Source organism: Sphingomonas sp. UYAg733 (assembly GCF_054057355.1).
In genome coordinates, this window is record NZ_JBSRZE010000006.1 from 54,960 (window position 1) to 111,953 (window position 56,994).

56 protein-coding genes and 1 pseudogene (2 of these 57 running past the window's edge) are annotated in these 56,994 nt (G+C 63.0%); 34 read left to right on the plus strand and 23 right to left on the minus strand.

Features of this window, described 5'->3' with window-relative positions; all coding sequences use genetic code 11:
* The 9 genes from ACVWZA_RS12150 to ACVWZA_RS12190 form a co-directional block, all read left to right on the plus strand.
* Positions 1–144, plus strand: partial view of a GFA family protein gene (locus ACVWZA_RS12150; RefSeq protein ID WP_457311475.1) — the 3' end only. It extends 207 nt beyond the left edge of the window; the window shows 144 of its 351 coding nt (coding positions 208–351); the start codon falls outside the window, past its left edge; its stop codon occupies positions 142–144.
* A 300-nt stretch (positions 145–444) separates the two neighbouring features.
* A complete protein-coding gene (locus ACVWZA_RS12155; protein WP_457311476.1) occupies positions 445–669 on the plus strand; it encodes a hypothetical protein in 225 nt (74 codons plus the stop codon).
* A gap of 2 nt (positions 670–671) precedes the next feature.
* Positions 672–860 (plus strand): hypothetical protein, encoded by a 189-nt coding sequence (locus ACVWZA_RS12160; protein WP_457311477.1) that lies wholly within the window; start codon positions 672–674, stop codon positions 858–860.
* A gap of 2 nt (positions 861–862) precedes the next feature.
* Entirely contained in the window at positions 863–2,527 is a 1,665-nt protein-coding gene (locus ACVWZA_RS12165; protein ID WP_457311478.1) for a portal protein, read from the plus strand.
* Between the two features lie 200 nt (positions 2,528–2,727).
* Positions 2,728–3,060: a Bbp19 family protein gene (locus ACVWZA_RS12170; RefSeq protein ID WP_457311479.1), complete on the plus strand. Its 333-nt coding sequence runs from the start codon at positions 2,728–2,730 to the stop codon at positions 3,058–3,060.
* Positions 3,002–3,631 (plus strand): hypothetical protein, encoded by a 630-nt coding sequence (locus tag ACVWZA_RS12175; RefSeq protein WP_457311480.1) that lies wholly within the window; start codon positions 3,002–3,004, stop codon positions 3,629–3,631. The genes ACVWZA_RS12170 and ACVWZA_RS12175 overlap by 59 nt, the downstream gene beginning before the upstream one ends.
* A 3-nt stretch (positions 3,632–3,634) precedes the next feature.
* Complete coding sequence (locus ACVWZA_RS12180; protein WP_457311481.1) at positions 3,635–4,657, plus strand: major capsid protein; 1,023 nt, start codon at positions 3,635–3,637, stop codon at positions 4,655–4,657.
* Positions 4,658–4,811: 154 nt separating this feature from the next.
* The gene (locus ACVWZA_RS12185; RefSeq protein ID WP_457311482.1) at positions 4,812–5,246 is read left to right on the plus strand and encodes a Bbp16 family capsid cement protein; all 435 of its coding nucleotides are present in this window, start codon (positions 4,812–4,814) and stop codon (positions 5,244–5,246) included.
* Entirely contained in the window at positions 5,239–5,454 is a 216-nt protein-coding gene (locus tag ACVWZA_RS12190; protein WP_457311483.1) for a hypothetical protein, read from the plus strand. Before ACVWZA_RS12185 ends, ACVWZA_RS12190 begins: the two co-directional genes overlap by 8 nt.
* A gap of 83 nt (positions 5,455–5,537) precedes the next feature.
* Here ACVWZA_RS12190 and ACVWZA_RS12195 read toward each other — a convergent pair whose 3' ends face one another.
* Together ACVWZA_RS12195 and ACVWZA_RS12200 are read right to left on the minus strand one after the other, a co-directional pair.
* Positions 5,538–8,573 (minus strand): TonB-dependent receptor plug domain-containing protein, encoded by a 3,036-nt coding sequence (locus tag ACVWZA_RS12195; protein WP_457311484.1) that lies wholly within the window; start codon positions 8,571–8,573, stop codon positions 5,538–5,540.
* Positions 8,574–8,796: 223 nt separating this feature from the next.
* The gene (locus tag ACVWZA_RS12200) at positions 8,797–9,588 is read right to left on the minus strand and encodes a class I SAM-dependent methyltransferase (RefSeq protein WP_457311485.1); all 792 of its coding nucleotides are present in this window, start codon (positions 9,586–9,588) and stop codon (positions 8,797–8,799) included.
* A gap of 137 nt (positions 9,589–9,725) precedes the next feature.
* On the opposite strand from ACVWZA_RS12200, the gene ACVWZA_RS12205 reads away from it, so the two are divergent.
* Positions 9,726–10,166 (plus strand): Rrf2 family transcriptional regulator, encoded by a 441-nt coding sequence (locus tag ACVWZA_RS12205; protein ID WP_457311486.1) that lies wholly within the window; start codon positions 9,726–9,728, stop codon positions 10,164–10,166.
* 16 nt (positions 10,167–10,182) lie between these two features.
* Here ACVWZA_RS12205 and ACVWZA_RS12210 read toward each other — a convergent pair whose 3' ends face one another.
* On the minus strand, positions 10,183–10,329 hold the full coding sequence (locus tag ACVWZA_RS12210; protein ID WP_457311487.1) for a hypothetical protein: 147 nt from the start codon (positions 10,327–10,329) through the stop codon (positions 10,183–10,185).
* 41 nt (positions 10,330–10,370) lie between these two features.
* Here ACVWZA_RS12210 and ACVWZA_RS12215 point away from each other — a divergent pair, with 41 nt between their 5' ends.
* Positions 10,371–11,213, plus strand: a complete 843-nt coding sequence (locus ACVWZA_RS12215; protein WP_457311488.1) for a hypothetical protein — start codon at positions 10,371–10,373, stop codon at positions 11,211–11,213.
* Between the two features lie 15 nt (positions 11,214–11,228).
* Here the strand turns inward: ACVWZA_RS12215 and ACVWZA_RS12220 are convergent, their stop codons facing one another.
* The 5 genes from ACVWZA_RS12220 to yghU form a co-directional block, all read right to left on the minus strand.
* Complete coding sequence (locus tag ACVWZA_RS12220; protein ID WP_457311489.1) at positions 11,229–12,788, minus strand: MFS transporter; 1,560 nt, start codon at positions 12,786–12,788, stop codon at positions 11,229–11,231.
* 166 nt (positions 12,789–12,954) lie between these two features.
* A complete protein-coding gene (locus tag ACVWZA_RS12225; protein WP_457311490.1) occupies positions 12,955–13,542 on the minus strand; it encodes a hypothetical protein in 588 nt (195 codons plus the stop codon).
* A gap of 202 nt (positions 13,543–13,744) precedes the next feature.
* On the minus strand, positions 13,745–13,924 hold the full coding sequence (locus tag ACVWZA_RS12230) for a DUF4169 family protein (RefSeq protein ID WP_457311491.1): 180 nt from the start codon (positions 13,922–13,924) through the stop codon (positions 13,745–13,747).
* A 69-nt stretch (positions 13,925–13,993) separates the two neighbouring features.
* Positions 13,994–14,809 carry a flagellin N-terminal helical domain-containing protein gene (locus tag ACVWZA_RS12235; protein WP_457311492.1) on the minus strand — a complete coding sequence of 272 codons (816 nt, stop codon included), beginning with the start codon at positions 14,807–14,809 and terminating at the stop codon, positions 13,994–13,996.
* Positions 14,810–14,999: 190 nt separating this feature from the next.
* Complete coding sequence (gene yghU / locus ACVWZA_RS12240) at positions 15,000–15,875, minus strand: glutathione-dependent disulfide-bond oxidoreductase (protein ID WP_457311493.1); 876 nt, start codon at positions 15,873–15,875, stop codon at positions 15,000–15,002.
* Positions 15,876–16,199: 324 nt separating this feature from the next.
* Between yghU and ACVWZA_RS12245 the strand changes: the two genes are divergently transcribed.
* From ACVWZA_RS12245 to ACVWZA_RS12265, 5 genes are all read left to right on the plus strand, one after another.
* Positions 16,200–17,963 (plus strand): tetratricopeptide repeat protein, encoded by a 1,764-nt coding sequence (locus tag ACVWZA_RS12245; RefSeq protein WP_457311494.1) that lies wholly within the window; start codon positions 16,200–16,202, stop codon positions 17,961–17,963.
* Between the two features lie 78 nt (positions 17,964–18,041).
* On the plus strand, positions 18,042–19,124 hold the full coding sequence (locus tag ACVWZA_RS12250; RefSeq protein ID WP_457311495.1) for an acyltransferase family protein: 1,083 nt from the start codon (positions 18,042–18,044) through the stop codon (positions 19,122–19,124).
* 179 nt (positions 19,125–19,303) lie between these two features.
* Complete coding sequence (locus tag ACVWZA_RS12255; RefSeq protein ID WP_457311496.1) at positions 19,304–19,876, plus strand: outer membrane protein; 573 nt, start codon at positions 19,304–19,306, stop codon at positions 19,874–19,876.
* A 305-nt stretch (positions 19,877–20,181) separates the two neighbouring features.
* Positions 20,182–20,523: an ArsR/SmtB family transcription factor gene (locus tag ACVWZA_RS12260; RefSeq protein ID WP_457311497.1), complete on the plus strand. Its 342-nt coding sequence runs from the start codon at positions 20,182–20,184 to the stop codon at positions 20,521–20,523.
* Positions 20,520–21,008, plus strand: coding sequence for an SRPBCC family protein (locus tag ACVWZA_RS12265; protein ID WP_457311498.1), 489 nt, complete (start codon positions 20,520–20,522; stop codon positions 21,006–21,008). The genes ACVWZA_RS12260 and ACVWZA_RS12265 overlap by 4 nt, the downstream gene beginning before the upstream one ends.
* Before the next feature lie 17 nt (positions 21,009–21,025).
* On the opposite strand, the gene ACVWZA_RS12270 is transcribed toward ACVWZA_RS12265, so the two are convergent.
* The 6 genes from ACVWZA_RS12270 to ACVWZA_RS12295 form a co-directional block, all read right to left on the minus strand.
* Positions 21,026–24,382, minus strand: a complete 3,357-nt coding sequence (locus ACVWZA_RS12270; RefSeq protein ID WP_457311499.1) for a polysaccharide deacetylase family protein — start codon at positions 24,380–24,382, stop codon at positions 21,026–21,028.
* A 133-nt stretch (positions 24,383–24,515) separates the two neighbouring features.
* Positions 24,516–26,096 carry a HAMP domain-containing sensor histidine kinase gene (locus ACVWZA_RS12275; RefSeq protein ID WP_457311500.1) on the minus strand — a complete coding sequence of 527 codons (1,581 nt, stop codon included), beginning with the start codon at positions 26,094–26,096 and terminating at the stop codon, positions 24,516–24,518.
* Positions 26,087–26,803, minus strand: coding sequence for a response regulator transcription factor (locus ACVWZA_RS12280; RefSeq protein WP_457311501.1), 717 nt, complete (start codon positions 26,801–26,803; stop codon positions 26,087–26,089). Before ACVWZA_RS12280 ends, ACVWZA_RS12275 begins: the two co-directional genes overlap by 10 nt.
* Positions 26,804–26,817: 14 nt before the next feature.
* Entirely contained in the window at positions 26,818–27,351 is a 534-nt protein-coding gene (locus ACVWZA_RS12285; protein ID WP_457311502.1) for a hypothetical protein, read from the minus strand.
* A 527-nt stretch (positions 27,352–27,878) separates the two neighbouring features.
* The gene (locus tag ACVWZA_RS12290; protein WP_457311503.1) at positions 27,879–29,132 is read right to left on the minus strand and encodes a sensor histidine kinase; all 1,254 of its coding nucleotides are present in this window, start codon (positions 29,130–29,132) and stop codon (positions 27,879–27,881) included.
* Positions 29,122–29,661 carry a response regulator gene (locus ACVWZA_RS12295; RefSeq protein WP_457311504.1) on the minus strand — a complete coding sequence of 180 codons (540 nt, stop codon included), beginning with the start codon at positions 29,659–29,661 and terminating at the stop codon, positions 29,122–29,124. The genes ACVWZA_RS12290 and ACVWZA_RS12295 overlap by 11 nt, the downstream gene beginning before the upstream one ends.
* 192 nt (positions 29,662–29,853) lie before the next feature.
* Here ACVWZA_RS12295 and ACVWZA_RS12300 point away from each other — a divergent pair, with 192 nt between their 5' ends.
* Positions 29,854–30,525 carry an ABC transporter ATP-binding protein gene (locus ACVWZA_RS12300; RefSeq protein ID WP_457311505.1) on the plus strand — a complete coding sequence of 224 codons (672 nt, stop codon included), beginning with the start codon at positions 29,854–29,856 and terminating at the stop codon, positions 30,523–30,525.
* Positions 30,522–32,918, plus strand: coding sequence for an ABC transporter permease (locus tag ACVWZA_RS12305; RefSeq protein WP_457311506.1), 2,397 nt, complete (start codon positions 30,522–30,524; stop codon positions 32,916–32,918). Before ACVWZA_RS12300 ends, ACVWZA_RS12305 begins: the two co-directional genes overlap by 4 nt.
* 5 nt (positions 32,919–32,923) lie before the next feature.
* On the opposite strand, the gene ACVWZA_RS12310 is transcribed toward ACVWZA_RS12305, so the two are convergent.
* Positions 32,924–33,688 (minus strand): NIPSNAP family protein, encoded by a 765-nt coding sequence (locus ACVWZA_RS12310; protein ID WP_457311507.1) that lies wholly within the window; start codon positions 33,686–33,688, stop codon positions 32,924–32,926.
* A gap of 161 nt (positions 33,689–33,849) precedes the next feature.
* Here ACVWZA_RS12310 and ACVWZA_RS12315 point away from each other — a divergent pair, with 161 nt between their 5' ends.
* The 6 genes from ACVWZA_RS12315 (at position 33,850) to ACVWZA_RS12340 (ending at position 39,149) form a co-directional block, all read left to right on the plus strand.
* Complete coding sequence (locus ACVWZA_RS12315) at positions 33,850–34,503, plus strand: LmrA/YxaF family transcription factor (protein ID WP_457311508.1); 654 nt, start codon at positions 33,850–33,852, stop codon at positions 34,501–34,503.
* A gap of 99 nt (positions 34,504–34,602) precedes the next feature.
* Positions 34,603–35,220 carry a hypothetical protein gene (locus ACVWZA_RS12320; RefSeq protein WP_457311509.1) on the plus strand — a complete coding sequence of 206 codons (618 nt, stop codon included), beginning with the start codon at positions 34,603–34,605 and terminating at the stop codon, positions 35,218–35,220.
* A complete protein-coding gene (locus tag ACVWZA_RS12325; RefSeq protein WP_457311510.1) occupies positions 35,220–36,215 on the plus strand; it encodes a ubiquitin-activating E1 FCCH domain-containing protein in 996 nt (331 codons plus the stop codon). The genes ACVWZA_RS12320 and ACVWZA_RS12325 overlap by 1 nt, the downstream gene beginning before the upstream one ends.
* A complete protein-coding gene (locus tag ACVWZA_RS12330) occupies positions 36,212–37,993 on the plus strand; it encodes a hypothetical protein (RefSeq protein ID WP_457311511.1) in 1,782 nt (593 codons plus the stop codon). Before ACVWZA_RS12325 ends, ACVWZA_RS12330 begins: the two co-directional genes overlap by 4 nt.
* Positions 37,990–38,595 (plus strand): hypothetical protein, encoded by a 606-nt coding sequence (locus tag ACVWZA_RS12335; protein WP_457311512.1) that lies wholly within the window; start codon positions 37,990–37,992, stop codon positions 38,593–38,595. The genes ACVWZA_RS12330 and ACVWZA_RS12335 overlap by 4 nt, the downstream gene beginning before the upstream one ends.
* The gene (locus ACVWZA_RS12340) at positions 38,595–39,149 is read left to right on the plus strand and encodes a hypothetical protein (protein ID WP_457311514.1); all 555 of its coding nucleotides are present in this window, start codon (positions 38,595–38,597) and stop codon (positions 39,147–39,149) included. The genes ACVWZA_RS12335 and ACVWZA_RS12340 overlap by 1 nt, the downstream gene beginning before the upstream one ends.
* Here the strand turns inward: ACVWZA_RS12340 and ACVWZA_RS12345 are convergent.
* Positions 39,143–39,454 carry a hypothetical protein gene (locus ACVWZA_RS12345; RefSeq protein WP_457311515.1) on the minus strand — a complete coding sequence of 104 codons (312 nt, stop codon included), beginning with the start codon at positions 39,452–39,454 and terminating at the stop codon, positions 39,143–39,145. The two genes, ACVWZA_RS12340 and ACVWZA_RS12345, sit on opposite strands and share 7 nt — an antisense overlap.
* A gap of 24 nt (positions 39,455–39,478) precedes the next feature.
* On the opposite strand from ACVWZA_RS12345, the gene ACVWZA_RS12350 reads away from it, so the two are divergent.
* Together ACVWZA_RS12350 and ACVWZA_RS12355 are read left to right on the plus strand one after the other, a co-directional pair.
* Positions 39,479–41,497, plus strand: a complete 2,019-nt coding sequence (locus ACVWZA_RS12350) for a hypothetical protein (RefSeq protein WP_457311516.1) — start codon at positions 39,479–39,481, stop codon at positions 41,495–41,497.
* A 312-nt stretch (positions 41,498–41,809) separates the two neighbouring features.
* Complete coding sequence (locus ACVWZA_RS12355) at positions 41,810–42,238, plus strand: hypothetical protein (protein WP_457311517.1); 429 nt, start codon at positions 41,810–41,812, stop codon at positions 42,236–42,238.
* Here ACVWZA_RS12355 and ACVWZA_RS12360 read toward each other — a convergent pair.
* The gene (locus ACVWZA_RS12360; protein ID WP_457311518.1) at positions 42,224–42,457 is read right to left on the minus strand and encodes a hypothetical protein; all 234 of its coding nucleotides are present in this window, start codon (positions 42,455–42,457) and stop codon (positions 42,224–42,226) included. The genes ACVWZA_RS12355 and ACVWZA_RS12360 overlap by 15 nt on opposite strands.
* A 140-nt stretch (positions 42,458–42,597) precedes the next feature.
* On the opposite strand from ACVWZA_RS12360, the pseudogene ACVWZA_RS12365 reads away from it, so the two are divergent.
* Positions 42,598–43,618, plus strand: a pseudogene (locus ACVWZA_RS12365) (IS30 family transposase).
* A gap of 295 nt (positions 43,619–43,913) precedes the next feature.
* Here ACVWZA_RS12365 and ACVWZA_RS12370 read toward each other — a convergent pair.
* Positions 43,914–44,666: a hypothetical protein gene (locus ACVWZA_RS12370; protein ID WP_457311519.1), complete on the minus strand. Its 753-nt coding sequence runs from the start codon at positions 44,664–44,666 to the stop codon at positions 43,914–43,916.
* A gap of 288 nt (positions 44,667–44,954) precedes the next feature.
* Between ACVWZA_RS12370 and ACVWZA_RS12375 the strand changes: the two genes are divergently transcribed.
* Positions 44,955–47,519 (plus strand): sialate O-acetylesterase, encoded by a 2,565-nt coding sequence (locus ACVWZA_RS12375; protein ID WP_457311520.1) that lies wholly within the window; start codon positions 44,955–44,957, stop codon positions 47,517–47,519.
* 27 nt (positions 47,520–47,546) lie between these two features.
* Here the strand turns inward: ACVWZA_RS12375 and ACVWZA_RS12380 are convergent, their stop codons facing one another.
* Positions 47,547–48,497: a hypothetical protein gene (locus ACVWZA_RS12380; protein ID WP_457311522.1), complete on the minus strand. Its 951-nt coding sequence runs from the start codon at positions 48,495–48,497 to the stop codon at positions 47,547–47,549.
* Between ACVWZA_RS12380 and ACVWZA_RS12385 the strand changes: the two genes are divergently transcribed.
* Positions 48,480–48,809, plus strand: a complete 330-nt coding sequence (locus tag ACVWZA_RS12385; RefSeq protein WP_457311524.1) for a hypothetical protein — start codon at positions 48,480–48,482, stop codon at positions 48,807–48,809. The genes ACVWZA_RS12380 and ACVWZA_RS12385 overlap by 18 nt on opposite strands.
* A 38-nt stretch (positions 48,810–48,847) precedes the next feature.
* Here the strand turns inward: ACVWZA_RS12385 and ACVWZA_RS12390 are convergent, their stop codons facing one another.
* The 3 genes from ACVWZA_RS12390 to ACVWZA_RS12400 form a co-directional block, all read right to left on the minus strand.
* Entirely contained in the window at positions 48,848–50,530 is a 1,683-nt protein-coding gene (locus ACVWZA_RS12390; protein ID WP_457311526.1) for a carbamoyltransferase family protein, read from the minus strand.
* A gap of 851 nt (positions 50,531–51,381) precedes the next feature.
* On the minus strand, positions 51,382–52,410 hold the full coding sequence (locus ACVWZA_RS12395; RefSeq protein ID WP_457311528.1) for an acyltransferase family protein: 1,029 nt from the start codon (positions 52,408–52,410) through the stop codon (positions 51,382–51,384).
* Between the two features lie 296 nt (positions 52,411–52,706).
* Complete coding sequence (locus ACVWZA_RS12400; protein WP_457311529.1) at positions 52,707–52,853, minus strand: hypothetical protein; 147 nt, start codon at positions 52,851–52,853, stop codon at positions 52,707–52,709.
* A gap of 254 nt (positions 52,854–53,107) precedes the next feature.
* On the opposite strand from ACVWZA_RS12400, the gene ACVWZA_RS12405 reads away from it, so the two are divergent.
* The 5 genes from ACVWZA_RS12405 (at position 53,108) to ACVWZA_RS12425 (ending at position 56,494) form a co-directional block, all read left to right on the plus strand.
* On the plus strand, positions 53,108–54,241 hold the full coding sequence (locus tag ACVWZA_RS12405; RefSeq protein WP_457311530.1) for an acyltransferase family protein: 1,134 nt from the start codon (positions 53,108–53,110) through the stop codon (positions 54,239–54,241).
* A gap of 573 nt (positions 54,242–54,814) precedes the next feature.
* Positions 54,815–55,156 carry a hypothetical protein gene (locus ACVWZA_RS12410; protein WP_457311531.1) on the plus strand — a complete coding sequence of 114 codons (342 nt, stop codon included), beginning with the start codon at positions 54,815–54,817 and terminating at the stop codon, positions 55,154–55,156.
* Positions 55,153–55,770 carry a lysozyme gene (locus tag ACVWZA_RS12415; protein ID WP_457311532.1) on the plus strand — a complete coding sequence of 206 codons (618 nt, stop codon included), beginning with the start codon at positions 55,153–55,155 and terminating at the stop codon, positions 55,768–55,770. Before ACVWZA_RS12410 ends, ACVWZA_RS12415 begins: the two co-directional genes overlap by 4 nt.
* Positions 55,767–56,132, plus strand: coding sequence for a hypothetical protein (locus ACVWZA_RS12420; RefSeq protein ID WP_457311533.1), 366 nt, complete (start codon positions 55,767–55,769; stop codon positions 56,130–56,132). Before ACVWZA_RS12415 ends, ACVWZA_RS12420 begins: the two co-directional genes overlap by 4 nt.
* Positions 56,129–56,494: a hypothetical protein gene (locus ACVWZA_RS12425; protein WP_457311534.1), complete on the plus strand. Its 366-nt coding sequence runs from the start codon at positions 56,129–56,131 to the stop codon at positions 56,492–56,494. The genes ACVWZA_RS12420 and ACVWZA_RS12425 overlap by 4 nt, the downstream gene beginning before the upstream one ends.
* 306 nt (positions 56,495–56,800) lie before the next feature.
* Here the strand turns inward: ACVWZA_RS12425 and ACVWZA_RS12430 are convergent, their stop codons facing one another.
* On the minus strand, positions 56,801–56,994 hold the final stretch of the coding sequence (locus ACVWZA_RS12430) for a class I SAM-dependent methyltransferase (RefSeq protein WP_457311535.1). Its footprint extends 415 nt past the window's final position; only the last 194 of its 609 coding nucleotides appear in the window; its start codon lies off the right edge, out of view — the gene reads right to left on this strand; its stop codon occupies positions 56,801–56,803.

Sequence of the window (56,994 nt, forward strand, 5' to 3'; positions counted from 1 at the left end):
TTCTGCGGCACCTGCGGCGCTCAAGCTTTCGCTTATGGGGTCGGCCCCGATGGCGTCGATACGCGCGCGATCAACCTGCGATGCGTACCGTCGATCGACCTCGACGCGCTGACCATCCAGAAGGTGGACGGCGCGAGCAAGTGATGGGCATTGATCCGCGATAATCGCGGTGTTCGAAGAAGATAGGATCGCGCGGAGCTGCCGAGGTCATGGCGGCGCAGCCATCATGCTTCCGCGCACGGCGCCGTTGCGGACGAGGGTCGCTGCAAGGCGCAGTAGCGCCGCAGACGTGCCATCTCCGCGGTTCCGCGCGAACCGATCTTTGTCGCTGACAAGCAGCCGTCAGGCATGAATGTCGATCTGCCTGGCATGATGTTCCTTCCTATTCGCATATAATCCAGCCGGTCGATTCAACCCTTTGTTCGTGCGGCCTATTGCGCCGGCATGTGCAGTTCAGATCCCGCCAAAAAAACCAAGATCTTCAACGGTATCATTGCCGGCATGGGCGTCCGTAACCGCGCCGGGCAATATTACCGGCCGGGCGCGAACGCCGCGCCGCCGTCTCCGAACGCCAATGCGCGGCGCGGATCGACCATGTCGCCCGCGCCCAACATGAGCCCACAGCTCGGGCTCGGGTCGGCCAACACCACCACCGTGCTGGGAGGCTGATCATGTGTTCACCCAAACCACCCAAGGTTCAGACGATTCCCGAGCGCCAGGCGCTGAAATTGCCCGATGGCGGCGCGACCGGATTGCGCGTCGATGACGAGATCAGGCGCAGACGTGCGCTGATGGCATCCGCCTATGGCGGTGCGCTCGGGCTGAGCAGCGCCGCGACCACCACGATCCTGGGCGGTTGAGCATGAGCCAGAACGCCGATCTGTCGATCAAGGAGCGGTGCAACCGCCGCTTGTCCGCGCTGAAAACCGCGCGCCAGCCCTATGAGGCGGAGTGGAAGGAGATCGCGCAATATGCGCAGCCTTCGCGTTCGTGTTTCCTCAACGACGAACAGAACCGAAATTTCCGGCGCGCCAATCGCGCGATCTACAATAGTCACGCGATCCTGAGTTTCCGCACGCTGACCGGGGGCATGACCAGCGGGCTTTCGTCACCGTCACGACCCTGGTTCCGGCTGGCCCCGTTCGATGCCGATCTTGCCGCCGATGGCGAGGTGAAGATCTGGCTCGCCGAGGTCGAGCGGCGCATGTATGCGTTCCTGTCCGGGACCAATTTCTACGGCGCGGTGAAATCCGGTTATGCCGAGATGGGCATGTTCGGCACCGAGGCGTGCGTGATGGTCGATCACTGGCGTGAAGGCGCTGTGTGCCATTCGCTGACCGCCGGCGAATACTGGATCGCGCTGTCCGACGCGAGCGTGCCCGACACGCTGTACCGCCGTGTGCCGATGACCGTGCATCAGCTGGTCCAGTCGTTCGGGCTGGACGGGGCGAGCGACTTCGTGCGCACCGCATACGGCAATGGCCGTTATGACGAAACGGTCAATGTGCTGCACGCGATCGAGCCCAATGAGGATCAGGCGCATGGCGCGAAGACCGCGCGCGGCAAGCCTTGGCGGTCGGTCTATTGGGACGAGAATGACGGCAATGCCCAGCGGGTTCTGCGTGTGCAGGGTTATGAGGAACAGCCCTTTTGGGCGCCGCGCTGGGACACGATCGGCGGCGATACCTATGGCACGTCGCCCGGTTTCGACGCGCTGCCCGACATGCGCGAACTGCAGCTGCAAACCAGGCGCAAGACGCAGGCGACCGAGTTTCTGATCAGGCCCGAGAAGATCGTTCCCGCCAGCGTCAAGCTGACCGGCCAGGCGGGTAATATCGTCTCGGCCTCGTCGGTCGATGCGGCGGGGGTGATCGTGCCGTATCAGATCAACCCGGCGGCGATCGGCGCGATCATGGAGGATGTGCAGCGCTGCGCCGATGCGGTCGGGCGGCTGACCTATGCCGATCTGTTCATGGCGATCACCAACATGGCCGGCATTCAGCCGCGCAACATCGAAGAGATTGCCAGCCGCAACGAGGAGAAACTGACTCAGCTCGGCCCGGTGATCGAAAGGGTCAACAACGAGAAGCTGGAGGTGGCGATCGATCGCACGTTCGGCATCATGAGCCGCAAGAAATTATTCCCGCCCGCGCCCGAGGCGTTGCAGGGGCAACCGATCAAGGTCGATTTCGTGTCGATCCTCGCGCAGATGCAGCGGATGGTCGGGATCGGCCAGATCGAACGGACGGTGTCGTTCATCGGGTCGCTGGCGGGGCAATTTCCCGAGGCCGGCGACCGGCTCGACGTCGATGCGGCGGTGGATGATTTCGCCGATCGTGCGGGTGCGCCGCCCAGGATCATTCGATCGGTCAAGGATGCGCAGGAGATGCGCGAGGGCCGGGCGCAGGAAGCGCAGGCGGCCAAGCTGGCCGCGATGGCCGGGCCGGCGAAGGATGGCGCCGATGCGGTCAAGTCGCTGGGCGAGATGGTCGGCGGCGGCGGGCTGGCCGGGTTGATGGGACAGTGAGGGGTTTCCACCAATCCTCCCCGGCACGGAGAGGGGGACCATTCGCTTCTTCAGCGAATGGTGGACGGGGTGCGCCGGTAACGTTCCGCTTGGGGAGGCCCCCCTCCACCACCCGCTTGAAGAAAGCGGGCGGTCCCCAGTTTCGGGTTGGATTGCCGGGGGCAATCCAACCCGAAACTCCGTGCCGGGGAGGAGTAAGGGTGATCGACCTTCCCGACAAACTCACACTGATGGAAAGCGCGGCGTTTCGCCGTTTCCTGTTCGACCTCATCCAACGTGCCGGCGTCTTCCACAGCAGCGCCACCGCCGCCGATGGCCGTACGCTTTACCTGGAAGGCCGGCGTGCACTCGCGCTCGAGATACTGCGTGATCTCGAAGAGGCGCAGGCCAGGCCTTCCCCCTCCGGCATGCCCGTTTTCACGTTGATTCAAACCCTGCGCGAAGAGGCGCATTCGGCCCCCACGGAGAAAAAACTTGGCAGACGAAACAGCACTTATTCAGACCTCGGACCAGAGCGGGGATCCGGCGATTGAGCTCGATCCGACCGCGCTTGGCGGAGAGGATTTCGGGAATGGCGATGATGCGGGCGACATTCCGCAAGGCACACCCGACAGCTATCAGCTGACTGCGCCCGAAGGTCTTACGCTAGACGCGCAGGCGGTCGAAGCGGCGACGCCGGTGTTCCGCGAGCTTGGCCTGTCGAACGACGCGGCGAACAAGCTGATGCCGGTCGCGGCGCAGTTCGCGCAAAGCATCACCGACAAGTTCAACCAGCAGATCGTCACCCAGGTGCAGACCGAGCGCAAGGCATGGCTCGACAGCGCGCGGGCCGATCCGGAGATCGGTGGTGCACATTGGAACCGGACAATCGCGACCGCAGCGTCGGCGCTCGATTCGCTCGGCCTGGCGCGCGGTTCGCCGTTCCGCGTGCTGCTCGACGAAAGCGGCCTCGGCAATCACCCTGAGATGATCCGGGCCTTTGCCAAGGTCGGCCAGGCAATCGGCGAAGACTCCGATTTCACGCGCGGATCCCGCGCACCCATCACCAGAAAGGGTGCGGCGGAAACGCTTTATCCCGACGACGCACCCAAAGGAGGGCAGTAAGACATGGCCACGATCGGCAATTCATTCCTCAACCTTATCGACCTGTACAAGGGCGCCGGCGGTACCGACGCGCAGACCGGCGAAGTGATCGAGGTGCTGCGGCAGCTCAATCCGCTGATGGAGGATGCGGTGACCGCGGAGTGCAATATGGGCACGACGCATCGCCACACCATCCGCACCGGCCTGCCCACCGTGACCTGGGGCATGCTTTATCAGGGCATTCCGCAGTCGAAGGCGACCACGCAACAGGTCGATGACACGACCGGCTTCGTCGAAGGGCTGTCGACGGTCGATACGCGGCTGCTGGACATTTCGCCCAACCCGGCGGCGGTACGCCTGTCCGAAGGTCGCGCCTATCTCGAGGCGATGGCGCAGGAGGTGCAGCGCGGTTTCTTCTATCACGATACCGTCACCACGCCGGAGAAATTCAAGGGCCTGGCGACGCGTTACAACAAGATCGGCGGCGGCGGTGCCGGCAACCAGATCGTCGATGCGGGAGGGACGGGATCGGACAATACGTCGATCTGGTTCGTCACGCATGGCGACAATTACACCACGCTGATCCACCCCAAGGGAACCAAGGCCGGCATCACGCGCGAGGAAAAGGGCGAGCAGCGTACGCAGGACGACAACAAGAACGTCTATTATGTGAAGGAGGAGCTGTTCCGCCAGCATATCGGCGTCGCGGTGCGCGATTGGCGTTTCAACGCGCGCATCGCCAATGTCGATTATTCCGACCTGCTCAGCGGCACGCCCGACCTGTATAAATATATGCGGCAGGCTTATTACAAGCTGCAGGGCCGGCGCGCGGCGAAGATGAGCGGAGATGTCGCCGCGCAGGGGCGCACGGTGATCTATATGAACCGCGACGTGATCTCCGCGCTCGATTCGATCGGTACCAACAGCGCCAATGGCGCGCTGATGCTGAAACCGATGGAGTTGCAGGGGCAGGAAGTGCTGTCGTATCGCGGCATCCCCATTCGCGAGACCGACGCGCTGATCAACGCGGAAGCTCGCGTGGTCTGATCTTCGCCAGCCAATGCCTCCCTTCCGTTCGGGCTGAGCCTGTCGACGCCCTGCTCTTCTTCTTTTTCCACGTTCGGAAAAGAAGAACGGCCCTTCGACAAGCTCGGGGCGAACGGGGTGGGTGCGCGCACGAACAAATTCAGGAGACAATGACATGATCATGGATGCAACCACTCTCTTTTCGAATGCCCAGGCCGTTACGGCGACCGCGGCTTCGGCCAATATCGTCGACCTCGGCGCGACCGGCACGATCTATGGCGCCGCCACGGCGATCGCCCGTGACATCGGCAAGGGCGCCAGCGTGCCGCTGAAAGTGTCGGTGGTGGAGAGTTTCAACAACCTCACCTCGCTCACCGTATCGATCGAGACCGACGACAATGCCGGTTTCGCCTCGTTGCGGACGGTATGGATCTCGCCCGCTTATCCGATCGCCGATCTGGCGACCGGCGCGCGGCTGCTGCTGCCGGATTCGATCCCGCTCAGCACCGACGAACGTTATGTGCGGCTGAAATACACAGTTGCCGGCACCGCGCCGACTTTGGGCAAGATCACCGCCGGCGTGACGATGGGCAACCAGACCAATGGCTGAGGCGCGCGCGGTGGTGAAACGGGCGTTGGTGAAGGCGCCAGCAAAACAGGCGCCGGAACAGGCGCCGGAACAGCCTGGGGCGTTCACCGCGCCGCATCCGGTTTATACCGGCGGAACTTATTACGAACCCGGCAAGGTCTTCGTGACGGACGCGCCACGGGGGATTGGGTGGACGGCGGCGAGCGGTATTCCGGCGGTGCCGGGATAGCGGCCGGCGCTCAGTCTTCGGCGGACAAAAAAACGGCGGCTCCTTTCGGGGCCGCCGTCTTTTTTTCAACCCGGAGGCCTGGTTCAGAACTTGAACGAGGCGCCGGCGCGGAACTGGCGACCGATCAGGCCGGCATAATGCCAGCTGGTCAGGAAGTTCGGCGCGCTGGCATAAGCGGCCGGTGCAATCGGCGCGCGGGCATCGAGCAGGTTTTTAACGTTGACGAAGAACGTGAAGTCGTCCGCCACCCGGAACGTCGCGTTGAGATCGACAGTGATGAAACTGTTGATATAGCAGAACTTTTCGTTGGTCTTGTACAGATTGGCGGCGCATCCGGTCGACAGCTTGCCCTGGTCGGTCGCCACTTCCTTGATGCGACCTACATAATAGGCCGTTGCCGATAGCGAGAAGTCGTTGATGTCCAGCGTGTTCTGCCAGTTGCCGCGTGTGCGGGGCGTGCCGTTACCCGATGACAGATCGAACGGGCCAAGCGTGCCGGCATAACGCTGCAGACCGTTGGAGCCGAGCAGGTCGTACTGGATAACATAGGTCGCTTCGACCCGGCTGGTGAACTTCACGCCGTCCGAAATCGGGATCGTCGCGGTGGCGGAGAAATCGATACCCGACACCTTCGAATAAGCGGCATTCACATAAGGCACGTTGATGATCAACACGCGCGGCAACGCGTCCGGGAACAGCGGATCGGCACCATCGACCGTATTGACCGAATAGCCCGGGCCGACCGCAGCGACCGCAGCCCTCGCTGCGGCGAGGTCCGCTGCACCGAAATAGGCATCGACCGCATTGCCGATCGACGGGCCGGCGACGATCAGGTCGGATTTCTTGACGTTATAATAATCGACCGTGAGGCTGAGCCATTTGACCGGCTGGAAGATCGCGCCTGCCGTGAAGCTGCGCGACTTTTCCGGCTTGAGATCTGGATTGCCGGCTACGCCACGACCTATCGCATAGGAGAGATTGTAGGGATTGCCGCCGTTGTTGCAGCCAGTAGGCGGTGCAGGCGGGGCCGGGGTGTAGGACCCGCCATGCCTCACCTGGAACGCGCAGGTCGGTGGCGTCGTCACGAAGCCGGCATATTGCGAACGCGGGCCGGATTCGGCGAAGGTCGGCGCGCGGAAACCCTTGGAGAACGTGCCGCGGAAGGCGAGCTGCGGGATCGGAGTGAACTTCACGCCGACCTTTGGCGAGAAGTGGCTGAAGCCTTCCGAATAGTGATCGTAACGACCCGAGATATTGACATCGAGCACGTCGAGAATGGGTGCATCGACCTCGAAATAACCAGCTGAAACGGTATGCTGGCCAAATGCCGAGGCGGTGGTCAGGCCGTAGGTGTCGAGCGCGGCGTTCTGGTTGTTGTTCTCGAGCTTTTCACGACGGATCTGACCGCCGATTGCAAGCTGCAGCGGACCGCCGGGCAGGTCGAACAGCTTCTTCGACACCGACGCATCGACCGAATACATTTCGGAGAATGACGGCGTCGTCTTGTTCGGCGCCAGCGCGTCGCGCACCGCCTGGCTGTTCGCCGATGGGTTGACGAAATTATACGACCCGGTGTTGATCGCGGTGCTGAGCGCCGCGATGTTGATCAGGCCGCGCTGAGTGATCGACAAATTGTCGCGCGCATAAACGCCCTCGACACGCCAATCATAATCGCCGCCGAAATTGCCGTTCAGGCCGCCGGTGAAACGATACACTTCGTTGGTGCGATCGCTGCCCGCCGGAATGTCGCCGAACAGATAGTAGATGCGTGCCGCGTTCGCCGCCGCGATGCTTGCCAACGGGAGGCCCGAATTAAGGGCATTAGGGGTCGCGTACGGATTGTTCGGGTTAAGCCGGCGATCGGTTGCGGTGAGGCAATTGACGCCCGCCGAGCAGACAAAGAACGGCAGCACAATACCCGGGTTGCCGGACGCGACCGCAGGTGCGGCACCGAATGGCTGGGTCTGGCGGATCGCCGAGGGCGTGCCGTTAATGCTGACATAGCTGCGGCTGTAGCTGCCTGTCAGATAACCTTCGATCGAATCGCTCAGCCGGACGCTGATGCGGCCATTGACCGAATATTTTTCCTGCAGCGGCTGAAGCTGGCGATAAATATCGACCAGATCGTAACGGCAACCAATGCCCTGCGTGGTAAGGGTGGACACGGTGAACGTGCTGCGGGCGCAATTGCCGAGGCCGAGCGCATCATAGCGAGTGGTGATCGGCGCGCCGGCCTGACCCGATAACGGGTTGTTGAGATCGCTCTGGTTGACGCGCGTGACATAGGCGGTCGGTACGTTAACGGTCAGCGACTGATCGCTGGCATTATTGTCGATACCGCCGATGCCGAGCAGATCTTGCGTGTTGTAGGGGAAGCCGCGATCGTGCGCGCTGACCCGACCGTCGCGCTGATATTCGCCGTTGATATAGACGTTGAAACCTTTGTCTTCATAATCGCCATAGCCGACCGTCAGATGCGCGCGCTGGTGGCCGGCATCGCCGCGTTCGGCGACGCCGCCCTCGACCAGACCTTCGACGCCGGTGATGTGCTTGCGAAGAATCAAATTGACCACGCCGCCGATCGCGTCAGCGCCATAGGTCGACGAAGCGCCGTCCTTCAGGACCTCGACCCGTTCGATCAGGCTGAACGGAATGCTGTTGAGATCGACATAGGCGTTATGGCCGTCGTCGTTGATCGGGAAGTTGGTCGAGCGCAGGCCGTCGACCAGCACGAGCGTCGAGGAAACGCCGAGACCGCGCAGCGAAACGGCGGAGCCGCCGGCGCTGAACCCGGTCTGGAAACCGGTACCGATCGAGCCCGCGCTGTCGGCGGAGATCGAGCGGATTGCGTCCGATGCCGTGGTGATGCCAGCCTTGGCCAGATTGTCTGCGGTCAGGATGGTGACGGGCGAAGGCGTTTCGGTGTCGGTGCGGCGGAACAGCGAGCCGGTGACGACGATGTCGGCGCTTTCTTCGGGTTCGGCGGCCTGCTGGTCGACTGCGGCGGGTGTCTGCGGTGCGGCAGAGGCATCCTGCGCGAACGCCGGCGACATCAGGCCGAAGACCAACGCAACCGGAGCGGCGCCAAGAGCGAATTTGTGACGATAGATGGTACGCATGGCGTATCCTCCCCAAGGATGATGTGGTCGATAAATGAATCGGCGGCGCGCTGTGGCGTCGCAATACGTCGCCAAATGTCCGGTCGTCACATTTTTGTAAATGGCCGCATTGGCCTTTTTCTCAGGTGTGTGACATTGGCGATACACTTCCATAAGCATGCTCATGATCAGCCTCGCCAATCATTGCCGGATGGTTGGAGGCGATCGGCGCGATCGGAGCGTTTCAACCGGCACGCCGCGCCGTAGCGATCAGCGCCATCGACGGTACCGCCAGCACCCCGCCGCAGGCGTCCACGCCCGCCAGCACCGATTCGAGCACTACCGTCCGCTGCCCCTGATCCAGCAGCGGCCAGATCGGGCTGAACCGGAACAGCCGCATCGGTTCCGCCAGCGCGGGTCGGTCGATCGGATAGTCGTTGTTCACTTCGTCGATCGTCACGTCGGTGAATCCGGCCGTCATCATTGCCGTGCGGAAGCGGCCGGGTTCGCGCCATTCGTTCATGCCGGCGACCGGCGTCGGGATTTCGACGTCCGGGTAGATCTCCGTGACGCGGTTCGCCAGCAGCAGGTTGGCGGCGGCGCCGGCAGTGTGTTTCCAGGTGCCGACCGAGCCGAGGCCGCCGGGGCGGACGACCCGCGCCATCTCCGCCAGGCCTTTGCGCCAGTCGGGGAAGAGCATGATGCCGAACATCGAAAAGGCCGCGTCGAAGCTCGCATCGGGCAAGTCGAGCGCCTGACCGTCCATCACCCGCCCCGCCAGATTGGGCAGGGCGTGGGCAAGCACGCTGTCGATCATGCCGGCCGAGAAGTCGGTCGCCAGCACCGGGTTGCCGGCGCGCGCCGCGATCAGCGCCAGAGCGCCGGCGCCGGCCGCGATGTCGAGCACCGTGGCGTCGCGGGGCAGGGCGGCGAGTTCCCAGGCGCGCTCGGCATAGATCGAGGTGAAGGCGTGCGCCATCTTCTGATAATCGGCATTGCCGTCCCAGAAGGACGCGTCGTTCAGGTTCGCACTCATAGTTGCTCCCGTCGCGGTCCGCGCACCGGTGCGGTCCGCCGGACGATCTCATATCATGTAACTTGTAATGTGTCGAGTCCTGCTGTGAAGCGTGCCGGGCACTTGCATTGCGTCGCCGAGTTCCCGACACAGGCGTGATGAGACAGGATAGCCGGCTCTCGCGCATGCTTCACGTGCTGCTCCATATGGCGCGGATGGAGGCACCGGCGACATCGGAGACGATCGCGCGGATGCTTGGCACCAATGCGGTGGTGGTGCGCCGGACGATGGCCGGCCTGCGCGACGCGGGTTATGTCCGGTCGGAGAAGGGGCATGGCGGGGGCTGGTCGATCGCGTGCGACCTGGCGTCGGTATCGCTGCTCGATATCCACCGCGCGGTCGGCGGGCCGCGCCTGTTCGCGATCGGCAATGAGGACGACAATCCCGACTGCGCGGTCGCGCGCGTGGTCAACGACGCGCTCGACGATGCACTGGCGCAGGCCGAGTTGCTGTTGGTCGAGCGGCTCGGCGCGGTCAGCCTGGCGGAGCTGGCGACCGCGTTCGACGCGCGGTGCCAGGCGGCGCTGGCGGGGGAGTAAGGTGCGGCGCCCGGCGCTATGCGCCGCGGCCCTTTCCGCCCGGCATGTCAGCACCGCGATGGACCAGTTTCCAGGCGCCATCGAGATATTCGCTACCAGAGCCCTGACCAAACCCCACCAAATCCTCCAAACGTAGGACGCGCAAATCTGAAGGCGCGGTCATGATATCGATCCATCGATCGAAATCACGCTGAGGATCTTGCCATGCCGAATGCAATCGCCGCGATAACGCTTGGCATCGCGATGCTGGCGCCGCAACTCGCCGTGCCGATCATGAAGAAGCCGACTCAGGCGGCGAGTCCGACCCGGCCTGCGCGAACGACGGCCACCACGGTCCGGGTCCGCGTGCCCGCTGTCGTGCCGCGATCGAGGCCGACGCCCTCCCGGCCGCTCGGCACGGTGCCATTGGTCGATGGTTTCAAGCCGAAACCGCCGGTCAAGGTCCTGACGCCAGCCGAGCGGACGCCGATGATCACGCCGGAACAGGCGCGGCATCGCCGCGTGCTCGAGGCATGCAATCGAAGCAATGGGCAATGGTATGTCAAGGTCAGGGGCATCGACCTCAGTGCCGGCGGGACCGACGTCGATGAGATCTATGGGCGCATCTGGGTGTCATCGACCGCGACCGATTCCAGTCAGTTCAGCAGTTCGGCGAAGCGCACCGGCTGGAACAAGCAGACGCTCTGGGGAAGCGAAGAGAGCGTCAATCTCGGCAAATATCCGGAGACCGCGCTGGCGACCGTCACCATCCCGGGGGACGGGCGCTGGGCCGGTCGCGATATCCAGACGCGGGTCCATTTCGAACTGCGCGATGAAGATGGCGGCCGCGGCGGGTCGGACGACGAATTCTTCTATTTCCAGGGAAATGAGATTTCGATGGGCTATGCGAACTACCGGATTTTTCCGGTCCATATCCCGACCTGTGAAGAAGGGCCGGAATTCGAACGGACAACCCAGGTCAAGCTTACCGCCCGGGCATCGGGATCGGCGAGCGGGAATTTCGTCTCCCTGCTGGTCAATGTCCGGACGTTCCGCCGGTACGACTGAGTGGCCTGGCTCGTGTCAGGCAGCGCTGGCCGGTTCCAGGTCGCGCAGGTCGGCGTTGCGGGTCTCCCGGCCGAACCACGCCACCAGGACGATCGCCAGCGCGGTGGGCAGGGTGATCAACGCCGCGACGACGCCCATCGACGGCACCAGCGCGGCGATGCTCAGCGTCTGGGCGAGCAGGCCGCCGGCCTTGGTGCAGGCCGCGACCCAGCCGGTCGCGCGGCCACGCACGCCGAGCGGGAAGCTTTCCGCCACGTAAGGCAGGAGCACCGCGAGCAGGCCGTTTGAGCCAATGATCAGTAGTGCGACGGGGAGCACCGGGCTGCCCTGGCCGATCGTTTCCAGCCACAGCACGCCGAACAGCCCAAGCAAGGTCACGCCGAGCATGGTGACGAGCGACCATTTGGTACTCCACCGGCTGTACAGCAACGCGGCAACGAACACGGTGGGGAAGGCGATCAGCGCCGATTCCGCGAGCAGCCGGCTGGACAGCTCGACCGAATAACCCTTGGCGACGAGATCCGCCGGGAGCCACAGCAGCAGCCCGAAATTGACGAAACCCCAGGCGAGCGCGGCGACGCTCAGCGCGGCAGTCTTGCCGATGAGTCTTGCGCCGCTCAGATGCGCCACCGGCGTGCCCGACACGGGCTTGACCGTGTGCGCGATGACCGCGCCGAAGCGGCGCATCACCGCCTCCGCCTCATGCACCCGGCCGCGGGCGAGCAGGAACTTGGCCGATTCCGGGATGAACGCGCCGAGCAGCACGAGGAGCAGCCCGGTCGGCAAATTGGCGAGCCACAGGATGCGCCAGCCGAACACCGGTTGCAGCAGCGCGGAAATCCCGCTCGCCGCGAAATAGCCGCCGACCGCGCCAAGCCCGCCGACAAGCACCAGGCTCCAGCCGCGATGGCGATTGGGCATCATCTCGGCGAGCAGCGCATAGGTCACCGGCAGCATGCCGCCGGCGGCCGCGCCCATCATGAAACACATGCCGATATTCCAGGCGAGGCTGGGCATCGCGCCGCAGATCGAGGTGCCGACGAACATCACCGCCGACAACAGGATCGACGCCTTGCGACCATAGATATCGGCGATCACGCCCCACAGCACGGAACCGACCACCGTGCCCATCAGCGCGAAGAACGGGACCAGCGAAACGGTCGCCTTGGGCACGCCATATTCGTTGATCATGCCGGGAACGGTGAAGCCGAGCGAGGCGGGTTTCATCACGTCGATGACCAGCGCGACGACCAGCACGGACATCAGTTTCCAGTGCGCCGGGCCGAGCTCGGCATCCTCCGGCGCCGAGATGGTGATCGACGCCGCTGCGGCGCGCTGCGCCGCGACATTGCGCGGCAACAGGCCGTAAGCGGCAACGCCCACACCGGCGATGATCAGGCCCATGCCGAAGATCATGTCGCCGCCCATCGCCATGCCCGACATATGATAGTGCATCTCGCGCGCCATCATGAACATCGGCAGATGGAGCAGCACGCCGCCCGTTACCATCAAACAGCCGAGCGCGAACGCCCACACCGCGCGCCGATCGGACATGGTCGCGCTGATCCCGGTCATATGTCTGTCGATCCCCCACCCTTTGTCGAGGGGTTTAGCATCAACGGCCGATATTGCGATGGTCGGAAAGAGTCCCGCTATCGAGCGGCTGATCGGGGGGTCGGTGGCTCAGGCAGAGCGATGGGATCCATCACCGGATCGGTATCGATGCCGGACTCGGACACAATTATTTCCCCCGTGAGAGACGAGCTATTAACGCATTCAATCGACCACGCACTGTAAGAAACAGATCTTCCGGCTCTGGGATATCTCCACGTGCCGCGACATCCCCCGGCGCGATCACGTTGAGATCTAAAAACATCGAGCCCAGATCGTCTGGACTGCCAGCCAATTGTAGCCACGGCTCGGTGTAGGCGCGTGGAGACTCGATTAATGCACCCATCTCCCCAGAAAATAAGGTCAAATACACCGTTCCAAGAGGCAGTTTTTTATATCCAATACCCCCTTTACCTGGGAAGCCGCTGGTAAAATCCCGAGGACCGTTCCGATGCTTTACAGCCACCGCACACCCCGCATTTTGCTCCAAATAATTGAATATCAAACGATCTGTTCGGGCGATGACCCGGTCGACCCTCAAGGGTGGGATTTCCTCGAGTTGAAACATGCGATCGGTGACTATGACTTCGACTATTTTACTCTCTCCCGACAGATAGACCGCAGCGTATTCCTTGATGTTTTCCATTTCCTCGGGAGTCATGGCTAACACTTTGCTTGAAGCCGTGTCGCGTGGATCGTAATTACTCTTTTCCATCATCGCTCTCTTCCCGCTTCCCGCGCCGCTTGGTCAATCGGGCTCAAAAGGTAGCTCAAGATGCTGCGACGCCCGGTACGAACGTCCACAGAGACCTGCATGCCAACCGCGGTTTTGGTCAAAACGGCGGGAGGCCCCGCCCTTGTCCGGGTCTAGCACAAATGGCCGATGTTGCGATGGCCGGATGATGACCGGAAACGCGCCTTCAGTCCTCCGAAAGCTTCGCCCCGTCGAGCGAGCGGGCGAGCACCTCCTGCTCGCGTGCGGCGGCGACCTTGTCCGCCTTGGTTCGGCCGAACACGGCGCGGTTGCGGTCGGCATGGGCCGCCGCATCCGCGCGCGCTTTCGCGTTGCGTGCCGTTCGGAGGTTGATGATCTCGGCCATGGTCGATCCGCTTGTCTGAAGCGGTAATCTATCCGTCGTGGCCGAGCTGCACCATCTCTTGCGTCGAGTTTATTTCAGCAGCGACAGGACGCCTTGCTGGCTCTGGTTCGCCTGGGCGAGCATCGCGGTCGAGGCCTGGCTCAGGATCTGCGCCTTGGCGAGCGCGGTCGTTTCGGCCGAGAAATCGGCGTCCTCGATGCGGCTGCGCGCGTCGGTCAGGTTGGTGACGTTCGAGGTCAGGTTGTTGACCACCGACTGCAGGCGATTCTGCGCCGCGCCGAGCCCGGCACGCTTGGTGTCGATCGTCTTGAGCGCATCGGACAAGGTGGTCAGGGCGGCGGACGGATCGCTGAACAGCGTCGCGGCGGTCGCGGCGCTGAGGTCGATGTCCGACATGTCCATCGTCACCGTTTCGCCGGACTCGGAGCCGGCCTGAATGACGATCGTGCCGGATCCGCCGCCGGCGGTGCCGTCGAACATCTTGATGCCGTTGAATTCACTCTTGGTCAGGATTTCGCCGATCTGCGTCTGCAGCTCGGTCACTTCGACGCCGATATTGGTCTTGTCGTCGGCCGAATAGGTGCCGCTCGACGCCTGAACGGCGAGTTCGCGGATGCGCTGCAGCATGTTGGTGATTTCGCCGAGCGCCCCTTCCGTGGTCTGCGCCATCGAGATGCCGTCATTGGCGTTGCGCACCGCCTGGCTCATGCCGCGGATCTGCGAGGTCATCGATGAAGCGATGGCCAGGCCAGCGGCGTCGTCCTTGGCCGAATTGATGCGCTTGCCGGTCGACAGGCGTTCGATGCTGGTTTGCAGCGACAGGTTCGCCGCAGTGGTCGAATTCGAGGCGCGCAGTGCGCCGATATTGGTTCCAATGACAGTCATCTCTAGTCCCCGGAGCCGCCATCGCTACCCCTTGGCGCGGGATCGGGCTCAGGGCCGGATTAAATCGATATGGTTAACAATTAACTATCTTCCCGACCGATCGCGTCGGAAATTTCCTCCCATGCTCAGCATCTTCGCTGAAAGGGGGCACGATATCCGATGCCTGCCGGATATCGTGCCCGAACATTTGTCAGTCTGCCGGCTGCAGCTTGTCTTGCGTCCGGGTCAGGAAATCGCCCGCATCGTGGCGTTCGTGGAGCTGGCTCGCCGGGTCGCCCATGACGCGGTTGACCATGCGGCCGCGCTGCACAGCGGGGCGGGCGGCGATCGCCGCAGTCCAGCGCTGGACGTTCTTGTAATCCTGCACCTGCAGGAATTCCCCCGCATCATAGGCCAGGCCGAGCGCGAGCGAGCCGTACCACGGCCAGACTGCGATATCGGCGATGCTGTAATCCTTGCCGCCGAGATAGTCGCTTTCGCCCAGGCGGCGGTCGAGCACGTCGAGTTCGCGCTTCACCTCCATCGCGAAGCGGTCGATGGCATATTCGATCTTGAACGGCGCATAGGCGTAGAAATGGCCGAAGCCGCCACCGAGATAGGGTGCGCTGCCCATTTGCCAGAACAGCCAGGACAGGACTTCCGCGCGGGCGGCGGGTTCGGTCGGCAGGAATGCGCCGAACTTCTCCGCGAGATAGAGCAGGATCGATCCGGATTCGAACACGCGGATCGGCTCCGGGCCGCTACGATCCATCAAGGCCGGGATCTTCGAATTGGGGTTTACCGCGACAAAGCCGCTGCCGAACTGATCGCCCTCGTTGATGCGGATCAGCCAGGCGTCATATTCCGCGCCGCCATGGCCGAGTTCGAGCAGCTCCTCGAGCATCACCGTCACTTTTACGCCATTCGGCGTGGCGAGCGAATAGAGTTGCAGCGGGTGTTTGCCGACTGGCAATTCCTTGTCGTGCGTCGCGCCGGCGATCGGCCGGTTGATATTGGCGAATTGCCCGCCATTCTCCTTGTTCCAGGTCCAGACGGTCGGCGGGGTATAGTCGGGAGTGTCGGTCATCGAAGGGGGCTCCGGTCGCGTTGGGGGCGAGAAGACCCCATCCGAGACGAGGATGTAGGAAGCCGGGTGCTGGTCGGCCATGATGGCGCGATCTTTTTGCGATGGATGCAAAGGCCGGATGAGGTTCGACTGACCCGCTATCGTCGTCCCGGCGAAGGCGGCAATGTGAATCCACAGTATCAGCGCCCCATGACCTTTTCGCCCGGTTGAGCGTATAGCGCAACGATGGTCGCGCGCCGCGTCCGTAACTTCCGCCGCGCTATTCCCCCGGGGCGAAAAAACCGTCATCCTGACATTGACGACGGGGAATCGGGGAAAGCGCGAATGTTGCGGCCAATCATCGCGGGTATGGCGCTGTTGTTCTTTCCCGGCGCCGTCGCGCAGGACGTGCCGTCTGCGCGGCCGAACCCACCCGCACCGGAGGCTGGATCGGCCCCGGTGACTGGATCGGCCCCGGTGTCTGGATCGGCCCCGGTGTCTGGATTGGCCCCGGTGTCTGGATTGGCCCCGGTGTCTGGATCGGCAATGTGCGGTGGTGACGGTGTCGTGCCGAAGATCCCGACTTTGTTGCCCGGTTATGGCGGCGGCGGGTTCGCGGTGCGCACCACGGTTCCCGAGGCACAGGCGTTCTTCGACAATGGCATGCAGCTTGGCCATGCCTTTGCACACAAGGCGTCGATCGCGGCGTTCGCGGAATCGGTGCGGCGCGACCCGAATTGCGCGATGTGCCGATGGGGTGAGGCATGGGCATCGGGCCCGACGATCAACTATCCGATCGATGCGGCGACGGTGGTCAAGCTCGAGGCCAAGGTGCTGACTGCGGAGCGGCTCGCGGCGAACGGTCCGGCACGCGAGCGCGAGCTGCTTGCCGCGCTCCGGCTGCGATATGTCGGGGGCGGCGGGAAGGGGCCGGGCGATCTCGCGTTCGCGCGTGCGATGGACGTGCTGGCTGAGCGTTATCCCGATGACGACGAGATCGCGACGCTGACCGCCGATGCGTGGATGATCCTGACCGCGCACAGCGACAAGATGCGTTACATGCCGCGATCGGTCGCGTTGCTCGAACGCGTGCTGAAACGGCGGCCGGATTATACCCCGGCGATTCATTTCTATATCCATGCGACCGAGATCAGCGGCTTTCCCCGGCGTGCCGAACCCTATGCCGACCGGCTCGGCGCGCTGGCGCCGGCGGCGAGCCATTTGATCCATATGCCGTCGCATACCTATTATTGGGTCGGGCGCTATCAGGATGCGGCCGACGCCAATATGCGCGCGGTGGAGGTCGGCATGGCCAATGCCAAACGGCTCGGCATGGCGATGCCCGACGGCGTGTGGCAATTGCCCTATCATCCGCACAATGTGCAGTTCGGCGTCGGCAGCGCGCTGATCTCGGGTGACGCGAAGATCGCGCTGGCGCTGAGCGATCCGCTGGTCCGCATCGCCGCTGGCCGCAGCGAGGGGTCGGCCCATGCACAGATCGTCGCCGGTACCGGTTATTTCGCCCAGGCGCGCTTCGCCGATCCGAAAATCGTGCTCGCACTGCCCGAACCGAAACTGCCCTATATGAAGGCCTATTGGCATTATGCGCGTGGCGAGGCTTATGCGCGGCTCGGCGATGTGAAGGCAATCCTGGCGGAGGCGGCGGCGATCAAGCCGCTCGCCGCGCCCGGCAACGACGGGTCCGCCATGGCGGCATCGCGCATGGCGGTCATCGGCAAAGCCGTGCTGATCGGGCGCGCGGCGATGCTCGATCATCAGCCAAAGGCGGCGCTGAAGGCATTCGGCGCGGCGAGCAAATTGCAGGATTCGAAGATCATGACCGGGTTCGCAGATCCGCCGGCCTGGTGGTATCCGGTGCGGCGCGACATGGCCGCCGCGTTGCTCGCGATGGGCAAGCCGGGCGAGGCGATCCGTATGGCCGACGCCGCGCTGGCCGGCCGGCCAAGGGATCCGGTCACCCTATCGGTGCGCGCCGAGGCCGAAGCGGCGATCGGTTCGACCAGGAGCGCGAGTATCGACCGCAAGGCGGCGCTGGCGGGATGGCGCGGCGATCGGGCGATGCTCGGCGGATTTGGTGCGACGCGATAGCGCGGGTGGACATGACATTGACACCGACGAAGCGACGCGGAGCAGGCAATCGGTGAATGTCGGCATGAGGGGCATTTCTTGACGAGTGCAGCGACCGGCGAACGCGATTTGGCGCTCGATGCGTTTCGCGGGCTCGCGGTGCTCGGCATGGTGCTGGTCAATCTGCAGGGGTCGGGCCCGGTCGCGTTCGGCATGTTCGAGCACGCGGCATGGGACGGGGTGAGCTTTGCCGACCTGGTCTTCCCTTTCTTCCTGCTTGCCGCCGGGCTCGCGGTGCCATTGGCGCTCGACCGCCGCGTGCCGGACGGCGTGTTCATGGCGGTGCTGCGCCGCGCCGTGCTGCTGTTCCTGATCGGCGCCGCGATCAACTGGCTGTACCGGCCGGACCTGGATCCCCATCAATTGCGCGTCGCCGGCGTGCTGCAGCGGATCGCGGTCGTCTATCTCGCCTGTGCATGGCTGTGCTTGTCCGCCAAAGGGTGGCGGGTGCCGCTGATCGTGGCGGCACTGCTGCTGGTCGCGCATGGCATCCTGTTGCTGATGCCCGCGCCGGGCGAGGCCGGAGCGAGTTTCGCGCGCGGCGCGGGGATCACCGCATGGCTCGACCGCGTCGCGCTGCCCGGCCGGCCATTCCGACCGGACTATGATCCCGAAGGCCTGCTCTCGACACTTTCGGCGATCGCCATGGGCATGATCGGGCTGGCGGTGCAGCGAGCTGCGCGGGGGAGTGCGACGCCGCTGCGAATCATCGGAGTTGCGGCGGCCATCTGCATCTTTTTGGCGGGCGTCGCGACATTATGGTGGCCGCTCAACAAGGCGTTGTGGACCCCCAGCTTTGCGCTGCTCACCACCGGACTCGGGCTGGCGCTCTGGGTCGCACTGCGCGGCGGCTGGTCGTGGTTCGGGGCGGCGAGCGGTGCGCGCTTCATCGTCGTGCTCGGCCAGACCGCGCTCACGCTCTATGTCGTCCAGGCGTTGCTCGCCGCGGTGTTGATCCAGCATGCGGGCGGGGAAACTCTGTGGGCGATGGGCTACGGCGTGCTGGGTCGCATCGGCCTGTCACCGGGCTGGACTTCATTATTTTTTGCTCTGATTGCCGGCGCGGTGTCGATCACGATCACTCTGTGGCTGCGGCGACGCGATTGGCTGCTCAAGCTGTAGAGCGTCCACTGGCGATTGCGCGGAGCGGTTTCAAGTGGCGCGGATTGCGACCGTTGCGCACTTGCAACACACTGCGAAGAATTGATTGCCGCACTGCAACAATCCAATTGCATTTGCAGTTCGACGCGGTAAATGCACGCCCCGTCTGCACAGGCAGCGAATCCGATGATGAGGAATATATGAAAATCAAGTTCTTGTTGGCATCCGTTGCCATGCTCGCAGTCGCCACTCCGGCGATGGCGCAGGACACCGTTGAAGAATTCAAGGGCGGCGCCCGCATCGAAGCACGTGCCGTGCTCGATCACGTCCGTCTCAGCGTCGATAACGACAGCGCAGGCAAGACCGGCTTCGGCTACGGTGTTGAAGCTGGCTATGACGGCACGTTCTCGGGCTTCGTTGTTGGCGCCTATGCCGGCATCGAGGGTTCAACGACCAAGGCATGCGACGATTTCGATTGCATCAAGGCCGGTCGTAACATCACTGTTGGCGTTCGCGCCGGTAGCGTTGTCGGCAAGGGTCTGCTGTACGTCAAGGGCGGCTACAGCAACGGCCGTCTCGAGATCGAAGATACCGATTTCGGTGCAAACACCGACGGTTTCCACCTCGGCGCGGGCTATGAAGTCAATGTCAGCGCAAACACCTATGTGAAGGCGGAATACGTCTACACCAACTACAGCGTTGGCGACACGCTGGGTTCGGACTTTGACCTTCAGCGCCATCAGGGCCTGGTCGGCGTCGGCTTCCGCTTCTGATCAAACGCGGGAGGCGGTTCGCCGCTTCCCGCATCTTGCCTGTCGCGGCGACGAATCGTTATTGCGACGGGTCGGGAATTCCGGGGACATGATATCCGATTCCGATAAGGGATCGGCTATTGTGTCCCCGTTCTTTTGGGCCGCGAGCATGTCGCAAAAAGGCCGCCGCCCGAGCCGCGGCGATGACCCGCCCGATGATCGCCAGTGCCGGTTAGCTCAAACAAAACTGCAAGCGCGTGTCGCGAATTCAACCTGTCGGAACACTTATCCCTTGCACTAAGTGTTTCGGCACGATACTTAGCCTTATGGAACAGTATCAAGCGCAGCTCGACGGCATTTTCCAGGCACTTGCCGACCCCACTCGCCGTGCGGTGCTGGGCCGGCTCGGGCGCGGACCGGCGAGCATCAGCGATCTGGCGCAGCCGTTCGACATGGCGCTGCCGTCGTTCATGAAACACATCCGCTTCCTCGAAGGGAGCGGGCTGATCCGGACGCGCAAACAGGGCCGGGTGCGTACCTGCACGATCGATCAGCAGCGCTTCGTCGCGATCGACGGCTGGCTCGCGACACAGCGCGCGGTCTGGGAAGGCCGCACCGACCGGCTCGAAGCGTTCGCCATCGCACTGCATGCGGAGGAAAAATCATGACCGCCCGACCGACCTTGCCGATCGATCCCGAACTCGACCTGACCATCTCGCGTATCATAAAGGCACCGCGAGGGGCGGTGTGGCGCGCATGGGCCGAACCGGCGAATTTCGAACGCTGGTGGATACCGGCACCGGCCCGGTGCCAGGTGGTGGCAATGGACCTTCGCCCGGGCGGTGCGCTGGAAACGCGAATGAGCGAAAATGGCGGTGATTTCGGCCCGCATCTGAGCGCCTGTTTCCTCGCGGTCGATGCGGCCGAACGGATCGTCTTTACCAGCGCGCTGGTGGCGGGATGGCGTCCCGCCGAACACCCGTTCATGACCGCGATCATCACCATGGCCGATCATCCGGACGGCACCGATTATACTGCCTATGCGATGCACAAGAATGGCGCCGACCGTGCCATGCATCAAAATCTGGGCTTTGCCGATGGCTGGGGCACGGTCATCGCGCAGCTTGCGGCTTTAGTCGAAACGCAGGGTTGAGCGCCTGAAACCTTGGCTCAGGCCAGCATCTTTTCGCCCGCAACGGATCCGGTACGCTCCAGCTTGCCCCAGCCGACGCCGAGCCCGGCGATGGCCGATCCGATCGCCTTCAGCACGACCCAGTACATTAGCTGCCGATAGACGAAGCGTTGCGCGACGAGCAGGTGGGCGGGATAGCGCCGCTCGCGCGGTTCGAGGCGATAGGCGATCCAGCCGCACAGGATGTCGATCCCGACGAACGCGACCCAATATGCGCCCATCGTCAGCACGTCGCTTTGCGTCTGAGCCCAGCCATGCTGAGATACGCGAACCCAGGTGCGCACGATCGCGAGCAGCAGCGCGAGGTCGATCACCGGCGAGACCGCGGCGAAGAAGATCTGGAACAGCCAGGCCTGCGGCATACCGATCAGCGCGAGTCCGAGCGGACGGCGTTTCCGGAAGATCGCGCGGTGTTTCCACAGGCATTGCAGCGTCCCGAACGCCCAGCGGAAACGCTGCCGCGCGAGCGCGCCGAACTTCTCCGGGGATTCGGTCCAGGCGACCGCGTCGATATCGTAACCGACGCGCCAGCCGGCACGCTGGATCGCGATGGTCAGGTCCTGGTCTTCGGCCAGCGTATCGACCGGATAACCATCGACCGCGTCGAGTGCCGCGCGCCGCCACGCTCCGACCGCGCCGGGCACGACCATCATCGCGTCGAACTGCGCCAGTGCGCGGCGCTCGACATTCTGCGCGGTGACATATTCGACCGCTTGCCAGCGCGTGACGAGGTTGACGCGATTGCCGACCTTGGCATTGCCCGCGACCGCGCCGACCTGCGGGTCGGCGAACCAGCGCACCAGCCGCGCCACCGTCTCGGCCTCGAACTGGGTGTCGGCATCGAGCGCGACGACGATCTCGCCATTTGCATGGAGCAGCGCGCGGTTGAGGGCGTCCGCCTTGCCGCCATTGACCAAGGTCAGCAGTTTCACGCGCGGGTCGTTGCCGAATGCTTCGGTCACCACCGTGCTGGTGCGGTCGGTCGATCCGTCGTCGGCGACGATAACTTCGATCGCGGCGCCGGTGCTGGCCAGCACGCGCTCGATCGAGGCGACGATCACGCGTTCCTCATTCCAGGCCGGGATGACGATCGAAACCAGCCGATCGGGGTCGAACGGCGGCGGGACGACGTGGCGTGACGCGCGTTTGCTCCATAATGCGAGACCGGCCATGATCACCGCGCGGCCGATGCCGAGCGAGATCGCCAACACGAACAGCCAGTCGAGCGACCAGGCCATCGCCGCGATCACCGCGAACACGCCGACATCGGCGCGCACCGCGAGCAGATCGCTACCGGTAATGCGCGGCATCACCTGGTCGCGCGACAGGCCGGCCAGGGTGGACACCGGCACGAAGCGATAACCGCGCGCGCGCAACCCGTCGATGATGCGCGGCAGGGCGGCGACAGTCTGCGCGCGGTCGCCGCCGCCGTCATGCAGCAGGATGACATTGCCCGACCGGCCATCGTTCGCCGCCAGCACCTGTTTGATGACCTGGCCGACGATCGCATCGATACCCGGCCGTTGCCAGTCATTGGGATCGACATGGAGTCCGACCACCGTATAGCCGTGCTGCTGCGCCTCGAGTGCCGGACCGAGTTCATCCGCCGTGGTCGGCTCGGCGTCGCCGAAATAGGGCGCGCGGAACAGCTGTGTCGCGCGGCCGGTATAGGCCTCGATCAGCCGCTCGGTCGCATTGAGCTCGACGGCGATGGTGCGATTACTGGCCAGCGCCATGTTGGGATGGGTGTAGCTGTGGTTGCCGATCTCGCTCCCCTGATCGACGATGCGGCGCAGCAGCAGCGGGTGGGGCAGGGCATTCTCGCCGATCACGAAGAAGGTGCCCGTCACATGATATTTCGCCAGGATATCAAGGATGCGTGGCGTCCAGGTCGGATCGGGACCGTCGTCGAAGGTCAGCGCGACCTGTTTCGGCAACGCGCCGGTACGCTGCACGACAAAGGGTGTGGGCAGGGCGTCGAACAGCTCATTGCGGATCAGGCGCCGGGAATCGAGCGTGACCCGGCGGGCACCGTCGGTCGGGGAGGCGGCGACGCGCAGGATCTCGCCATTGCCTTCGACATCGACATTGGCGATCGGGCGGATATGCGACAAATCGGGCGTGCCGTTGCCCTGCCAGTTATCGAGATCTGACCACACGCCGGGGTCCTCGCTGCCCAGTCGCCACAGCGCGACCGAATTGACACCGAGCGCGCGGGTCACGCGTAACTCGTTCCAGGCGGAAGCGGCGTCGAGCATCCACACCTGATGCGTCTCGCCGCCATCGGTGCCGCCATCGGTATAGGCGAAGGAGCTGTTGCCGCTGACCGGGTCGAAACGGATTGTGGCGCTGCTGTCATGAGCGGCGAGCCAAGCCTCCTCCATCGACAGCGCATCGACCTTGCCACTATGCCAGTCATAGCCGTAGCTGCCGAACGCGACGATCAACCGGTCCGCGCCGACCGCCTTTACCGCATCGCGCACTTGCTGCGCGAACCAGGGTTGCGACGCGATCGGCCCGGCGGTGCCACCCTGCCAATGCTCGTCGTAATTCATCAGAAACAGCCGGTCGGCGGCGCGCCCGAACGCGCGCAGATCCCATTGCGCATCGCCGGCGGGCGCGGTGAGTGAGACGACCAGGTGACGCGGCGCGAACACGGCATGCGCCTCGCGCAGGAAGATGCGATAATCGGCGAGCGACGAAGCGGGCAAACTCTCGAAGTCGAACACCGCGCCGCCGGCATGGCGCTGCGCCAGGATGGTGGCGAGCCGGGCGATCAACGCGCCGCGGGCCGCGCGGTCGTGCAGCAGGGCCGCAGTGCCGACGCCATCCCACACCCCGCCCGAGATGTTCTGCACCATCGGCAATATGGTCGGCCGATGCAACGCGCTGTCGATGATCGCGTCGAAATTCGGGTCGGCGACCTGAACGAGCCGGTGATCCTTGCCCGCGACACCGAAGGTCGCCGGCACGACCCAGCCGAGATCGTCGAGATGCGCGCGTAGCGATACCTTGCTCGCCTTGTCCCATGGCACGTAGAAACCCACGGTCAGCGGCTTGCCGCCCGGTCGCCCGGCGGTGGCATGGCGCGGCAGCCAGCCGAGGGAGCGCAGTCCGGAATTGAGCTTGTGCCGGATCGCGGCGACCTGCGCGCCGAGCGGCAGAGCCTGGGCGCGTTCGTAGCGGATCGGTAATGGATCGCCCGCCGGCACATCGACGATCGTGACCGCGAAGATGCCGGCGACCGCGACGATCAGGGCGATCATCGAGAAGGCCGCGCGGAACGACCAGCGCTTCCGCGTCCCGCGGGCATCGAAGAAAATGGGTTTTGACATGGTCACCGGTGGGTCAGGTCTAGGTCCCGACGACCGCTTAAATCATGGCGTGGGCATGACATTCTTGTCATGTGGCGCGGGGCTGCGGAATGGGATGACCCGGCGGTTCTTGTGTCGATCAGGCGGGTCGGCGTCAGGCGGTACCGCGCGCCAATCGGATCTCGACCGCCGCACCGCGAATGGACGGCAGCATCGCAATCGTGCCGCCGGTCGCGGCGAGGAGCGAGCGGGCGATCGACAGGCCAAGGCCGGTGCCGCCGGTATCGCGACGACCCGTGAAGAAGGGTTCGAACACACGCTCCGCATCTGCCGCCGGAATACCGGGGCCGTCGTCACGCACGGTGACCGCGATCTCGTCGCCGATCGGGCGGATCGCGATCCCGACCTTGTGCGCGCCCGCCTGAAGGCTGTTGGTGACCAGTGTGTCGAGCACCGTCTCGAACACTTGCGGGGCGATGCGTGCGGCGATCTCGTTTGTTTCGGAGGCGATCGACACGTCGAGCGCGCCGAAGCGTGTTACGACACGCCGGGCGATGGCGATGAGGTCGGCCTGCGTATCGCTGTCGCCCCGCGTCATATCGGCACGCGCCAGATCGAGCAGCCGGTCGGTCAAGCGCTGCAGCCGCTCGGCGTCGGCGCTGGCATTGGCGATGAAGCGGCGGCGTTCTTCCGCGTCCATCGTTGCCCAGTGATCGTCGAGCAGTTCCAGCGCACCGCGAATGCCGGCGATCGGCGTCTTGAATTCATGGCTGACCGCCGTCGCAAAATCGCGCAGATAGCGCGATCGCACCGCGATGCGGTCGGCCATGATACGGAAATTGTCGAACAGTTCCTGGATCTCGCTCGCCGCGGTGGTCGGCGTTTCGGGCATATCGGCCGAGCCCATCTCGACCGACCCCTGCGCCACGCGCTCGGTCGCGCGGGTCAGCGCGATGATCGGCCGTGCAATGCCGCGCGAAAGCAACGCGACCAGCAGGACCAAGGTGCCGAAGATCAGCGCCACGCCGAGCGCGATCTTGCCGCGATCCTGATAGATGCCGAGCAACAGGCCGCGCGGGCTGCGCGATAACAGGACCACTCCGACGATCTTTCCCTGTGCGATCACCGGGCGCGCGTGATGAACGCGGATCGTCGCGGCGCGACTGATCGATTCCCAGAAAATGCCGTCGCGAAATTCCTGCCGTTGGCGCAGCACGGTGGCGCTGCGTCCCTTCAGTGCCAGCCCGACCTCGGGATCGTCGGCATAGCTTTGTCCGATATCGTGCTTGCCGAGCACGACAATTCCGTCGCGGTCGAGCAAGCGCACCGCAGCAAGTGTGACCGCGCCCGAATCATTGGTGATCGGCTGCAATTGTCGCGCGACCGCGATGGCCGCGGGGTCGGCGGGGTGGTCCGCCGGATTGGTCGTGCCGGGGGGCAACACGCGCATCGTGCGCAAGTCGATCTGCGGCGGCTCCGGCGCCAGGGGCGGGGTGTCGGTTTCACGTTTGTCCCCGTTCCACGCCGCCTTGTACGCCGCCGCGAGCACTGCGCCCTGTGCGATCAGCTCGGCCTCGGTCTGCTGCACGATGGTGTTTTCATAGACGCGCAGGAACACCGCGCCGAAACCGGGCAGGGCGGCGACGAACAGCAATGTGCCGAACAATATCGTGCGCAGCGGCAGCGCAGGCCAATGGCGCTTGGCCCATTCCTTGAGTGACCGGATCAGCCGCACGCGCCGATACGATAACCGATCCCGGCGCGGGTCTCGATCAGGTCGCCGCACCCGGCAGTAACGAATTTCGCGCGCAGGTTTCGGACATGGCTGTCGATCGTCCGATCGGTGACCGCGAAGCCGGGACCGTGCAGCCGATCGATGATCGCATCGCGCGAAAAGACTCGCGAGGGCAACGACGCGAGCAGCAGGAGAAGCTGGAATTCGGTCGCGGTGGTCGGCACCGATTGCCCGTCCCAGCGCACTTCCCAAGCTTCGGGATCGAGCGCGAGGCGGCGATGGGCGATCGCCTTGCTTGCGCCCGCTGCACTGTTCGATCCGCCCTGGCGCTTGAGGATCGCGCCGACCCGCGCGACGACTTCGCGCGGCGAGAAGGGTTTCACGACATAATCGTCGCCGCCGACCTCGATCCCGACGATGCGGTCGATCTCGTCGTCGCGTGACGACAGGAACAGGATTGGCAGTTCGGCCTGGGGCAAGCCCGATCCGCGCAAGCGGCGGCATAGATCGAGCCCGTTCAGGCGCGGCATATTGATGTCGAGCACCATCAGGTCGATCGGCGCGTCGCCCGGATTGGCCTGGAGCGCGGCGAACGCATCCTCGCCATCTGCAGCCTCGGTCACCCGCATGCCCGCCTTGGCCAGCGCGAAGCCCAGCAAGTCGCGGATATGGGGGTCGTCATCGACGACAAGGATATGATGAGCCATTGCGCACATGTCTGTCACTCCGGGGTAGGTTGCGTCAACGGCGCTTGCTCGACCGTCAGCGAGGCGGTCCACGGCCCCGCCGACCGGCCGAGCAAGGCGGCCCAGTACCAGGACGAAATGTCGGGCCATGCTTCATCGGCGCTCGCGCCGCGCACTTGTTCGCAGGCGATCAGCGTGTGGCCGTCGCGTGTCGCGGTGAAGCAGGAAGCGGGCTTGCCGTCGGGTGCGATGCGCATCGCGACCGGTTCGATCGCGTAGCCGATCGCGCGAAAGCAATCGCTCGCCGGATGCATCGTGCGGGTAGCGGCGGCGACGCGGCGCAGCACGATCTGACGGCGGCCATCGCTGAAGCGCGCGACTTGCCCGGGAAATTGCCGCGCGAGGAAGCGGTCGGCGGGGGCGGGCGCGATGCGCGTGATCGGACGGCCTTCGAAAATCGTCGGCCAGGGTGTCGATTGCATAGGGCCGGCGATGGTCGCGGGGGAGAGCAGCGGTATCGCCGCGCCCGCACATGCCAGCAGGATCGCGGCAAGAGATAATCGGTTCATGCTGTCATCCTGCGTGGCGCGACCATCATGGCGAGCAGGCCGGCGACCATCATAAAGGCGGCGATTCCCACCGCTTCATGTGCCATCGGTCCGCTCAGTCGGGGCACGAAACCGTTTTCGAGATAGAAAAGGCTGGCGGCGCGCAGCGCGTTGGCTGCGATCGCGCCGCAGCAATCCCGATTTCCCGCAGCTGCGGGACGTTTTGCGGGAAGCTGGTTTTTGGCATATTTTACGGGAAACTACGGGAAAAAATGCGGGAAAATCTATGCGTAGCTACGGGAATTTTCGGACGTTTTACGGGAATATCGGGTATTGTGGGAAAGGTGATGGACCGCTCGATCCTGCGGCTGCTTGATTCGGTCGTCGGCCGGATCGGTATGCGCGCCACGCAGTGCGCCACTGCCCGACAGCAGTCATGGCGGCGCCGGTAAGCGATCTGAATCAGGTGAACCATTTTGCATCGTCAGCGTGAAGGTTAGCGGCCTCGCGGATCTGTGTGATCGGCCGTTACTGACCGCCCGCATGCCTCAACGCAAATCCGACTTGGTCGCGTCCGGCCGCCCGACGGTCGACAGCGTCAGCTCGAACTTAAGCCCGCGATCGCCGGCGTGGCGCGCCAGCAGACGGCCGCCATGGGCGAGCGCGACCTGACGTGCGAGAGTCAGGCCGATCCCCGCCCCGCCTGATTTGGTCGTACAGAACGGCACGAATATCTCCTCCAGCCGATCGATCGCCACGCCGATGCCGTTGTCGACGACCGAGATCGTGACGAATGCGCGTGCGCGTGTGGCGGCGAGGCCGATGCGCGCATCAGGGTAGCGGGAAACGGCTTCCGATGCATTCTTGATCAGGTTGATGACGGCTTGTTCGATCAGTGCGGGATCTGCCAAAACGTGGAGGCCGGGTTCGGTGGGTGCGACGGCAAAGGCGATGCCGCGCGTGCGCAGATCGGCACCGACCAGCCGGTCGATATCGTTCAGGAGGGCGGTGACATCCATCTCCTCCAGATGCGGGTCGGGCAGATCAACCACCGCGCGGTAGCGTTCGACAAACCGCATCAAATGCTGGCTGCGCCGGACGATCGTGCTCGCCGCATCGGTCATCCGCGAGTCGCGTCCGGCCTTTGCGATCAATTCGCCCAGGCTTTCCGCCAACGACGCGATCGGGGTCAGCGAATTCATCATTTCATGGGCCAAAACCCGTGTCATCATGTGCCACGCGCCGACCTGAACCGCGTCGAGTTCGCCCGAAATGGCCTGCATCGAAATCAACCGCTGCTGACCGGACGCACTAGTCGACAGCGATCCGACCCACACCAGCATCGACCGGCCATCGACGAGCGAGACGAGTTGCCGCCCACCGACCGGCAACGACAGAATGCTGGTCGCCGCAACCTCGCCGAGTAGCGGCATATCCTGCAGCCTGCCCGGTTCAAACCCAGCGAGCGCCCGAGCGGCGCGATTGGCGAAGCGGACTCGCCCGTCGGGGTCGATTAGGAATAGTGCGACCGTCACTGCATCGATCAGCGCGAGCGCCTGTTCGAGCCGTCCGGCGGTATCGGGCGCGATCGATGACGACGTCGCCACCGCACCCGCATTTCCCGAAGCGTGCCGCCAGAGATCGAGCATCGTCAGCGTGCAGGCACTGCCGAGCACAAGCGCGACGGCATAATGCTCCGCGGCGATCATCCGGATGACGCCGGCAACAAGGCAGCCTGCGAGTAGCAATCGCCATCCGGTGACGGAAACCAGGCGGGCCAAGCGATGCGCGCTATAGCCCATGCTTCGCCATCCGGCGATACAGGGTGGGACGGGTCAACCCCAACAGGCCAGCCGCCCGGGCGATGTTGCCGCCGCTTCGCTCGATCGCTCGGGCGATCGCCGCGCGCTCGATCGTGTCGAGCGTCACCGGTTCGCGCGCGGTACGGGTACGTTGGGCGGCGCCACGCACGGCCGCGACCAGCGCATCGTTGCGCCACGGTTTGAGCAGGAAATCGTCGGCGCCCTGTTTGAGGCTCTCGACCGCGAGCGAAACGCCGCCATAGGCAGTCATCAGCACCACCGCGAGCGTCGGGTCGGCCGCCCTGATCGCAGCCAGCGCGGTCATGCCCTCGGCGCCACCTCGCTGGCCGGCCGCGAAATTCATGTCGAGCAACACGCAGTCAAACCGGGCGGACGCGAGCATCGCTGCGACCGTGTCGGGCGAATCTGCCGTAACGATGCGCTCGGCATGCGGCGATAAGGCGAGCTGCGCCGCCTGTAGCACGTCGTGATCGTCATCGATGACGAGGATGGCTTCAAGCGGCTCCATCGGCCGACGATAGGCGCGTTAGGGGAGCGCATTCAATATGTCCGTATCCGGACGCTTTTGGTTAAGGGCTCGTCAAAGTTTCCAATTAAGGCATTGATCCTTAACGTTTCTTTTGTCGTCCGATTGCGGTTATCATCCGCCCTGCGGAATCGGCCCTCGTCCGTGGCGGGATAGGGGCGTTGAAGGAATGCGATGATCGACCTGCAGAATCTGACGCGGATCTATCGCACGCCCGAAGTGGCGACACAGGCGCTGGACGGCGTGTCGCTGCAGGTCGCGGCCGGCGAATTCATCGCGATGATGGGACCGTCGGGGTGCGGCAAATCGACGTTGCTCAACATCCTCGGGCTGCTCGATTCGCCGAGCGGCGGATCCTACCGGCTGATGGGCGAAGAGATGGCGACATCGTCGATGGCCGCGCTCAACCGCTTCAGGCGCAATCACCTCGCGTTCGTGTTCCAGAATTTCAACCTGATCGACGACCTGTCCGTGACGGAGAATGTCGAGGTGTCGCTGCTCTACCGCACCGGTCGACGCGCGTCCGCCGCTCGCGTCGCCGAGATACTCGAGCAGGTCGGCATGGCCCATCGCGCCAGCCATCGGCCGAGACAGCTTTCCGGCGGGCAGCAGCAGCGTGTGGCAATCGCCCGCGCACTCGTGTCGCGGCCGGATATCATCCTGGCGGACGAACCGACCGGCAATCTCGACAGTGCGCATGGCGATGCGGTGATCGAATTGCTCGCGGCGGTGGCGCGGTCCGGCACGACCGTGGTCATGGTCACCCATTCGCCGGTCCATGCCGCAGCGGCCGGACGGACCGTTGCGATGCTCGACGGGCGGATCGTCGGGGAAACGCGGCTGTGAGCGGCTTGGGCATCGTCGCGACCAGCCGGCATTTCGTGGTTGCCTTTGTGCGCAACCTGAACGCGACGCGCCTGCTCTCCGCGATCGCGATCCTCGGCCTGACCATCGGCCTGACCGGTGCGATCCTGATGACGTTGACCGCGCGGACGGCGTTCGGCTTCAACGGATATCTACCCGACCATCAACGCATCTATCTCGGAATCTCGGTGTTGAGCGGACCCGGCGCCGCACCCGATTACAACGCGGCGAGCAACGACCGGGCAGCGGCATTGATCGGGGCGAACATCGCGCAGGTCGAGGCGGTCGGACGGCTGGCCGAAGAGGACGTCACGGTCCGTCGCGGGACCAGGACAGTGAAGGCGGCCATTTACTGGACAGATCCCACAGCGTTCGACATTTTGCGCCTTCCCGCGCTCCATGGCCAACTCGCCAATGCGTTGCGACGCCCCGACGGCTTGGTGATGACGCGCAGCGAAACGCTGAAATGGTTTGGCCGCGAGAATGCGCTGGGGTCGTCGATCGAGGTCGCGGGCAACCCGATGGTCCTGCGCGCGGTGGTCGCCGACCTGCCGGCGCACGCGAGCGACTTGACCAACGGCATCTTCGCCTCCGGGCTTGCGACCCGTTCGGCGCTGGCGCCGGCAAGTGCCGAGCAGGCGGATCAATTCTCGATCGGCGTCAGAACTTATGTCCGGCTGCGGCCGGATGTGTCCGCCAACAAGGTCGAGAACAGCATCGCGCCCTTGGTCGAGCGACTGCTCCCGCTGCCGATGCGCGGCGCTTATTCGATGCGGCTGGTCCGTATCGATCGGCTCGCGCTGCATCCGGGTTTCCATCCCGATGCGCGCGAGCGGCTGCAGGTCGGCAGCATGGTCGCCGCGCTGATCCTGTTCATCGCGGCGGCGAACTTCGTCAATCTCGCTGCAGCCATGTCGGCGCGGCGACGGCGCGAGATCGGCGTGCGCCGGGCCAGCGGCGCGAGCCGTTGCCAGATCGCAATGCAATTCCTCGGTGAAGCGGTCGCGACTGTCGCGATCGCAATGCTGTTCGCCACTGCCGCAGTCGAATTGCTGCTGCCGGTGGTCAGCGGCTTTCTCGATACTCAGGCGAGTTTCGACTATGTCGGTCAGCCGGAGCTCATTTTATGGCTGGTGCTCGCGACAGCGGTGCTCGGCTTGCTTGCCGGCGCCTATCCGGCATTGCTGCTGTCCTCATTGCCGCCGGCCGTGGTACTGCGGGATCAGGGCCTGGCCGGGAGCGGCCGAGGCCTAGTGCGCAGCACCTTGGTCACCACCCAATTCGCAATCCTGATCGGGTTGATCGTCGCGCTGGCGGTGATCCACCAGCAGCGCGCCTTTGCGATGCGAGAGGGGTTGCGCGCGGACATCGACCAAGTGCTGACCGTCGCCGCGCCGTGCCCCGAGGGATTCCGGCAGGAAGTGGCCAAACTGCCCGGCGTGCGCGGCGTTTCGTGCAGCGGGCATGAACAGCTCGATGGCAAGATCTTCGCATTCGTCCAGATTGGCACTCAGCGCGTCGCGACCGATATCGTGTCGATGCTGCCGGGGAATTTCGCGCTCTACGGTATCGCGCCGGTGGCCGGCTCGCTCGCGTTGCTCCCGGCACAGGGTGAGGAGGCGGTGGCGCGGATCGTCCTCAACGAGACTGCCGTGCGCCGTTTCGGCTACGCCGGCCCGGATGCGGCGATCGGCCAGATCGTGCCCGTACCGGCCGATCGCGGCGGCGCGGACATTCGCGCGCAGGTTGTCGCGGTGGTGCCCGACTTCGCATTCTATTCGGTCGAGACGGCGATCAAACCGACCTTGTACCTCGATCGGCCACTCATGCCCGGCAGTCAGGGGCTGGTGTCGATCAAGCTCACCGGTCGTGGTATTCCCGAAACGCTGGCCGCGATCGACCAGCTGTGGCGCGCTACCGGCAACACCGCGCCGATCGAGCGTGCCTTCGTCGCCCAGCATGTCGAGCACCTTTATCGTGCGCTGGAGCGCGGCACCCGGCTGTTCGCAATCTTTGCGGCGGTGGCGGCGTTCCTCGCCTGTCTCGGCCTGGTCGGGTTGTCGGTGTCGGCAGCCGAACGCCGCACCAAGGAGATCGGCATCAGAAAGGCGCTGGGCGCGCGAACCGATCAGATCCTCCTGCTGCTACTCTTCCAGCTTGGCCGACCCGTGATCTGGGCCAATCTGCTTGCGTGGCCGGCTGTCTGGTGGATCATGCAGGGCTGGCTGAACGGCTTTGCCTATCGCATCGCGATGCCGCTCTGGCTGTTCCCGGCAGCGGGCCTGATCGCCTTGCTGCTCGCTCTGGCGAGCGTCGGCACCCAGTCGTTCATAGTGGCGCGGCGCAAGCCGATCGACGCGTTGCGCTACGAATGACCAAGCTAGCGCAGAGCTGACCGTGGCGTCGGGGCAAGCCGCAATATCTGCGCCGCCCGCTCCTCGAAATCGTCGAGTGCGGGGCTGAGTTCGCGTTGCCACAAAGGGCTCGCATGAAGCGCCGCCATCGCCCGATCATGGGCGCCGGTATCGGCGACGCGCGTGAACCAGACGAACAGCTTTTCCGACTGGCGCACGGGCAGCTGCGGGAAATTGTTCGGCTCGGTCTCCGGGACATAGGCGGACAGAACCGGCAACCCCGCCGCGACGAGCGCGGGTTTTAGTCGATCATCGAAGAAAGCGGTGAAGCCGTTGCCGGGGTCTTTCCAAAGATAATGGACCGTCGCGACGATAAGGCCCGGTGGTGTCGTGGCGCGAGTCAGCAGGCCGAACCCCAGATCCGTTGTCGCCGGATGCAACAGCAGGACATTGTCGTTATCGTCGAGCAGCGGATTGGCCTCGCCGCGATGCGCTTGCCATGCCGGACCGAAATAAAAGGCGTTGAGTGCGGTTGCCCGCGCCGCCATGTTGTCGAACGCGCGGATCCAGGTGAAGCGGTCGGGATCGTCGAGATCGCGGAACTGCCCGATCAGGCGCATGCCGAGCGCCTCCTGACTGTCGACGAACTCACGCTCGAACAGCGCGATCAACTCGTCGCGCCGGCCCTTGACGATCTTGTACTGGCGCAGCTCGATTACCGGCGATGGTGCGAGCGTTGTCGCGGCCGAGAGCGCGCCACTACTCAGCGCGGCAACACCTGTCATCGTCATGGCAATCATCCTTCTTCGCGACAGCAAACCGGTTTCCGGCAAGGCGATGCTGCCCATCGATAAATCCAGATCCACGAGTCGCCCCTATCCGATTGGAAGTGCCATAACAGACCGGTTGTCCGGTTTTGTCAATCCTGCTATCGAGGCGGCGGGAGACGATCATGCGTACGGAACGGGCGAAATTGCGGAAGAACGATCCGGCCGGCATGCGCAAGCGCGTGATCGACGTCGCGGCGCGCTCGTTCCAGACACAGGGTTATGGCGGCACGAGCATGCACGACGTGGTGCGCGGCGCGGCGGTCACCGGCGGTGCGCTCTATCATCATTTCCCGACCAAGAAGGATCTCGCGCTCGCCGTGATCGCGGAGCGTGTCTCGGGCGAGATCGCCGACACCTGGATCGCCGCGGTGAAGGATGCATCGTCCGGTGCAGCAGGGATCGTCGGCGTGTTCGAGGACGTCGCCGATTTGCTCGACCGGCAAGGTTTGGTCTCGGGTTGCCCGCTCGGCAATCTCGCGCTCGAACTCTCGCTTGTCGATGATCAACTACGCCAAGCCGTCGAGGGAGAATATCGCCTCTGGCTGGATGCTATCGCACAACGGCTGGGCGAGGACGAAGGCGCCGGCCGGGCCGGTTTCGTCGCCGGGGACGCGAACGGCATCGCCGATATGGTCGTCGCGATGTTCACCGGCGCGATGTCGATCGCCAAGGCGCGGCAGGACACGAGCGCGTTGCGCTCCTGCGCGCGCCGGTTGCGGGCGATGATGGATCTGCCGCCGCGCGCGACTGATCGGACCGACGCCAACCAATGGTAAAAGCCGCGTTGAGATTGGCCACCAACACGCGTTGGGGACGCGTGCGGCGGCGGCCGCCGTCCGATTCAACCGCTGGCCCGCTTGCCCTAGCGCGCATCCATGGCCGTAAGCATAACCGTTTGTAACCTGGCACTGGGGGAGCTTCGCGCGCCGCCCATCGCCGATATCGATGAGAATAGTATCGAGGCGCGCGAGTGCGCGCGATATTATCCGCAGTGCCTGACACTGCTGCTCGAGCGGCACGAATGGAGCTTCGCGACGAAGATCGTTGCGTTGCCCGCGCTGACCCTCAATCCACGGGCGGGCGAATGGGCGCATGCTTACGGCCTGCCCGTCGATCTCGGCACCGCCAAGCGGGTGGTACCTGCGGTCGGAGAATGGGTGCCGGCCCAGGGGCAATGCTTCATCGTCGAGGCCGGCGTGCTTTATGCGCAGGCCACGAATGCGGTGCTCGAATATTCGCCCAATCAGGTCGCGGAAGCGGTGATGCCCGCAATGTTCGTCGATGCACTTGCCTTTGCGCTGGCCGCGCGCCTTGCCGTGCCGGTGCGCGACAGCCGCGAAATGAAGGCGCAATTGCTGCAACAGGCGGAGGTCGCCGCACAGCGCGCGATCGCCGATGACCGCAATCGACAGCCGCAGCGCGACCCGCAATATGATGGGGCCTTCACCGACCAGGTGCTGATCGCGCGGACCATCACCGGCGGAGACGTCTGATGGCGCTGCGCACCGGCCAGCCCAATTTCAGCAAGGGGGAAATCAGCGAAGACCTGCTCTCGCGGGTCGATGTCGGTGCCTATCAGGTCGGCCTGCGCCGTGCGCGCAACGTGACGATCCTGAAATATGGCGGCGTCACCAAGAGACCCGGCACGCGGCTCGTCGCCGAAGTCTATGCCGACCAGGGTGTACGGTTGATGCCGTTCCAATTCTCGCTGACACAGACCTACGCGCTCGAAATGGGGCAGGGCTATATGCGCCCGGCTGCTGGTGGTGGTCTGGTAATCGAGGAAAAGCTGACGATCGAGGCGATCACGCCGGGCGCCACGACCATGATCCAGGCGGCGTATCACGAATATGTGGTCGGCGATCAGGTCTATTTCGATGGGATCGAGGGCGCGACCGAGTTGAATGGCCGCGTCGCTCGTGTGCTGAGCGTGGGCGATAGCTCGCATTTCACGATCGCAGTCGATTCGACCGGGTTCGGGGCCTTCACGGCGGACAATAACGGTACGACGCGGGTTGCGCCGCCGCCACCTCCACCCCCTCCGCCCCCGGTCCCTCCACCGCCGCCGCCGCCGCCTCCGCCCGATGTCGGTGGCGGCGGTGGCTCAGGTGGCTTCTGCGTCGTTGACGACACGCCGATCCTGTTGTCGTCGGGCGAGACGATCGAGGCGCGTTTCCTCAAGGCGGGGATGCTGCTGCGGACCCGCCATGCCGACACGATGGAGGAGGGCAATTATCCAGTCGAAGCGATCGAGATGGCATGGAAGCCGGTCTATGCCGCGACAATCGATGGGAACACGCTACGGGCGACGGGCGAGCACCCGGTGTGGATCGATGGCGCGTGGGTAAAGATGCGCGACATCGGCACTTCGGACGGTTCGGCCTGGGTCGCCAGGATCGCCGTTACCGATGCTCACACTTACGTCTCGAACGGCGTGCTGAGCCACAATAAGCGGGCCGACCAGGAACTCGATGGAGGGTATGTATGAGCGTCGCGCGCATCTACCGCGTCGGTTCACCTTACAATGGTGCCGAATTGCCCGAGGTCGATTTCGAACAGTCGGCCGACACCATGTATATTGCGCACCTCAACCATGCGCCGACCAAGCTGGTGCGCGCCGGTCATACCGACTGGACCTTCTCGGCCATCGCCTTCTCCCCGACGCTCGCCAAGCCGACCCTGTTGAGCGCGTCGGCATATTCGCCGAACAGTGACGCGGCCAATGGCGGGGACGCCTATTTCCCCCAGACCGCCACATATATCGTGACCGCGGTCGATGATCTTTCGGGCATGGAGAGCCGCGCATCACTGCCCCTTGCCGCGACCAACGACCTGACGTTGAAGCGCAACTACAATGCGATCAGTTGGACCGCACCAGCGGGCACGGACCTGCGTTTCCGGGTATTCAAGGCCGACAATACCCAGGAATTTGGGTATATCGGCACGACCACCACGACATCCTTTATCGACGACAATATCGGGCCGGATTATTCCGACGGCCCGCCGGTCGGCGCCAATCCGTTTGATGTGCTCGGCAATTGGCCATCGACGGTGACGTTCTTCGAACAACGGCTGCTCTGGGCGCGGACGACGAACCATCCAAATGCGCTGTACGGGTCGCGATCGGGCAGCTTCGAGATCATGGATATCTCCCGGCCGCTCAAGGCATCGGACGCGCTGAGCTTCGCGCTTGTTGCGGGGCGGGTCAATGCGGTCAACCAGCTCGTGTCGATGAACACGTTGCTCGCGCTGACATCGGACAGTATCTTCAAGATCGAGGGCGGGCAGGGCGGCGTGCTCAGCGCGACCGACTTTGCCGTGCGGCGTCAGAACGGGCGCGGATCGTCGCGCCTGTCGCCGCTCGTCATCGACAGCGTGTGTTTCTATCAGACCAGCGTCGGCAATGGCGTGCGCACCTTGGGGTATCAGTTCCAGACCGACTCGATCGATTCCAACGATGTGACGATCTTCTCCCCGCATCTGTTCCGCGGCTTCACCATCAAGGCCTGGGCCTATGCGCAGGAACCGCGCTCGATCGTCTGGGCGGTGCGCGATGATGGCAAGCTGCTGTGCTTCACCTGGGAACAGGAACAGCAGGTCTGGGGCTGGACCTTGTGCGAGACGAACGGCCTGGTCGAAAGCGTCTGCGTCGTGTCCGAAGGGAATGAGGACCGGCTCTATCTGACGGTCAGGCGGGGCGGCAAATTGTTGATCGAACGCATGGCCGCGACACGCTGGGCCGAGGTGGCGGACTGCTGTTTCCTCGACAGCGCCGTGACTTATGTCTTCGAGGAGCCGGCCACGGTGTTGCGCAACCTCGGGCATCTCGAAGGGATGGCGATCTCCACGCTGGCCGATGGCAATGTCGTGTCGGGACTGGTGGTCACCAACGGCATGGTCATATTGCCATTCGCTGCAACCAAAGTGACGGCGGGACTGCCATATTCGGCGACGGTCGAGACGCTGCCGCTGGCGGTGCAGGGACAAAGCGGCTGGACCGTCGCCAAGGTGCAGAGCCAGGCCAAGGCAGTGATCCGCGTGGTCGACAGCCGCGCGCTGAAGGCCGGGCCGACCGACGCGACGCTCGAGCCGCTGCGCGGGCGCACGCATGAGCTGCCGGGCCAGCCCAACGCTTTGCAGACCGGACTCCTGGAAACCTATTTGCGGCCCGACCTGAACGGGGGTGCGCGGGTCGTGGTGCGGTCGGACGATCCGCTGCCGATGACAATCAGCGCGATCTATCTCGACCCCAGCGTGTCGGAATGAAATCCCATAGTTCCTCCCCGGCACGGGGAGGGGGACCAGCGAAGCTGGTGGAGGGGGCGGGCCGGCAGCGTCACGCTTGCGGATATCCCCCTCCACCACGCGCTGAAGAAGCGCGCGGTCCCCCTCCCCGTACCGGGGAGGAGCGAAAGGGCATCACCCTCATCCCCGCGCGCCCAACCCATATCGGCCCGATCGCCCACCGCCTGCGCGAACATGACCGGATCGAATGCGCCGCGCTGGGGCAGACCCCCAAACAGGCTTTACGCGCCGGCCTGGCCGCGTCGTCATTCTGCCTCACCGTGCTGATCGACGGGCGAGCGGAGGCGATGTTCGGCCTTGTCGTCACCAACGCGCTGTGCGGCGAGGGACGGCCGTGGATGCTCGGCACCGACGCGGTCTATCGCCACCCGCGCGAGATGCTGCGCCGGGGGCCCCGCGCGATCGACGCGATGCTCGATTCAACCCCGCGCCTGTCCAATCTAGTTACATGCGGGAACAGCCGCGCCATCCGCTTCCTGCGGTGGCTTGGCTTCGTCATCGAACAGGAGGTGATCGTGCACACCGGAACCGAATTCGTCACCTTCATGCTGGAGCGCCGCTGATGTGCGTCCCCGTCGCCGTCGGTCTTGCCATCGCATCGGCCGTCACCACTGTTGCCGGCACCGTCATGTCCGGCATCGGCCAGGCCCAGCAATATCGCTATCAGGCGTCGATCGCCGACCAGAATAATCGCCTCGCCAACGAACAGGCCAGGGATTCGATCGAGACGACCAACCTGGAATCGCAACGCCGGGGTCGTGCGCTGGCGCAAATGAAGGGCGCACAACAGGCCGCGATGGCGGCGAACGGCGTCGACCTGAATTTCGGCAGCGCGGTCGATGTGCAGAAGGACACCGCGATGCTCGGCGCGGAGGATCTCGCGCAGATCTACAAGGGTGGATACCAGCGCACTCGCGGGTTCGAGATCAGCGCGTTCAACTATCGTTCCGAGGCGGCCGCCAATCGCGCCAAGGCGAGCGGCGCGCTGATCGATGCCGGGTTCAAGGCGGTGTCCACCGCGCTGGGCAGCGCGTCGAATATTTCGGGTATGAAGAAGTTCGGCGGAGCAGGCAGTTTGAACGCCTATGGCGTTCAAGGTTCGGACGGGATCTACTGATGCCGACCGTCCCAATAGAAGAGAACCGTGTCGGCCTTGCCGGCGTAACTGATGCGAAGGTTCGCCCCGGCGATTATACGGGCACGGGCCTGCAGGCGGTGGGGTCGGGGCTTGCGACGCTGGGCGGAGCGCTGGACGGCGTCTCGAAGGATCTGCAGAAAGAGCAGCAACTGATCGCGGCGCAGCGCGAGCGCGATGAGGCGGCGGCGGCCGATGCCGCGCTGAAGCAGGGATATAATGCCTATGACGGAGCGGCACGCGGGCTGTTGCGCGCCGGTGGCGGGTATCTGACGCAGTTCGGGCAAGCGGCGGTGGAGGCGGCCGATGGCGTGAGCGCGGCGCTGAACCGGATCCCGGATGAGATCCGCAAGACGATGCAGCCGCATGTCCGCGACCTGTTCGATGGCGTGATCGGCCAACGTGTCGAGCAGGATATCGCCGGAGTTCGGGCTCATGCCGATGCGCAAAAAAACGTCTGGCAGGGGCAGCAGGCCGAGCAACTGATGGAGGCAAGTGCCGCCAACGCGCTCGACCATATCGGCACGCCGCTGTTCGTCGATCATGTCGCGACCGGGCTGAAGGCGCTGGACGACCGGGCGGCGGTGCAGGGCTGGGACCCGGCGGCCAAGGGAGCGGCCGAGCTTGGCTATATCTCCGGCATCCACAAACAGGCGATCGACGGGCTGACCGTTGGAGATGCGATCGCGGCGGATGCATATTATCGCGCGCATCAAAACGAGATGACGGCACGGGATCGGGTGGAGATCGAGGAAAGCCTGCGCCAGCCATTGCTCGAGCGTCGCGCGGCGGCGGTGATCGATACCTATGGCGCATCGGTTGCCGGCGACCGCGACGGCCCGGCCGAACCCTATGCGCCGCGAAATGCCGACCTGCCTGCGATCTATTCGTATCTAGCTGAGCAAGACCTGCCTCCTGAGGTGGAGGAAGCGGCGCTGAACGACGCCGCCGCGCGCGCGGCACAGATTGAACGCCGGATCGCGCAAAGCCAGCGCGCCGCGCGCGATACCGCCTTCGAACTGGCCGACCGGCTCGGCGAGGGATTCACCTCGATCACGAAATTATCGCCGGATGTGCTGCGCGGGCTGGATCCGGAGACGCTGGACGCGCTGACGCGCCAGGCCGGGGCGAATGCCAGGCCCGAGCCGGTCGCGCTGCCGGGCGAGGCCGCGCACCGTCTGGTGAAGCTCGCCGCGACCGACCAACGGGCGTTCGTCAACACCGACCTGCGGCTCTACCGCGATCAGGTGACGCCGGAGGAATATGCTGCGCTGGTCGATGCGCAACGTGGCTGGCAAGCCTCACCGCCGGCGCTTCCCGCAGTGACCGGACAGCGCGTGTGGGAGGCGATCGGACAGCGAGCCACGGAATTTGGCGAGATGCATGTCGACGGCAATGGGCTCCCCGAATCGGCTTTGCTGAACCGGAATGGCCGAAGCGCGGCCGCGTTGCCGCAAAATTCGGTCTTAATGGTCGGAGACGGCTATGACGATCCTCCTCAGCTGATCGACGTCGGTCAAGATCGTCTCGAAGCCGGCCAGGACCGCGCGGTCGCCTGGCAAATAGCAAAGGAAAGGGGCGGCGACGCCGAAGATGCCAACAGAATTTACCGCCAAATGCGAGGTTTGCCCGAACCTTTCCCAACCCTGCCCTTTCCTCCACCTCCGCCAAAAGCGGCGGCGGATGGCACCAATGAATTCAATGTCCGCTGGCCCACGGCTAAGGAGCTGGCCTTCCATACCCTTATGCAAAACACGTTATTCGTACCGCGCTTGGCTGGTTATCAACGGGCGGTAGGGGCATTGAAGCACTACCTTGACGGGGGAGGCGGTCCAATGACCCTTGATGTCGACAGGATGCTCGACGAAATTCCTAAATTCCGTAAGGAGTCTGCGGCGCAGTTCGATAAAGATGTCGTCAGCAATATTAAACGTAGAATAGTTACCGATTATCGCGGCAATGGCCTATCGTTTGAGATTACGACGCCATGGGGTAATAGTGGAGCGACCGGCGATAAGGATGATGCTCGCGAGTGGGACTGGTTTCATACTGTCGGGGGATTCGATATGGCGCAAACGGCTACTGTTACGGTGAGTCCAGATGCGGGGGATATCGTTAAAGTGAATATAAAATATAATACCCACGTATTCGATCGATATAACTGGGATAACAAGAAAAAAACATTTCCTATGGGCATCGAAATTGATGATCGTACGATGGGCGCGCTGAGTAGTGCTGGACTTGCGCGGGAATTTGATATGATGGGTACTTCATCGCCACGCGAAATCAATCTCCGTTTTCATCTTCCAAAGGAGAGGGTGCGTCGTTAGCTTGACGGGTAATATATATCGAGACCGCCCGTGTATCAATTGGCGGCGCTTGGGTCATTTGGCCAAGCCATGTCCTATAGGGCAAGCAGCGAAGCCTCGCACGATCAAAAATGCGGCGGGCTTATTGTGCTCTATGGACATAAGGGGAACATTCGTCTACTCTGCGAGTGTATCGCCATGATGATGGAGTGAGATGGGGCGTAAGGGTGCCCACACACAGTTCATGTGCCGATGGACTAGCGCGTTGTCATTGGAAAGGGTGTGATGGTTTCCGGACATTCTCCATATCGGAACGTGACGATCCGCAGAATCTTGATCAATGCCCTCATCGCATTCCAACTGTCCGGATGCATTTTTGGCGGCGATGACATCAAGAATGAAAGGGTGTCGGAGGAGGAGATCAAGAATCTCAGACTCTCCGACACGGGCGCAGCATTGCCGGATGGTGCGACCAATGTGATCATCGTGGAAAGACATTTTCAGGACACGATTCAGTTCATCAGGTTCGATGCGGATTCGGACAAAGCGCGGGTCTTCGTACGTGAATTCCTTGACGGAAAGGATCCGGTCCTTGGCTATGAGCCGGGAATTGTCGGTGACCTGAAAGCTGATTGGTGGCTGCAAGCTTTACCAAAAGGCGCGTGGGGAGGCAAAGTAGACAGGGTCGGTACGGCGCATTCTGTCATCGTGCTGAACAAGGGCGCAAAGTCGAGGGTGTGGATCGAGTTATTGGATCATTGAGTGAGCGAAGCCCTCGCATTTTTCATCAATGATATACATCCCATGCAAACCGATAAAATATCGCAGGTCAGTCAGCACTATCCGGTCTGCGTCTCGAACATAACCCCCACATCTATAGTATTTTGCCGTAGCACTCCGGATCAAATCCGCCTGAATGATCAGGTAAGCCCCAAGTGCCAGGCCGGCGGCGATGGCTGCGATGATGATCTTTTTCAGCATTCATGACCTCAGTTCACAAGGGCACAGCGAGGGTATTACCGCGGCTCGATCACAGCGCGACCGTCTCATGATGACGGGGCGCGTTCCAAAACCAAGTGCAACAGGCGAAGGTGCCTGCGGTCTTGGAGGGAGGAACGGCTGTGGGGAAGAGCAACGAGCAGCTGAGCTATCGTGAGCGGCTGACGATTGCCGAGGGGGTGCGCCGGCGCTTGAGCGTTCGGGCGATCGCCCGAACGCTCAAGCGTAATCCGTCGACGATCAGCCGCGAGCTGGAGCGCAACTGCGAGTATCTGCCCTATGACGGATGGCGCGGCTTGGCGCGCGCTGGAGCTGCGCCACCAGAAGCGCCGCCGCAAGCTGCGGTCCGGTACGGCGCTGTTCGATACCGTCGTCGGCTATGTGCGCGAAGGGTGGTCGCCCCTGCAGATTGCGGGCAGATTGCGCCGCATGGAAGCCGACGACCGGTCCCAACGCGTCAGCCACGAGACCATCTATCTCGCGCTCTACGCCCTGCCGCGCGGTGAGCTGCGCCGCGCGTTACTCGCCTGCCTGCGCCAGGGACGCCAGGCCAGGCGGCCGCGCTCGCGTGGCAGCGACCGACACAGCTGGGTGCCCGACGCGCTGCGGATCACAGGTCGCCCCGAAGAAATCGAGGAACGTCAAATAGCTGGCCATTGGGAGGGCGACCTCATCAAGGGCGCCTTCAACCGTTCTGCGGTCGGAACACTGGTTGAACGGACGACCCGCCTCGTCCTGCTCGCCCAGATCGACGCGCCGGATGCCCGCTCGACGCAAATCGGGTTCGAACGCCTGTTCGGCCAGATGCCGGCCGGCTTGCGGCAGACCATGACATACGACCGCGGATCGGAAATGACCTGCCATCAGGCGCTTACCGAAAACACCAGCGTCAAAATCTACTTCGCCGACCCGCACAGCCCCTGGCAGCGCGGCAGCAATGAAAACGCCAACGGCCTCATCCGCCAATATCTGCCCAAGGGTGAGGACCTCAGCGGCTACACCCAGAGCGATCTCGACGCGATCGCCGAGAAACTCAACTCGAGACCGCGCAAGGTGCTCGACTTCCGAACTCCGCTCGAAGCTTACAACGAATATCTCGCCGCCAGCGCCACCGAAACCGGGGGTGTTGCACTTCAAAATTGACACCGCCAAGCCTAGGGATGAGAAAAGTGGACTGTCACTGTAACTCTGCCTGAGGCTCAGACAGTCCTTTTCAGTATATTTCACCAACATCATTATGGCTTGGTTAATAACAGGCGTCCAAAGGGATTCTGGGACTACGCAAAAACGGGTGAATGGCGGTTGGCCGCAAATGTTCTTCGCGCCGAAACTCTATATCGGAACCGTCGTCAAAACGAGGCGAAGTTGCTTGAACAAGCCATTGCGTCTGGTGCCCTATCAACCGGGAATGCTCCGTGACAAGTAAATATATTAACAATCAATCTTTGAAACAGCTCGGCCAGTTTATAAATGTCGCACCCCGGGCATTGAACCAGACGGCGCCGTCCGACACCATGGCTACCTCATCTCTGACAAACATCTCGTGCGGAACTGCTTCTTTAAGATTGACGATGAAGCAGGGCGTAAAAACCTGCTTCCAACGAGCATAAAGCTGGGCTCGATTGCGCACAGTGTAAGTTTTGGTATCGCGGACTGTTAGCGGAAACGACACCGCCGACGCAGTCTTTGCTCGATTACCGCTGATCGCACCATGGATGAACCGTTGAACCAGCGCTTCAAAAGCCGGCGCGGATGCATTCGTGACATTTTGATAGCGATCAGCGCCGTGAAGCCTGTCGGTCGAGGTGAGATCCAAACGAACAGGATAGACCCGTCCCTTTCCAGTCCAGGTTCCGACCAATGCGGTGGAGGTGTAGAAACTCAAGGGGCGCGTTGCCGGTTTGTCGTTGGACGCGAACCGGAGGTCGAAGACACCGCCGCCCGGTTCACGCAGCGTTACTTTCCCGCCAGCAACCGCCACAGTGAGGGGAATATCGATGGGATTTTTGGCATAGAAATAATGAGCCGCAATCAGGTCCGTGTTGTCTCGAATTGTTAGATTGACGCCCACCCGATAAGGGCCGATCCATCCCAGCGCCATCCACTCCTTCGCCTCCTTTGCTTGGGCCGAGGCAGAGGCAGATGATACGATCGCAATCAAAGCGATGGCCAGCGCGGTTCGATAGGTCATGATGCCTTCTCCGTTCAAGCCGACAGGCTAGCAGCGCCGGTGTACATATCAAGAACATTTCGGCTTTAGCCTGAACTCGGCCACCGCAGCGGCGATCAATCCTATTACAAGCTGACAGGGCAGGCGGCGGTCGATGCCGCCGGAGGCGTGGCGGCGGAGTTGGGATGTACCGCGATGAGGTGCTTCAGATCCCGGATCCACGAAAGGCGTGATCGAACAGGTATTTCGCCGTCCGATTCAAACCCTCTGCAAACGCTCCTACCCCGCGCCTCTCATCAGGAGGCGCATGTGGCAGCAATCAGCCCGACAATATTCACCGGACCCTATACCGCGAACGGAACGCAAACCGCGTTCAGCTTCGATTTCTCGATCGTCGGCGCGGCCGATATCCTGGTCCAGGTCGACGGCACGGCCGTCCCGGCCCTGTCCTACACCGTGGAATTCGCCGCCACCGGCGGCACGGTAACCTTCGCCGCCGCGCCCGCCGCGAATGCGCAGGTCCTGCTGCTCTCCGCGCCCGACTATCTCCAGACCAGCGAGTTCGAGAATGAGGGCGCCTATAATCTGGCGACGATCAACACGATCAACCGGCGCGCTGCGGTCAAGGCCCTCGTCACCGAGGACAAGGCGAGCCGCGCGCTGAAAGTGCCGCGTGGCGAGGAGGGGCTCGAGATTCCCCTCTCCGATGTGGCGTCGATCGTCGCGGTGGGTGAGAATTTGCTGTCGGGCGGCGATATTCCGACGGTTGCGGGGGCGATCGGCGACGTGATGACGGTGGCTGACAACATGTCGGTGGTTTCCGGCGTGTTCGACGGGCTCGCTGCGATATTGGCGGTCGCTACCGATCTGCTCGGCGCAAACACGATCGGCACCGTGTCGGCAAAGCTCTCCGAACTGCATGCCATCTATGTCGATCTCGCCAAGCTCGAAGCGATTCAGGCGGATCTGACGAAGCTCGAAGCCGTTTATGCCGCGCTCTCCGCGATCGACATCGCGGCAACGAACATCGCAGCGATTATCGCGGCTCCTGCTGCGGCGACGAATGCAACGACGCAGGCGGGGATTGCAACGGCTGCGGCGGCGACTGTAAACGCCTCGATCACTCCCATCATGTACGGCCGCGGTGCACCGGACGCAATGACGGGCGGTCCAGATGGCGCGACCTATTTCGAACAGACGAGCGGTCGCGTCTATGGCCCGAAGGCGGGTGCCTGGCCCGTGCGGTACATCCAAAACAACAGCATCGGCATCGGGAACGAAGACGCCGCCCTTATCATCATGATGGGTCAGTCGCAGAACGAAGGCTATGCGACGGACTACAAGGCATCGACCGTCCCAAGCGCGGGCGAGGGGTACGAATACTATCGCGATACCGGCAGCTTCGGCGCGATCCTGCCGCTCGGTTACTGTCGTCTCGGCCGCAAGTTCGGCGGGCCGCAGATGGCGTTTGCCAAGGCATGGGCGGATGGCGGCGGCGGTGCTGCCATCTTTGTCGATTGCGCAGCGGGTGGCTCGTCAATCGTCAGCGCGGCGAAAGCGGCACTTACCAGCGCGCCGAACATCGCGGCGCTGTCGGGCGGCACTTGGGACCTGTCCGACCCGGCCAACCTTTACGATAACTATTTTCGCGAGCATGTCCGCCTTGCGATCGCGGATGCCGCCCGCTTCGGCTTCAACATTAACCAGATCGTTATCGACTGGTCGCAAGGCGAACAAGACGCGCTTGGCAACGTTCTGACCGCAACCCATCAGGCGGCGCTAGGGACGTTCTTTGCAAAGCTCCACAACGACTATCCAACCGCTAAAATCATCATCTGCGAACTGGGTAACAACCAGGGCGCGACTAATGTCGTCGCGTCCGATCGCATCCGGCTGGCGCAGAACAACATTGCGACCGACCCGACCTATTCCGGTTACGTAAAGATGGGCTGCACCGACGCGAAGGCTTATACCAATGCGGGCGGCTATTATACTGATACGCTGCATTACAGTATGCTCGGATGCAACAACAACGGTGCGAAGGATGCGGCGGCGGCCTTGATCGCGACGGGTCTGACTGGCAAGTACGCCGTTCCCGATGGCGTTAAATATGCCGATGTTCTCGCCAACATGCCGCCGGTCAACGGCTGGTATCGCTTGCGGATCAGCACGACCGCAAACGGCGCTTTCCAGATCAATATGCAGAACGCGCCGCTCACGCCATATGCAGTGACGCTCTACGATTTGAGCGCGGTAAACAGCGTCGATACGGCGCAGTCGATCTCTTGGACCTTTCCGAGCGCTGCTGCCAAAACGATCGAGGTGTATGCCAACAAGTCCGTGGGCGCGACGTTCACAATCAACGCGTTCAACGGCAATGCCAAGATTTCCGGCTTGCAGACGGTAGATGAAGGGTTCCCGCTCTACAGCTTGGCCATACCCGGTGGAGAGCAGGTGGCTGGTCTGGCGATTGGCAATCTCGCTGCATATCGCTTTTCTTCGAGCAAAATGCGCACGCTCATTATGGGTCAACTCTCGCCCACGTCATCGGCCATTGCCTTCTCGAACACGCTGCTGGCTAAGCTGCCCGGGCTGACGACGCTGGCGATCAATTGGTCGAATGCCAGCCCGACGCTTGATCTCACGCTCGTGCCAAACCTTGTAAGTCACCAACACTCGTTTGGATATTTGACCGTAGCGGAAGTGAATGCTCGGCTGATTGCTCTCAATGCGAACGGGAAGACAGGCGGTACTATTATTCTAAATCAGTTCAAGTTTTCGGGGCCGGCAATCCCCGCCGCTGCGCCGACCGGTGCCGGCGCTACCGCGAAGGCGAGCCTGATCGCCAAGGGCTGGTCGATCACCACGGACTAAGGCGGTGCTGGCGGGGAGCGGATTCGATCAGCCCAGGGCTGCCTTCGCCCGTTGCCTGAGGGCGCGCAGGCCGACGCATGTGATGAACAGCATCTCGATGAATGAGAACATCGAAAGAATAAGGTTGAATGTCAGAACCGCTCTTGTGTTCGTAAAGCTGGAAAAATAACCGACGCCGACAATGGCGATGATGTGCACCGAATAGACGATCGTTTCGATTTTTACCCAGCCCATTGCGCGGTTAAAGCGGCCAAGCATCTGGGCGACGAGAGAGAGCGACGCAGCGGAAAGGGCAAGGATAAGCTCGAGCTGGAGCCCGCCATAGGCTTTGCCAAGCAAGAGCAGCGCCTGGTCCGAAAAGGCCGCTGCCAGCGCGGTCAGAATCGAACAGCCAAGGGCCACGATTGCGGGCGGCAGCAATCCATTGCGGATCGCATGGCCGTCGCTGCTCAGGTTGGCGATACGCGGGATGATGACGTTCGCCATCACGCCGCTGATCACGACGAATATCGCGGCCAGGCGGCCCAGCGCAAAGGTTTGCGCGATCACCTGCGAGCTGCCGTGTAGCGATGCCAGAGAATAGACCAATATGTCCTGCGTCGCGAATATGATCGTGCCCAGCATCGTGCTCAGGACATAGCCAAGCACAGGCTTCATTTCGGATTGGGCATCTGTCGCACGGAATACTGATGGATCGACGCTCCGCCGGGCGATCATGATTGTGAAGAGTGTGGTTGCGCCCATGGTGGCAAGGGGGAACCAGGCGCCGCGGATCAAGAGAAAAAACCCGAGGCCGGCCAGCGCGGCGCGGACCAGCGAGCCCACAAGCTCGGCCGAATAGGCGCGCCGCAACTGCAGCCCCAGGCGCGCGAGTGACACCGTCATGCCGCTCTTGACCTGCAGCCAGCCGGTCACCGCGACAAGGGTTAGCAAGGTCGCGATCGTTGGGATCGTGGCGCCATGGCGCGCGATCATCACACCGAGGATCGACAAGCCGATCAGCGACGACAGCCCAAAGAACCAGATCCGCAGCCGCAAGATCGCCCGATAGCGTATCGGAAATGCAACCCCGCCGCGCACTGCCTCGCGCCAGAAGAATTGCATCGACGCGCCCAGGCCGAGATCGCTGCTGACGACGATGAAATTAAGGCTGACGATGCAAAGCCCGAACAACGCGTATTCGTGTTCCGGCAGAAGATGGACGAACGACAGCGTGGTGATGGCGCCCAGCGCCTGCACCGCGATCGTCGCGAACGACTGTTCGATTATCTGGAGGAGCAGGCGCGGTGACGGAAATACGCGCACCAATCGCGATTTCGCGCGCCTGATCAAACGCCTTTTTCAACCACAAAGTTCTCGATGACCAGCGCGTCCAACCCGGAGGTATAGAATGTACGAACGGCGTCGAATGGGGTGTTGACGATCACTTCGCCCTTTAAATTGAAACTGGTGTTCATCACGCCAGGCGTTCCGGTCAGCTTATGGAACTCGCTGATCATGTCGAAATACACATCGTTGCGGCCTTCGCGCACCGTCTGGACACGCGCGCTGCCATCGACATGGATCGCCGCCGCCAGCTTCTCCTTAGCGAGCGGCTTGGCCGGGAATGTCAGGATCATGAACGGGCTGTCCTGATAGCTTTCGAACAGATCGTCGCAATGTGCCTCAAGGACCGACGGTGCGAACGGCCGCCACTCCTCGCGGAATTTTACCGCGTTGTTGACCCGGTCGCGATTCTCGATCGGCTTCGGGTCGGCAATGATCGACCGGTGGCCGAGTGCGCGGGGACCGAATTCCTCGCGACCCTGAAACCAGCCGACCAACGCGCCCTTGGCGAGCAATTCGGCGGCCGCCTTGGCCGGTGATTCGACTTCGCGGAACGGCAGCTTGAACTTGATCAGGTCGGCCCTGACTTGTTCGCGGGTGAAGCTCGGCCCAAGATAAGCCGACATCTGCGTCATTTCGCGCACGCCCGCCTCGAACGAGGGGGCCAGCGCCGCGCCAAGCGCAACGCCATCGTCGCCGGCCGCCGGCTGGACGAATATCTCGTCGCAAAGCCCCTTTTGCAGGAACAGGCCATTCGCCTTTGAATTGAGGCCGACGCCACCGGCAATACACAGGTTGCGGCTGCCGGTACGCTCGATCGCCTTGGCAATATAGTCGCACTCGACGCGCTCGCACATATCCTGCACCGCCCATGCCAGGTCGCGGTCTGCTTGAGTCAATTCGGCGTCAGGATTGCGTGCCGGGCCGATGTGGCGTTCGACGCCGGCATATTCCCGGCTGCCCTCCCTCAAAAGAAGCAAGTCGGAGCGGACTTCATATCGGCCTGCGCCATAGGACACGAACGGGGAAAGATCGACGGCGCCGGGCCTGCCATATGGCGCAAGTCCCATGACCTTCCATTCGTCGGCATATTTCTCGAATCCGAGAAAGCCCGTGAATGTCGCGTAGAAAAGCCCAAGTGAGTTTGGGTAATTGACCGTTTCGACATGCTCCAGCCGGTTGCCTTTTCCGTGCCAGATACTCGACGCTTCCCATGCACCACGACCGTCGATCACAACGACGGTCGCTTCATCCATTCCCGACGGGACATATGCACTCAGCGCGTGCGCGTAATGGTGATCGATGCGACGCGGGGCGACGAAGTTGCCGCCGAAATGACGTTTCATCATCCGCTCGGAATTTCGTTGATATTGCGCCAGTGAATCGCGCAGCGCGAACCCGGGGAGCGACTTCAGCGGCATCGGATCTTTGCGCGACAGGACATTGCTGACGGTCCGCTTGAGAATCTTCGAAGACTCCTGCCAACCAATAATGATCTGGTCGACTTCTCCAGGAGTGATGCCGACATGGTCCAGGCAAGCCTTGATCGCCAAAGTGGGGAAGGCGGCGTCATGCTTGACCTTGCTCAACCGCTCTTCGGCTATCGCGAAAATCGGGATGCCGTCTTTGACAATTGCCGCAGAAGAATCGTGATAAGAGCTATGATTGATGCCAAGAACGATCATGAAATTCCACTGCCCCTGCCTGAACTCTCTTGTGGATGCCTCATAACGCTGGAAATGCAGTTGCCAAGGTGAAACGCAAGAATGCGGTTTCCACGCACGGGGCGCTGAACACCGTTAGACAAGGGGCTTCCCGGGCCGGGGTTTGGCAATCTAGCTGATCAATCCCACATCAGTCGAACAGCGTCGAACACCCATTTCCGCCATCCGATTCAAACCACCCGCCAATCCACTTACGCCGCGCCTATCATCAGGAAGCATATGTGGCAGCAATCAGCCCAACGACGCGCCTGATCGAGGCGCTGTATAACGACAATCCAGCAATGCTGATCTGGCTGCAAACGCCGTTTCATCGGTGGGACACGTACAGCACCCCCGGCACCTGTCCCACGGAGCAAGCGACCGTGAAGCATACCGGGCGGCGGCCTATGAGGTGTCCGAGAAGTACGGGTGCCGAGATGTGCTTGATTACATCGGCCTAGTGCAGACGAACCGCATTACCGTTCACAGCGGCAACGGACTTTACGACACGATTCACCCGATGAATGCGATGAAGATAAGTGCCGGCCAGATGATCTATTCGATCATGAACCGGGGCTAGCGAATGGCCCAGCTCTTGACCCACTCGTCATGCTCGGGGGTGCCAAGCGGCGGTTCGCGGTCGCTGGTCCATCGTGCCAGCCAGCTGATAAGTCGCCGGATCACGCGGCCACCATTGCTGCGTTTGCCAGCAATCGACGCATGGCCAAGGCGGTGGTGGCGACCAGGAAAAGTGAGGGGACGAGTGGCATGGCGTGATCTTAGCACGGTTCGACATTTATCACCAACGGTGCGTGCCTCGCGTCGGCGAGGGTTTAGACAATATGCTCCATCGGTTTGGTCGGCATAGTGGGTCTTTGGCGCCTCTGCATAAATGGTAGTTCGATATACCGGTAACTAATGCCTGAAAGAATAAACGTCAGGGCGATTGCAAGCATCTTTGTCAGCGCCGATCTACCGCCCCATCCGCTCCCCACAATGATGGCCCCAAGAATGGGCAGATGGAGCAAATAGATCGAGTAGGACCATCGTCCAACAGCCTGAAATGCTGCCGCAGATAGGATTGTTCGCGTGCGGGAGCCTAAATAAATGCACAGTGCGGAAATCGGAAAGAAAAGGACGGCGGCCGCTGGCCAGGTCGGCGCGATCTCCATGATTGCGATCGCGCAGACGAATAGCGAAAGAACGGTCTTGGGCATCGCTCGCTTTGGCGCCATGGCCTGAATCAACCGCGCCAAGGCCATACCGCTGCCCAGACCAAAGATTGCGCGTGCATGTCGCCAGTCAGGGCCGCTTGCCTGAACCACAGACACGATGCTGCCACCGAGGATTAGCAGTGCCAGGAGTATGACAATCCGCCGGTTCGAAAGCCGTGCCAACGGGCCGAGCAGGGGGAGCATAGCAAGTGGCACGAATAACTCGAACGGTACGCTCCATGCCGGACTGTTGATTGACCGAATCGCAAGGATCGACGCGACCCCGGCAAAGTTCGACACGATTTCCAGGATGGTGAAATGATCGGGCGTCACGATAAGGGCAACCGCAGTCGTCAAGATCAGGAGCGGCATCAACCGGCGGACCCGCTTGATTATATATTCCGGTAATGTCGGCCGGCGTTTTGAAAATGACAGGAAAAGCACGAAGCCGCTCAGGATGAAGAAGAAGTCCACGCACAGCGGTGTAAGACTGTGCCGGAAATACCCGCCGCTTGCCGACTTGAGTACTCCATCGGACCCTAAATGGAATAGCATGACGAGGATAGCCAAAACACCTCGCATCCCGTCGAGGTCATGGAAATGACCGAGTTGGGGCTGAACGCTCGACGTCGTATCGGTTTTGTCCATCGCGGCTTTATACAGATGGCACTCTTGCTCGCAATCCAACGGTGGCCACCATGACCGCACGTCGTTTTCATCAATTACTCAACATTAACGTGCGCATAGGTGCGGCAGTTCGGCCGCGACAACGGGATTGGGTTCGAACGCTTCGACACCTCTGCACAGGGGCAGGAGGGCGCCAGCGTAGCCGCCACGATTAGTGCCTATATCGGCCGCTATCTTATCTGGCGCCACGAGAGACGACAGCAGATTTACCTTGGGCTCGTAGATTCGGCGCTCGGCGGCAAGTTGAAGACAAGCGCCTACTGCCCTGACGCGGTCATCGGGCGATCATTGCCCCGCTCGATCTCTTCGGTTGCGTTGCCGTAGATCATTAGCCCCGCAAACAGCACTAGGATGCTGCCGAGAATAATCGCCGAGCCGAAGCGGTTCCAGAAGCCGCGTTTCATCTTTGACCACCACTTGATTCAGTTCGCGCCGCCGTAGCGCCATGACGACGCGCCAGCAACAGGAGCATCGCATGAGTCCGCGCGGACCACCGCCGAACACTCCTCGCCGACCCTCACGAAAGTAGCATGATTCTGCGTGAGATGTGCAGGGTGGTTAAGTTCGGCCCCTCGCCTCTGACATCGCCAATCTAAAGAGACGCCCTGCGACGAACGGGGGGATTGGAACGACGGAATGTTGTTGATAAGGAAACCCGGTGAGCTCTGGCGCGCCCTTGCGAGATCCGAAGCTCGATCTCTTGCGCGCCGTTGCCGTGCTGGCGGTCGTCTTCTATCATGTGTTGCAATGGTCGCCGATCGACCCGCTTTGGCTCGATTCGCTGGCGCATTTCGGCGCTTATGGCGTGGACCTGTTTTTCATTCTCTCCGGCTTTCTGATTGGTTCGATCTACTGGAGAGAGGAACGGGCTGCGGGGCAAGTGCGGCTGCTTCGCTTCCTCGCGCGCCGCTGGCTACGGACCATACCGCCTTATCTGGCCGCTCTACTGCTGGCATGGGGGGCGGTCTGGTACGCCAGGCACGAGCCGTTCGATTGGCGCTACCTTGTCTTCCTGCAGAATTATCGAACCGAAATCCCTTACTTTTTAGTGAGCTGGTCGCTCTGTGTGGAGGAGCATTTCTACCTCCTTGTACCGCTGCTGATGGTGCTTACGCGATCGTTCAAGCCGGCTCGTCTACCGTTATTGGCGGTCGGACTGATCGGGCCGCTCTTGTTCCGCTGGCATTACGCCGCGGTCGCGCCGACTTCGCCGTTCGGCTTCTACCGGACCGCGACGCATGTTCATTTCGAGGGGCTGACGCTGGGATTGGCGTTAGCGTGGCTGAACATAAATCGCGCGGATCTGTGGGCGCCGACCGCTCGCGCCGCGAAATGGCTGGTGGTACCACTCTTCGCTCTTTGTTGCGTCGGCGCGACGGCGCCGATGACAGTCAGCTACGTGGTCATGAACAGCCTGGTAGCCTTATTCTTTGCGGCCGTTCTTCTGGCCGTGACGGGCAAACGCCCGGTCCTCGGGAAACTGCTGACCGGGCCAGTGCGCGCGGTCGCGATAACCTCGTACAGCGTCTATCTCATTCATCCGCTGATGATTCATGCCGGAAATATTCTGAACCAACGTGTCGCCTTTATCGGCGACCGGCTGACATTCTTCGTGGTCTGGCCGACACTGATAGCGGTATTCGGCGCCGCGTTTTACTATGTCTTCGAACGTGGGTCGCTGTCCCTGCGGGAGATATGGGCGCCGAGCAACTTTGCCGGCGGTGGTCTCGCCCCGGTGCCGGCCGACGCCGTCTCTCCTATCGCCGCGGAATTTTCGGACAGGACGGACTAGCGCCTTTTCGAACTGAGTTGATCCACCATTCCCCGTTCGATTCCACCCAAATCAAAAGCTGCTCTTGCGGTCGCTGGTTCGTAGCCGGCCCGGATTTCATCTCGAACAACCGGCGGTGTAATTTCGGCTCACCGGTGACGATGGACCGTGATCAATGCTATCAATGCAATCACGCATCAGCCTGATCGCGTCAGGCGTGATGCCGGCTGCGGATTCCCCTGATTCTGCCACGATGCTGTGGTATTGAAACATACCTAAGCTATTGATTTAAATAGAATATATAGCCGTGCCGGGCGCCGAAGATATGCGACCAGGGGGTGTCCCATATCTCTCGGCCGCCCATCCGGCCCGGCGTGATCCTATTCGTTCCCGAATCTGCGCGAAGATATGCAACAACCGGTGTAACATATCTCCCCCGAAACAGGATTGCCGCTGGGCTGAGAGCGCCAGGCCTCGCGCCGGACCAGAGCCGCTGCCGCACGTTTGACATAATGCTCGATGCTCTGGCCACCGTCGATTCAACCCGCGCCGCCGTGGCGTTATCGCGAAACTCCAGCAACGGGAGTACCCGCATTGAGTCCGCCGCGCACCACGGTCGAACACCCTTCGCCGACCCTCAACGAAAGCAGCATGATCCTGGGCGAGATGCGCGGGCAGCTGCGGGAGGTCGTGCATTCGGTCAACAATCTCTCCGCCAAACTCGATGGGCTTACGCGCGAGGTGGTCGGGCTCGGGCCGCTCGCCTCCGACATCGCCGATCTCAAGATCCGCCTCGCGACGCTTGAGGCAGCCAATAACCGCAGCGAAGGCGCCAGGACGATCGGCCGGATGCTGCTCAAATCGCCCGCGCTCGGCTGGCTGGTCGGCGCGGCCGTCACGGCCTGGGCGTTGCTCTCGGGAAAGGTGACGCCATGACCGCCGCAAAGCTGTTGTTCGACGCGATCCGGCAGATCAAGGGCAAGGCCCTGACAAAGACGGACGTGCAGGCGGTCAATGCGGCGCTGGCAAGTTTTCCGCCCCCACCACCTTCGCCGCCGCCCGCTGCCGCGCCCATGTTCGCCCCGTCCGCCGCGTGTGCCCGCCTCATCAAGGGGTTCGAGCAATGCCGTCTGACCGCGTACCTGCCGACGCCCGACGATGTGCCGACGATCGGCTGGGGCACGACCGGTCCCGGCATCCGGCTCGGGCTGGTATGGACTCAGGCACAGGCCGACACCGCGTTCGCTGCCGATCTCGACCGGTTCGGCGGCGCTGTCGCGGCGTTGCTCGGCACCGCCGGCCAGAGTCCGTGGACGACACCGGGGCAATATGACGCGATCGTCAGCCTCGCCTATAATATCGGCACGACCGCGCTGCGCAATTCGACGCTGCTGCGCCTCCATCTTGCGGGCCGTTATGCGGAGGCGGCCGATCAATTCCCGCGCTGGAACAAACAGGCGGGCAAGGTGCTGAACGGCCTCACTCGCCGGCGCGCGGTGGAACGTGCCATGTATCTTGGTGCCGCGGATCGGGAAGGGGCGGGGGCATGACCTTCTGGGCCTTTCTCGACCGCTGTCTCGACCGCCTGCCCGGCTGGCCGAGCGAGCGGCAATGGGTGACGATCGGCGCCTTCGCGCTCGCCGCGCTGCTGCTCGGCATGGCGATGCGGGATCCCGCGCTGTGGGAGGTCGAGGTGTTCAAGGTCATTATTCAGGCCGTCACCCTGACCGGCCTGCTCAACATGATCTTCGCCTTCCACTTCGCCGCCAACAAGGGCGATGAGGACAAGACACGCAACACCGCCGCCGCCTTCGCCGCGATCACCGCCACGGCGCAGGCGGGTAATGCCGATCCCGCGCCTGACGTTATGCTCAAGCCCGGCGAGACGGCCCGGACGGAAGGCCGGCGATGACATTACCCCCCTGGATTGCGAAGAACGCGGCGCGGGTCGCGGCCGTCGCGCTGCTTCTCGCCCTGGTCGGCGCGCTGTTCGCGCTGCGCTCCTGCGGCACCGCCCGAACCGCACGGACGGCCGAGCGGCTCGCGGTCGGGCAGCGCGGTGCCGCGCTCGACAGCGGTGCGGATGCCGTGCGGACGATCGGCAATGCCCACGCCGCCGAAACAGAAATCCACAACATCGTGAAGGACGGAACCGATGCCATTACCGCGGCCCCTGCGGGCAATAGCAACGACGCTGCTGATCGCGCCACTTGCCGCTTGCGCAGCTACCGTCATTCGGACGAGTGCGTCGCCTTGCTCGGCCCTGCTTCCTGAAGGCTGGCAGGCCGGCGTCTCCCCGGCGGCGCGCCCGCAAAGTGCAAAGCTGGCCGATGGTCATGACGACGCGCGGCCCTGGCAATCCGGCTTTGTCGAACAGACCGGGCAGCTCGAGGTGGCAAACGGGCGTTATGTCGATGCGGTCGGCATCATCGGCCGCTGCGAAGCGCGCGACGCCCAAGCCGTCAGGAACGCGCGCCCGAAATTCGCCGGCCTCTTCTGATCCGCCGCCGCATTTTCGATCAGTCGCCGGGGTCCGTCTGGTACCGCCAATGCGCCCGCAGGCGCATTTCCAAGCGGATCTTAAGCCTGCCAGCGCTTCTTGGCGGTCAGGATCATGCTCTTCCAAAGCAGCGGCAGGCGGCCGACGCCGGTAAAGTCCTTCACGACGAAACCGCCGTCCTCCAGCAATTTGGTCAATGTTTCGCGACTGAAGAATTTGACATGGCCACCCTCGTGCAATGGGTGGTGATGATGGTCCCACTTTCCCGCCAGCG

Coding starts and splice junctions, on each gene's coding strand:
- ACVWZA_RS12155 (WP_457311476.1), top strand. CDS start 445: ATGTGCAGTTCAGATCCCGCCAAAAAAACCAAGATCTTCAACGGTATC.
- ACVWZA_RS12160 (WP_457311477.1), top strand. CDS start 672: ATGTGTTCACCCAAACCACCCAAGGTTCAGACGATTCCCGAGCGCCAG.
- ACVWZA_RS12165 (WP_457311478.1), top strand. CDS start 863: ATGAGCCAGAACGCCGATCTGTCGATCAAGGAGCGGTGCAACCGCCGC.
- ACVWZA_RS12180 (WP_457311481.1), top strand. CDS start 3,635: ATGGCCACGATCGGCAATTCATTCCTCAACCTTATCGACCTGTACAAG.
- ACVWZA_RS12185 (WP_457311482.1), top strand. CDS start 4,812: ATGATCATGGATGCAACCACTCTCTTTTCGAATGCCCAGGCCGTTACG.
- ACVWZA_RS12190 (WP_457311483.1), top strand. CDS start 5,239: ATGGCTGAGGCGCGCGCGGTGGTGAAACGGGCGTTGGTGAAGGCGCCA.
- ACVWZA_RS12195 (WP_457311484.1), bottom strand. CDS start 8,573: ATGCGTACCATCTATCGTCACAAATTCGCTCTTGGCGCCGCTCCGGTT.
- ACVWZA_RS12200 (WP_457311485.1), bottom strand. CDS start 9,588: ATGAGTGCGAACCTGAACGACGCGTCCTTCTGGGACGGCAATGCCGAT.
- ACVWZA_RS12205 (WP_457311486.1), top strand. CDS start 9,726: ATGAGACAGGATAGCCGGCTCTCGCGCATGCTTCACGTGCTGCTCCAT.
- ACVWZA_RS12210 (WP_457311487.1), bottom strand. CDS start 10,329: ATGACCGCGCCTTCAGATTTGCGCGTCCTACGTTTGGAGGATTTGGTG.
- ACVWZA_RS12215 (WP_457311488.1), top strand. CDS start 10,371: ATGCCGAATGCAATCGCCGCGATAACGCTTGGCATCGCGATGCTGGCG.
- ACVWZA_RS12220 (WP_457311489.1), bottom strand. CDS start 12,788: ATGACCGGGATCAGCGCGACCATGTCCGATCGGCGCGCGGTGTGGGCG.
- ACVWZA_RS12225 (WP_457311490.1), bottom strand. CDS start 13,542: ATGATGGAAAAGAGTAATTACGATCCACGCGACACGGCTTCAAGCAAA.
- ACVWZA_RS12230 (WP_457311491.1), bottom strand. CDS start 13,924: ATGGCCGAGATCATCAACCTCCGAACGGCACGCAACGCGAAAGCGCGC.
- ACVWZA_RS12235 (WP_457311492.1), bottom strand. CDS start 14,809: ATGACTGTCATTGGAACCAATATCGGCGCACTGCGCGCCTCGAATTCG.
- yghU (WP_457311493.1), bottom strand. CDS start 15,875: ATGACCGACACTCCCGACTATACCCCGCCGACCGTCTGGACCTGGAAC.
- ACVWZA_RS12245 (WP_457311494.1), top strand. CDS start 16,200: ATGTTGCGGCCAATCATCGCGGGTATGGCGCTGTTGTTCTTTCCCGGC.
- ACVWZA_RS12255 (WP_457311496.1), top strand. CDS start 19,304: ATGAAAATCAAGTTCTTGTTGGCATCCGTTGCCATGCTCGCAGTCGCC.
- ACVWZA_RS12260 (WP_457311497.1), top strand. CDS start 20,182: ATGGAACAGTATCAAGCGCAGCTCGACGGCATTTTCCAGGCACTTGCC.
- ACVWZA_RS12265 (WP_457311498.1), top strand. CDS start 20,520: ATGACCGCCCGACCGACCTTGCCGATCGATCCCGAACTCGACCTGACC.
- ACVWZA_RS12270 (WP_457311499.1), bottom strand. CDS start 24,382: ATGTCAAAACCCATTTTCTTCGATGCCCGCGGGACGCGGAAGCGCTGG.
- ACVWZA_RS12280 (WP_457311501.1), bottom strand. CDS start 26,803: ATGGCTCATCATATCCTTGTCGTCGATGACGACCCCCATATCCGCGAC.
- ACVWZA_RS12285 (WP_457311502.1), bottom strand. CDS start 27,351: ATGAACCGATTATCTCTTGCCGCGATCCTGCTGGCATGTGCGGGCGCG.
- ACVWZA_RS12290 (WP_457311503.1), bottom strand. CDS start 29,132: ATGGGCTATAGCGCGCATCGCTTGGCCCGCCTGGTTTCCGTCACCGGA.
- ACVWZA_RS12295 (WP_457311504.1), bottom strand. CDS start 29,661: ATGGAGCCGCTTGAAGCCATCCTCGTCATCGATGACGATCACGACGTG.
- ACVWZA_RS12300 (WP_457311505.1), top strand. CDS start 29,854: ATGATCGACCTGCAGAATCTGACGCGGATCTATCGCACGCCCGAAGTG.
- ACVWZA_RS12310 (WP_457311507.1), bottom strand. CDS start 33,688: ATGACGATGACAGGTGTTGCCGCGCTGAGTAGTGGCGCGCTCTCGGCC.
- ACVWZA_RS12315 (WP_457311508.1), top strand. CDS start 33,850: ATGCGTACGGAACGGGCGAAATTGCGGAAGAACGATCCGGCCGGCATG.
- ACVWZA_RS12320 (WP_457311509.1), top strand. CDS start 34,603: ATGGCCGTAAGCATAACCGTTTGTAACCTGGCACTGGGGGAGCTTCGC.
- ACVWZA_RS12325 (WP_457311510.1), top strand. CDS start 35,220: ATGGCGCTGCGCACCGGCCAGCCCAATTTCAGCAAGGGGGAAATCAGC.
- ACVWZA_RS12330 (WP_457311511.1), top strand. CDS start 36,212: ATGAGCGTCGCGCGCATCTACCGCGTCGGTTCACCTTACAATGGTGCC.
- ACVWZA_RS12335 (WP_457311512.1), top strand. CDS start 37,990: ATGAAATCCCATAGTTCCTCCCCGGCACGGGGAGGGGGACCAGCGAAG.
- ACVWZA_RS12340 (WP_457311514.1), top strand. CDS start 38,595: ATGTGCGTCCCCGTCGCCGTCGGTCTTGCCATCGCATCGGCCGTCACC.
- ACVWZA_RS12360 (WP_457311518.1), bottom strand. CDS start 42,457: ATGCTGAAAAAGATCATCATCGCAGCCATCGCCGCCGGCCTGGCACTT.
- ACVWZA_RS12370 (WP_457311519.1), bottom strand. CDS start 44,666: ATGACCTATCGAACCGCGCTGGCCATCGCTTTGATTGCGATCGTATCA.
- ACVWZA_RS12385 (WP_457311524.1), top strand. CDS start 48,480: ATGGCGCGCGATCATCACACCGAGGATCGACAAGCCGATCAGCGACGA.
- ACVWZA_RS12390 (WP_457311526.1), bottom strand. CDS start 50,530: ATGATCGTTCTTGGCATCAATCATAGCTCTTATCACGATTCTTCTGCG.
- ACVWZA_RS12395 (WP_457311528.1), bottom strand. CDS start 52,410: ATGGACAAAACCGATACGACGTCGAGCGTTCAGCCCCAACTCGGTCAT.
- ACVWZA_RS12400 (WP_457311529.1), bottom strand. CDS start 52,853: ATGAAACGCGGCTTCTGGAACCGCTTCGGCTCGGCGATTATTCTCGGC.
- ACVWZA_RS12415 (WP_457311532.1), top strand. CDS start 55,153: ATGACCGCCGCAAAGCTGTTGTTCGACGCGATCCGGCAGATCAAGGGC.
- ACVWZA_RS12420 (WP_457311533.1), top strand. CDS start 55,767: ATGACCTTCTGGGCCTTTCTCGACCGCTGTCTCGACCGCCTGCCCGGC.
- ACVWZA_RS12425 (WP_457311534.1), top strand. CDS start 56,129: ATGACATTACCCCCCTGGATTGCGAAGAACGCGGCGCGGGTCGCGGCC.